At 61.2% G+C, this 56589-nt stretch carries 55 protein-coding genes and 2 pseudogenes (1 of these 57 cut by a window edge); 31 read left to right on the top strand and 26 right to left on the bottom strand.

Translation table 11 applies throughout. The features are described 5' to 3' along the window. Window positions 1–268 precede the first annotated feature (268 nt). Entirely contained in the window at window positions 269–1555 is a 1287-nt protein-coding gene (locus tag GDJ97_RS08195) for an ATP-binding protein (RefSeq protein ID WP_226808944.1), read from the top strand. A gap of 92 nt (window positions 1556–1647) precedes the next feature. On the opposite strand, the gene GDJ97_RS08190 is transcribed toward GDJ97_RS08195, so the two are convergent. Then, window positions 1648–2805 carry an MFS transporter gene (locus GDJ97_RS08190; protein WP_226808942.1) on the bottom strand — a complete coding sequence of 386 codons (1158 nt, stop codon included), beginning with the start codon at window positions 2803–2805 and terminating at the stop codon, window positions 1648–1650. Between the two features lie 1270 nt (window positions 2806–4075). Here GDJ97_RS08190 and GDJ97_RS08185 point away from each other — a divergent pair. The 5 genes from GDJ97_RS08185 (at window position 4076) to GDJ97_RS08165 (ending at window position 6121) form a co-directional block, all read left to right on the top strand. Beyond that, a complete protein-coding gene (locus GDJ97_RS08185; protein ID WP_152070794.1) occupies window positions 4076–4579 on the top strand; it encodes a helix-turn-helix domain-containing protein in 504 nt (167 codons plus the stop codon). Beyond that, window positions 4507–4758, top strand: coding sequence for a helix-turn-helix transcriptional regulator (locus GDJ97_RS09890; protein WP_152070816.1), 252 nt, complete (start codon window positions 4507–4509; stop codon window positions 4756–4758). Before GDJ97_RS08185 ends, GDJ97_RS09890 begins: the two co-directional genes overlap by 73 nt. A gap of 93 nt (window positions 4759–4851) precedes the next feature. After that, on the top strand, window positions 4852–5199 hold the full coding sequence (locus GDJ97_RS08175; RefSeq protein WP_152070793.1) for a hypothetical protein: 348 nt from the start codon (window positions 4852–4854) through the stop codon (window positions 5197–5199). A gap of 23 nt (window positions 5200–5222) precedes the next feature. Next, on the top strand, window positions 5223–5879 hold the full coding sequence (gene fic, locus GDJ97_RS08170) for a protein adenylyltransferase Fic (RefSeq protein ID WP_226808954.1): 657 nt from the start codon (window positions 5223–5225) through the stop codon (window positions 5877–5879). After that, on the top strand, window positions 5876–6121 hold the full coding sequence (locus GDJ97_RS08165) for a hypothetical protein (RefSeq protein WP_226808941.1): 246 nt from the start codon (window positions 5876–5878) through the stop codon (window positions 6119–6121). Before fic ends, GDJ97_RS08165 begins: the two co-directional genes overlap by 4 nt. A gap of 269 nt (window positions 6122–6390) precedes the next feature. On the opposite strand, the gene GDJ97_RS08160 is transcribed toward GDJ97_RS08165, so the two are convergent. Together GDJ97_RS08160 and relB are read right to left on the bottom strand one after the other, a co-directional pair. Continuing rightward, window positions 6391–6657 (bottom strand): type II toxin-antitoxin system RelE/ParE family toxin, encoded by a 267-nt coding sequence (locus GDJ97_RS08160; RefSeq protein ID WP_152070791.1) that lies wholly within the window; start codon window positions 6655–6657, stop codon window positions 6391–6393. Beyond that, window positions 6654–6869 (bottom strand): type II toxin-antitoxin system RelB family antitoxin, encoded by a 216-nt coding sequence (gene relB, locus GDJ97_RS08155; protein ID WP_152070790.1) that lies wholly within the window; start codon window positions 6867–6869, stop codon window positions 6654–6656. Before relB ends, GDJ97_RS08160 begins: the two co-directional genes overlap by 4 nt. Window positions 6870–7004: 135 nt before the next feature. Between relB and GDJ97_RS08150 the strand changes: the two genes are divergently transcribed. The 4 genes from GDJ97_RS08150 to GDJ97_RS08135 all read left to right on the top strand — a co-directional run bounded on the left by GDJ97_RS08150 (window position 7005) and on the right by GDJ97_RS08135 (window position 13573). Then, a complete protein-coding gene (locus GDJ97_RS08150) occupies window positions 7005–7724 on the top strand; it encodes a TetR/AcrR family transcriptional regulator (protein ID WP_152070789.1) in 720 nt (239 codons plus the stop codon). A 140-nt stretch (window positions 7725–7864) separates the two neighbouring features. Beyond that, on the top strand, window positions 7865–9142 hold the full coding sequence (locus tag GDJ97_RS08145) for an MFS transporter (protein ID WP_152070788.1): 1278 nt from the start codon (window positions 7865–7867) through the stop codon (window positions 9140–9142). A gap of 346 nt (window positions 9143–9488) precedes the next feature. Continuing rightward, window positions 9489–10805 carry an ATP-binding protein gene (locus tag GDJ97_RS08140; protein ID WP_226808939.1) on the top strand — a complete coding sequence of 439 codons (1317 nt, stop codon included), beginning with the start codon at window positions 9489–9491 and terminating at the stop codon, window positions 10803–10805. Between the two features lie 299 nt (window positions 10806–11104). Then, a complete protein-coding gene (locus tag GDJ97_RS08135; protein ID WP_152070787.1) occupies window positions 11105–13573 on the top strand; it encodes an LPXTG cell wall anchor domain-containing protein in 2469 nt (822 codons plus the stop codon). A 102-nt stretch (window positions 13574–13675) separates the two neighbouring features. Here GDJ97_RS08135 and bsh (GDJ97_RS08130) read toward each other — a convergent pair whose 3' ends face one another. The 3 genes from bsh (GDJ97_RS08130) to GDJ97_RS08115 all read right to left on the bottom strand — a co-directional run bounded on the left by bsh (GDJ97_RS08130) (window position 13676) and on the right by GDJ97_RS08115 (window position 19068). Further along, complete coding sequence (bsh, locus tag GDJ97_RS08130; RefSeq protein WP_152070786.1) at window positions 13676–14626, bottom strand: choloylglycine hydrolase; 951 nt, start codon at window positions 14624–14626, stop codon at window positions 13676–13678. Window positions 14627–15513: 887 nt separating this feature from the next. After that, window positions 15514–17247: an ABC transporter ATP-binding protein gene (locus tag GDJ97_RS08120; RefSeq protein WP_152070785.1), complete on the bottom strand. Its 1734-nt coding sequence runs from the start codon at window positions 17245–17247 to the stop codon at window positions 15514–15516. After that, entirely contained in the window at window positions 17248–19068 is a 1821-nt protein-coding gene (locus GDJ97_RS08115; protein ID WP_193221366.1) for an ABC transporter ATP-binding protein, read from the bottom strand. A 210-nt stretch (window positions 19069–19278) separates the two neighbouring features. Here GDJ97_RS08115 and GDJ97_RS08110 point away from each other — a divergent pair, with 210 nt between their 5' ends. Continuing rightward, window positions 19279–20256, top strand: coding sequence for an AraC family transcriptional regulator (locus tag GDJ97_RS08110; RefSeq protein ID WP_193221365.1), 978 nt, complete (start codon window positions 19279–19281; stop codon window positions 20254–20256). Window positions 20257–20695: 439 nt separating this feature from the next. Beyond that, entirely contained in the window at window positions 20696–21520 is an 825-nt protein-coding gene (locus GDJ97_RS08105) for a class I SAM-dependent methyltransferase (protein WP_226808937.1), read from the top strand. A 30-nt stretch (window positions 21521–21550) separates the two neighbouring features. Here the strand turns inward: GDJ97_RS08105 and GDJ97_RS08100 are convergent, their stop codons facing one another. After that, window positions 21551–21778 (bottom strand): hypothetical protein, encoded by a 228-nt coding sequence (locus GDJ97_RS08100; protein WP_152070782.1) that lies wholly within the window; start codon window positions 21776–21778, stop codon window positions 21551–21553. Here GDJ97_RS08100 and GDJ97_RS09885 point away from each other — a divergent pair. Next, window positions 21777–22091 (top strand): annotated as a pseudogene (locus GDJ97_RS09885) (helix-turn-helix domain-containing protein); the annotation flags it as partial. The gene GDJ97_RS08100 and the pseudogene GDJ97_RS09885 sit on opposite strands and share 2 nt — an antisense overlap. A 49-nt stretch (window positions 22092–22140) precedes the next feature. Beyond that, entirely contained in the window at window positions 22141–22686 is a 546-nt protein-coding gene (locus tag GDJ97_RS08090; RefSeq protein ID WP_193221364.1) for an ATP-binding protein, read from the top strand. Window positions 22687–23227: 541 nt separating this feature from the next. On the opposite strand, the gene GDJ97_RS08080 is transcribed toward GDJ97_RS08090, so the two are convergent. From GDJ97_RS08080 to GDJ97_RS08050, 7 genes are all read right to left on the bottom strand, one after another. Then, the gene (locus GDJ97_RS08080; RefSeq protein WP_152070779.1) at window positions 23228–24481 is read right to left on the bottom strand and encodes a hypothetical protein; all 1254 of its coding nucleotides are present in this window, start codon (window positions 24479–24481) and stop codon (window positions 23228–23230) included. Continuing rightward, window positions 24474–25421: an ABC transporter ATP-binding protein gene (locus GDJ97_RS08075; RefSeq protein WP_152070778.1), complete on the bottom strand. Its 948-nt coding sequence runs from the start codon at window positions 25419–25421 to the stop codon at window positions 24474–24476. Before GDJ97_RS08075 ends, GDJ97_RS08080 begins: the two co-directional genes overlap by 8 nt. A gap of 48 nt (window positions 25422–25469) precedes the next feature. Continuing rightward, on the bottom strand, window positions 25470–26255 hold the full coding sequence (locus GDJ97_RS08070; RefSeq protein WP_152070777.1) for a hypothetical protein: 786 nt from the start codon (window positions 26253–26255) through the stop codon (window positions 25470–25472). Then, window positions 26248–26784: an RNA polymerase sigma factor gene (locus GDJ97_RS08065; RefSeq protein ID WP_152070776.1), complete on the bottom strand. Its 537-nt coding sequence runs from the start codon at window positions 26782–26784 to the stop codon at window positions 26248–26250. Before GDJ97_RS08065 ends, GDJ97_RS08070 begins: the two co-directional genes overlap by 8 nt. Window positions 26785–27253: 469 nt before the next feature. After that, window positions 27254–29278, bottom strand: coding sequence for a BspA family leucine-rich repeat surface protein (locus GDJ97_RS08060; RefSeq protein ID WP_193221363.1), 2025 nt, complete (start codon window positions 29276–29278; stop codon window positions 27254–27256). Window positions 29279–29360: 82 nt separating this feature from the next. Beyond that, window positions 29361–29933 (bottom strand): hypothetical protein, encoded by a 573-nt coding sequence (locus GDJ97_RS08055; protein ID WP_152070774.1) that lies wholly within the window; start codon window positions 29931–29933, stop codon window positions 29361–29363. 125 nt (window positions 29934–30058) lie between these two features. Continuing rightward, on the bottom strand, window positions 30059–30577 hold the full coding sequence (locus GDJ97_RS08050) for a hypothetical protein (RefSeq protein ID WP_152070773.1): 519 nt from the start codon (window positions 30575–30577) through the stop codon (window positions 30059–30061). 843 nt (window positions 30578–31420) lie between these two features. On the opposite strand from GDJ97_RS08050, the gene GDJ97_RS08040 reads away from it, so the two are divergent. The 6 genes from GDJ97_RS08040 (at window position 31421) to GDJ97_RS08015 (ending at window position 37258) form a co-directional block, all read left to right on the top strand. Then, window positions 31421–32197, top strand: coding sequence for a MerR family transcriptional regulator (locus GDJ97_RS08040; protein WP_152070772.1), 777 nt, complete (start codon window positions 31421–31423; stop codon window positions 32195–32197). 102 nt (window positions 32198–32299) lie between these two features. Further along, a complete protein-coding gene (nirJ2, locus tag GDJ97_RS08035; protein WP_152070771.1) occupies window positions 32300–33301 on the top strand; it encodes a putative heme d1 biosynthesis radical SAM protein NirJ2 in 1002 nt (333 codons plus the stop codon). 47 nt (window positions 33302–33348) lie between these two features. Further along, window positions 33349–34365: an ABC transporter substrate-binding protein gene (locus tag GDJ97_RS08030; protein WP_226808935.1), complete on the top strand. Its 1017-nt coding sequence runs from the start codon at window positions 33349–33351 to the stop codon at window positions 34363–34365. Window positions 34366–34374: 9 nt separating this feature from the next. Then, window positions 34375–35391, top strand: coding sequence for an iron ABC transporter permease (locus tag GDJ97_RS08025; protein WP_152070770.1), 1017 nt, complete (start codon window positions 34375–34377; stop codon window positions 35389–35391). After that, window positions 35378–36148, top strand: coding sequence for an ABC transporter ATP-binding protein (locus tag GDJ97_RS08020; protein WP_226808933.1), 771 nt, complete (start codon window positions 35378–35380; stop codon window positions 36146–36148). The genes GDJ97_RS08025 and GDJ97_RS08020 overlap by 14 nt, the downstream gene beginning before the upstream one ends. Window positions 36149–36304: 156 nt before the next feature. Then, window positions 36305–37258 carry a tRNA-dihydrouridine synthase gene (locus GDJ97_RS08015; protein ID WP_152070769.1) on the top strand — a complete coding sequence of 318 codons (954 nt, stop codon included), beginning with the start codon at window positions 36305–36307 and terminating at the stop codon, window positions 37256–37258. 111 nt (window positions 37259–37369) lie between these two features. Here the strand turns inward: GDJ97_RS08015 and GDJ97_RS08010 are convergent, their stop codons facing one another. Then, window positions 37370–37573 carry a DUF5808 domain-containing protein gene (locus tag GDJ97_RS08010; RefSeq protein ID WP_226808952.1) on the bottom strand — a complete coding sequence of 68 codons (204 nt, stop codon included), beginning with the start codon at window positions 37571–37573 and terminating at the stop codon, window positions 37370–37372. Between the two features lie 664 nt (window positions 37574–38237). On the opposite strand from GDJ97_RS08010, the gene GDJ97_RS08005 reads away from it, so the two are divergent. The 3 genes from GDJ97_RS08005 to GDJ97_RS07995 are packed head-to-tail and all read left to right on the top strand — an operon-like array spanning window position 38238 to window position 40270. Next, entirely contained in the window at window positions 38238–38606 is a 369-nt protein-coding gene (locus GDJ97_RS08005) for a GntR family transcriptional regulator (RefSeq protein WP_152070767.1), read from the top strand. Window positions 38607–38645: 39 nt separating this feature from the next. Next, a complete protein-coding gene (locus GDJ97_RS08000) occupies window positions 38646–39551 on the top strand; it encodes an ABC transporter ATP-binding protein (RefSeq protein WP_152070766.1) in 906 nt (301 codons plus the stop codon). Next, window positions 39551–40270 (top strand): ABC-2 transporter permease, encoded by a 720-nt coding sequence (locus GDJ97_RS07995; protein WP_152070765.1) that lies wholly within the window; start codon window positions 39551–39553, stop codon window positions 40268–40270. The genes GDJ97_RS08000 and GDJ97_RS07995 overlap by 1 nt, the downstream gene beginning before the upstream one ends. A gap of 532 nt (window positions 40271–40802) precedes the next feature. Here the strand turns inward: GDJ97_RS07995 and GDJ97_RS07990 are convergent. From GDJ97_RS07990 to GDJ97_RS07970, 6 genes are all read right to left on the bottom strand, one after another. After that, window positions 40803–42047 carry an ATP-binding protein gene (locus tag GDJ97_RS07990; protein WP_152070764.1) on the bottom strand — a complete coding sequence of 415 codons (1245 nt, stop codon included), beginning with the start codon at window positions 42045–42047 and terminating at the stop codon, window positions 40803–40805. A 108-nt stretch (window positions 42048–42155) separates the two neighbouring features. Next, window positions 42156–42329 (bottom strand): hypothetical protein, encoded by a 174-nt coding sequence (locus tag GDJ97_RS09410; protein WP_193221370.1) that lies wholly within the window; start codon window positions 42327–42329, stop codon window positions 42156–42158. Window positions 42330–42410: 81 nt separating this feature from the next. Beyond that, on the bottom strand, window positions 42411–43793 hold the full coding sequence (locus GDJ97_RS07985) for an ATP-binding protein (RefSeq protein WP_152070763.1): 1383 nt from the start codon (window positions 43791–43793) through the stop codon (window positions 42411–42413). 57 nt (window positions 43794–43850) lie between these two features. Continuing rightward, the gene (locus GDJ97_RS07980) at window positions 43851–45515 is read right to left on the bottom strand and encodes a flavodoxin family protein (protein ID WP_152070762.1); all 1665 of its coding nucleotides are present in this window, start codon (window positions 45513–45515) and stop codon (window positions 43851–43853) included. After that, the gene (locus GDJ97_RS09880; RefSeq protein ID WP_226808950.1) at window positions 45515–45640 is read right to left on the bottom strand and encodes a hypothetical protein; all 126 of its coding nucleotides are present in this window, start codon (window positions 45638–45640) and stop codon (window positions 45515–45517) included. The genes GDJ97_RS07980 and GDJ97_RS09880 overlap by 1 nt, the downstream gene beginning before the upstream one ends. A 19-nt stretch (window positions 45641–45659) precedes the next feature. Continuing rightward, window positions 45660–46277, bottom strand: coding sequence for a helix-turn-helix transcriptional regulator (locus tag GDJ97_RS07970; RefSeq protein ID WP_193221361.1), 618 nt, complete (start codon window positions 46275–46277; stop codon window positions 45660–45662). Window positions 46278–46649: 372 nt separating this feature from the next. Between GDJ97_RS07970 and GDJ97_RS07965 the strand changes: the two genes are divergently transcribed. Further along, window positions 46650–46820 (top strand): hypothetical protein, encoded by a 171-nt coding sequence (locus tag GDJ97_RS07965; RefSeq protein ID WP_226808931.1) that lies wholly within the window; start codon window positions 46650–46652, stop codon window positions 46818–46820. Between the two features lie 250 nt (window positions 46821–47070). Here GDJ97_RS07965 and GDJ97_RS07960 read toward each other — a convergent pair whose 3' ends face one another. The 5 genes and pseudogenes from GDJ97_RS07960 to msrA all read right to left on the bottom strand — a co-directional run. Continuing rightward, window positions 47071–48042 carry a TlpA disulfide reductase family protein gene (locus tag GDJ97_RS07960; RefSeq protein WP_152070760.1) on the bottom strand — a complete coding sequence of 324 codons (972 nt, stop codon included), beginning with the start codon at window positions 48040–48042 and terminating at the stop codon, window positions 47071–47073. A gap of 49 nt (window positions 48043–48091) precedes the next feature. Beyond that, window positions 48092–48997 (bottom strand): 4Fe-4S binding protein, encoded by a 906-nt coding sequence (locus GDJ97_RS07955; protein ID WP_152070759.1) that lies wholly within the window; start codon window positions 48995–48997, stop codon window positions 48092–48094. Then, entirely contained in the window at window positions 48990–49127 is a 138-nt protein-coding gene (locus tag GDJ97_RS09875; protein WP_373422678.1) for a CD1871A family CXXC motif-containing protein, read from the bottom strand. The genes GDJ97_RS07955 and GDJ97_RS09875 overlap by 8 nt, the downstream gene beginning before the upstream one ends. A 56-nt stretch (window positions 49128–49183) precedes the next feature. Further along, a complete protein-coding gene (msrB, locus tag GDJ97_RS09870) occupies window positions 49184–49663 on the bottom strand; it encodes a peptide-methionine (R)-S-oxide reductase MsrB (protein ID WP_373422677.1) in 480 nt (159 codons plus the stop codon). Window positions 49664–49690: 27 nt separating this feature from the next. Next, window positions 49691–50155: pseudogene (gene msrA, locus GDJ97_RS09865) on the bottom strand (peptide-methionine (S)-S-oxide reductase MsrA); the annotation flags it as partial. 263 nt (window positions 50156–50418) lie between these two features. Here msrA and GDJ97_RS07940 point away from each other — a divergent pair. The 7 genes from GDJ97_RS07940 to GDJ97_RS07910 all read left to right on the top strand — a co-directional run. Next, the gene (locus tag GDJ97_RS07940; RefSeq protein ID WP_152070757.1) at window positions 50419–51093 is read left to right on the top strand and encodes a response regulator transcription factor; all 675 of its coding nucleotides are present in this window, start codon (window positions 50419–50421) and stop codon (window positions 51091–51093) included. Then, on the top strand, window positions 51090–52238 hold the full coding sequence (locus tag GDJ97_RS07935) for a cell wall metabolism sensor histidine kinase WalK (RefSeq protein WP_152070756.1): 1149 nt from the start codon (window positions 51090–51092) through the stop codon (window positions 52236–52238). Before GDJ97_RS07940 ends, GDJ97_RS07935 begins: the two co-directional genes overlap by 4 nt. Window positions 52239–52476: 238 nt before the next feature. Next, complete coding sequence (bsh, locus tag GDJ97_RS07930) at window positions 52477–53433, top strand: choloylglycine hydrolase (protein ID WP_152070755.1); 957 nt, start codon at window positions 52477–52479, stop codon at window positions 53431–53433. Between the two features lie 205 nt (window positions 53434–53638). Continuing rightward, a complete protein-coding gene (locus GDJ97_RS07925; protein WP_152070754.1) occupies window positions 53639–54352 on the top strand; it encodes a lantibiotic protection ABC transporter ATP-binding protein in 714 nt (237 codons plus the stop codon). Continuing rightward, complete coding sequence (locus tag GDJ97_RS07920; RefSeq protein ID WP_226808930.1) at window positions 54349–55182, top strand: bacteriocin ABC transporter permease; 834 nt, start codon at window positions 54349–54351, stop codon at window positions 55180–55182. The genes GDJ97_RS07925 and GDJ97_RS07920 overlap by 4 nt, the downstream gene beginning before the upstream one ends. After that, on the top strand, window positions 55182–56021 hold the full coding sequence (locus tag GDJ97_RS07915; protein WP_152070753.1) for an ABC transporter permease: 840 nt from the start codon (window positions 55182–55184) through the stop codon (window positions 56019–56021). The genes GDJ97_RS07920 and GDJ97_RS07915 overlap by 1 nt, the downstream gene beginning before the upstream one ends. 112 nt (window positions 56022–56133) lie before the next feature. Next, on the top strand, window positions 56134–56589 hold the 5' portion of the coding sequence (locus tag GDJ97_RS07910; protein WP_152070752.1) for a response regulator transcription factor. 231 nt of this gene lie beyond the right edge of the window; only the first 456 of its 687 coding nucleotides appear in the window; it begins with the start codon at window positions 56134–56136; the stop codon falls past the right edge of the window.

Genomic DNA, 56589 nt, shown 5'->3' with positions numbered 1-56589 from the left:
GTTTGAAAAAAGTTTTTGAGGTTGTCCCAAATTATGTCCCCGAAGCCGACGAAACGCGACATCGCGTCATTCGGAGGCACGCGTTCCGTGTCGATGCCGAAAACTGGGTGCAACTGGAATGACGGGACGACAGAACCAAAGCCATCGAGTGGGAATAATTCCGCCTGATTTCTGCATCAATCATCATTATTATGCCCTTATTATTGTGTTTACGCACTATAATAAGGGCGTATCTTGTTGATGGAGGTTCCCCATGCAGAGAAAGCTGATGGATAGGCTGGTCGGGTGGAAGGGGAGCGAACGCCGCAAGCCCCTCATCGTCAACGGCGCGCGCCAGGTCGGCAAAACCTGGATCCTCAAGGAGCTCGGGAGGCTGCATTTCGAAAGCGTCGCCTATGTGAGCCTTGACAAGGATGAGCGGGCCCGCCGATTCTTCGAACCCGACCTCGATCCCCGAAGGATCGTCTCCTCGCTCTCGCTGCACCTCGACATGGACATCGATCCGGGCAGAACGCTCGTTGTCCTGGACGAGATCCAGTCCTGTCCCGCCGCCATCACGTCGCTCAAGTACTTCTGCGAGGACGCCCAGGAATACCATGTGGCCGCAGCCGGCTCCCTTCTGGGCATCTCCGCAACGCATGGGACCGGATTCCCCGTCGGCAAGGTCAGCACGCTGAACCTCTTCCCGCTGAGCTTCACCGAATTTCTGTGCGCGACGGGAAGCGGGCGTTACGCCGAGCTGGTCGAAAGGGGCGACCATGCGATGATGGACACCTTCTCGGACAAGCTCAAGGAGCTTCTGCGCACCTACTACATCGTAGGGGGGATGCCGGAAGCCGTGAACGCCTACATCGGCACGGCAGACGTGCGCGACGCGCGAGGGGTGCAGGACCAGATCCTGACCGATTACACGAGCGACTTCGCCAAGCACGTGCCCGCGAACTTGCTGGCGCGGACGATGCTCGCGTGGGATTCCATCCCCAAGCACCTGTCGAAGGAGAACAAGAAGTTCGTATTCGGCCAAGTTCGCAAAGGTGCTCGAGCAGCGGATTTCGAGGAGAGCCTGCGATGGCTCGAGCAAGCCGGCCTCGTTACCAAAGTACCGCGCGTGAGCAAACCGGGCATGCCGCTGAAGGCCTATCGGGACCAAAACGCCTTCAAGGTGTTCATGCTGGACATAGGGCTCCTGGGGGCCATGAGCGGGCTGAGCCCGGCTGCGATGGTAGACGGCGGCGGCATCTTCACGGAATTCAAGGGGGCCCTCACCGAGCAGTACGTCTGCCAGCAGCTCGTTTCGGACTGCGGCCTCGCGCCCTATTACTGGTCGGCCGAGAACTCCAGCGGCGAGATCGACTTCCTCGTGCAGGATGGATCCGGCGTGTACCCCATCGAGGTGAAGGCCGAGGAGAACCTGCGCGCGAAGAGCCTTCGCGCCTTCAACGAGCGCTACGAGGGCATGAGCCCCCGCAGGTTCAGCATGTCGGGCTTCCGGGACCAGGGCTGGATGCGGAACATCCCCCTGTACGCGATCGGCAACCCGGGCAACTGGGTTTAAAAAGATGAAGAGCCGTTGTAGGAGAGAGTCCCACAACGGTTCTTCATGCCTTGACAGTTTCTTTCAAATTATAGTTTCTGATAAGATTCCGTCTAATCGTGCGATAGCGCACCATTACCTTTTTTCAGCCATAGCAGGAAAAGAAGCAATCCAACGGTGCAGATCGAACTGCCGAAGTAAAACGCAGCGGATAGATTCCAATCCGATAGAGCGCCAAACACCAGATTGGTTCCAATGGCAATAGCATCCACCAGCATACTACAGACGCTCAGCGCAGTAGCTCGGTTACTGCTTGTGATTTGCCGGTTTTGGAGATCTGTCAAGAGGGGTTGAAACAGTGTGTTGGAGAGCCGAAGGATCAGCACGCTGATTATAGACGGCAGTGCAAGGGTAGTAGATCCGAGTACCAGACAAGAGAAAGCAGCAAGGACACAGAACAGAGTAAAGGAGCGGTGAACGCCAACTCGCTTGGTGAAGGCGGAAGAATATGCTCCCATAAGCCCCAATAGCGTAGCCACGATGTACACCAGACCGATCAAAGAGTTGCTTAACCCACAGCGTTCATACTGAAGCTGATTTAAGAATACAGTGATCGTCTGATGGGCTTCGGACAGCAAAGCCACGCCCACAAGAAACAGAAGGAGTGTGCGACTGGAATAGATTTGACGGAAACTTTCACGAAACGACACTGCCTCTGTTTCCGCAACGCCGGTCTGATGCACTTCGGTCAATCCGAAAGAAAGCACCATGGCAAGTCCGTAGCTGATTACTGTCAGCAAACCGGCCAGCCAATAATCATCTCCCACAAATACGGAGAACACTGCTGCTGCGATCAGCAACCCGGCCATGCTCATACTGCTGTACAGGCCAAATGCTTTCTGACTGTCCGTTCCTTCACAGGATAAATAGATGATGCTAGAGTCTACGCCTGAGTAACCGGCCAGCACCACACTGAGCATGATGCGCTCTGCCAGGAACCCCCCAAACCCGGTTGCCTGCCAAAAAACGATTTTAGAAATGAAATAAAGAGAGGAACAGAAAATCATGGTTTTCCGATAGCCAATTTTGTCGGCTATCATTCCCCATGGAATTTCCAAAAGAATGCCCAAAGCCAAAGATATGCTTTCAATAACCGTGATTTCAAAGACTGTGACGCCCTGGGCTTGCCGATACAGCGTGGCAATCGGCCCATAAAAAACCATGCCCTGCAACAATGCCAAGGCATACATCACGTATAGGTTTTTCTTCACCGTTTCGATCCTTTCTGATTTTTGGGTGCAAGAACCAGGCGTCCGTTTGATGACGCCTAAATCCTGGTATTCCGATGTGACCCAAGAATCAGATTGGATGATTCATGTCCCGCTGTTCCTTCTGATACTTCGATATGGCAAAATTGTATACTACCACAATCGATCTCCTGTGCTCCTTTGACTTCCTTTACTGCTTATGCGAATCTGTTGCCGGGGTGGGTACTGGCCTCGCATATCCCGCCTGTTACTTCTATTCCGAAAAGCGCTCTCTAATGTTGTCTTACAAATCCTAAGAGGTAACCAAAATGCACGAAGAGAGCTCCTCCCCGACGATGACGATGACAAGATTGCCATGTGTCTAAGGGAGTTCTATCGGCTTGCAAGCAATGAATCGCTTTTGAAGGATAGTGAATACTTCTGGGGATTCGATCCTTCTCGCGTGCTTAATGAGTTCTTACAGGATCATCCTGAGCGATTAGAAGAACGGCCTCCCGACATGTTTAGCTCTTCAACAATCCTGATAGAGATCCCAATAGCATGAGCCATTGAGGACCTTCGTGTGATGTTTTGCTCGTTTACCGCGATTGCTTTTTTCGTATGCCGCTTGCCGCCAGTCAACTCATGGGAAAGCCGTCCGAGACTACCCACTTCGTCTGCCAATGGCGTAGACCTGCGACCTGGGGTTTTGTAAACGGTGCGCGAGCCGCCCGCGTTGATTCACTTACGATTGCAGCTGGCGGCTTGCGCGCTAAAGGGCGGTTGAGTTTCAAAAAGGGCGTTTTCGGCGCTATCGAGCCTCCAAAGGCGGCCCGCCGTGCCCTTTGGGACAAAAACAAAAAATCAACCACCTGAGTTTGAAATGAGTATTTGGAGTTGTCCCAGTCCTTGTCCCCAAAGCTAACGAAACGCGGCATGGCGTTACCTGGCGGCACTCGGCTCGAGACGGCAGCGAAAACTGGGTGCAACTGGAGTGACGGGACGACAGAACCAGAACCATCGTGTGGGAATAACCGAACCCCGATTATAAAAAACCACCCGCAATCATTCACGGCGGCGCATGGCGGTTCAAACCGTGGCAGGAGCGCCAAGCCACTGGTAGCTTTTGGGAATGACGGTTTGGGAAGACCTCCGGAAACAGTTGTTTTCGGGGGTCTTTTCTCGTGCCGAGTGTGAGTGGCATGCACTGTGGCACAAGTCATACACATTTGGGTTATTCCGTGCTATGCGTTGTACTTTTTCGACAATAGGACGCGCATGATGCGGAGAGAGCATGACCCTGTACGAGAAAGCGCGAGAAGTCGCAGACGACTACTCGAAGAAGTTGCTTCGCAAGAGATGGCAATCGCATCTCTTGGCGGCGAAGCTTCTCGATTTGCGGGATCGAAATCACTGGACGCAAGCGGAGGTCGCAACTCGTGCGGGGATCAGCGAGTCGGCAGTGCGTAACTATGAACAGCAAAAGTCGACGCCAAAACAGGGGCATCTAGAGGCACTGGCCCGCGCGTTTGGAATTAGGCCTGAAGCCCTGCGCCTCTATGACATAGATTCGATGCCATTGAATGCTATGGTTCAGCAAGGGGAGACTTATGGCTTAGAGCCCGCTTATGATGAGCGCTTCGCCTACCTTCGTCCAACGAATGACATTATGAGCAATGCTCTGTATAAAGGGCCGTTCAGTATCGTGCGCTCAAAGAAGAGGTCATCGATCGCGATTGGTATGAGGAGTGGAAGGACAAGTTCTATGTCGAATACTCCGAAAGGGATTTTCCCCTGAGGTATCGGTCTACTCCTGAAGGTACTGAGCCTTTAGGGCTTTGGACGAACATCCAGTTCGCTGATGCTCTCCAGCGTCTTCGGAAGAAGCATGGCCTCACGCAGGACGATCTTGCCCTTGCTGCTGGGACGACGAAATCAACCATTCGCAGCTACGAGCAAAAGAAGCGCCTTCCATAGGATTCCCAACTTGCTGTTCTGGCGGATGTTCTCGGCGTTACTAAAGGTGCTTTGACATTCTTCGACTTCGGTAGTCCGGTCCAAGCGGTTCATGTGCTCTTCCAGATTGCAAACACCTACGGGATGGTTCCTGATGAGGTTGACGGCCAAGTGATGCTGCGCACTGCGCGCAGGGGAATGAAGCGTTATATCGACCAGTGGGAGCTAGCTCTAAATGGGACCTACGAAGGCGTCGCATGGGATGCGGAGGTGTCTGATTACCAGGGCTGGAAGGATAAGTACGACATATACTATTCAGGTAGCAGTAGCCGTGATACCCGCTACAGGACTCATTGGGAGCGTAGGCCCGAAGGTGGCCTAATCGATTCCGGTTTGACAGAGAGCGACTATGACCCGTTTGATGAGAAGCTTAAGAATCAGGGCGGGTTATTAAGGGCCTAGCACTTGGTACTTGTAGGAGGGTGCTGATGCTTGATAACAAGTTGGGGATTATGAGCGAAGCGGAGCTTGCCCGCGAGGAGGAGCTGCTGACCAAGCGGCGCGCCCTTGAGCTGTTCGAGGGCGGGTTGCTCGAAACCTTTGAGGTGGGCACGTTCGTTGGCCTTGCCAAGATCCACAGCTATCTCTTCCAGGATGTCTATGCCTTTGCGGGCAAGATGCGCGACGTGAACATCGCCAAGGGCAACTTCCGCTTCGCGCCGCTCATGTACCTCGAGGCGGCGCTCGCCGCCATCGACAAGATGCCCCAGGGCGACTTCGGCCAGATTGTGGAGAAGTACGTCGAGATGAACGTCGCCCACCCCTTCCGCGAGGGCAACGGGCGCAGCACGCGCATTTGGCTCGACTGCATCCTCAAGGCCGAGCTGGGGCAGGTGGTCGATTGGAGTCTCGTTGACCGCGAGGACTACCTGCTGGCCATGGAGCGCAGCCCCGTGCGCGACACCGAGATAAAGGCGCTGCTCAAGGCTGCCCTCACGAGCGACGTCAACGATCGGCAGGTCTACATGAAGGGCATCGACGCGAGCTACCGCTATGAGGGCTATGCCACCTACACGATGGACGAGGTCGCAGAGCGGGGCACGGCCGGGCCCCAGCCGGGCGGGGAGGGCCATGCCCAATGATCGGCCTTACCACCATGACCATGCAGCTCATCGACAACGAACCGGACGGCATACGCATCTGCCGCGTGGAAGGTGAGTCGCTCGTCACCGTCGTCGTCCCACGCGAGAAGTTGGCCGAGGCCCGCCATCTTCCCGAGCTGCCCTTCCGTGGTGTCTGCTACCTGCTTGATGAGGATCACGGCGTCCTCTCGCGCGTGTATGCCGGGCAGACCCTCGACTACGTGTATAGGGGTGAGAACTAGGCGCTCGGCGACTGAGCGGGCGACGGCGCAAGGCTCACTGGGTACATTTTGGGTACCAACCGATATACATCCATGGGGTGGCAGCGGCATTGAATCGTCCCCAATTGCAACCAGCAGTCATCAATGACGTCGTTTGCGTCCTTGAGTTGGAGTAGCGAACAAGTGTTCGGAAATAGATATAATATCAGGTAGATGAAGAGCCCTGTCGGATTCGACAGGGCTCTTCGTTGTGGTTCTGAGCGTGCGAGGGATGTCACTATGTAATGGCTCTAGTTGTAGACCGTGCTCCTGTGGCCCACCTTGAACACCTCGACGACGAGACGATCATCCTCGATTACGGCGAGCACGCGGTACGACCCGACGCGGTAGCGCCATTCTCCAGTGCGGTTCGCCGTGAGACCCTTGCCGAACGCGCGGGGGTCGACGCGACCCTCCAGGTTCTTCTCGATCCAGCTCAGGATAAGCGATGCGTCGAACCGGTCCATCTTCTTGAGCTGCTTCTTAGCGGCGGACGAGAATTCGACGCGATAGCTCATAGCCCGAGCTCCGATTTGACGTCGGAGAGGGAGAAGCGCACCCCGTCGTCTGCCGCCGCGGCCGCGCGAAGGTCTGCGAGGTCCTGGGAGCCCTCGATCTTCTCGAACACGGCATCGCGCAGGAAATCGGAGATCGAAACCCCTTCGAAGGCCGCATACTTGCGCACGACCTCGGCGTCGGCGTCATCCATGCGAAGCGTCATCGTGGTCATAAAATCCTCCTTTTGCCGAATACGTTGTATTCATTCTATCATCTGGCGAAAGGCGAGTTTCACCAAAGCGCATGTGATCTTTGCAAACCGACCGACGGTCTGTTAGACTGACTCCCGTTAACGAGAGGAGTGCCCATGGCGCGCAACCCGCATCCCGAGCAGACCGAGCGTCGCATCCTTGACGCCGCCCGCAGGCTCTTCGCTGAGAAGGGCTACGAGAAGACCTCGGTCCAGGACATCATCAGCACGACGGGCCTGTCCAAGGGTGCCGTCTACCACCACTTCAGGTCCAAGGAGGCCATCCTCGACCGGCTGAACGACGACGAGTGGGGCGCGAGCCTGAACCTGCGCGACGAGCTCCGCCGCCGACACGACCTGAACGCGCTCGAGAAGCTACGGGCGCTCATCTCCTCGACCCTGGACGCCGAGCACCTGCGCCTTGTGCGCCTGCAGACACCGCTGCTCAGCGATCCCGCGTCCTTTACCTCCAACATGCGGTTCTGGTCCGATGGCCTGCCGGAGTCCCTTCGTCCCCTGATAGAGGAGGGCGTGCGCGACGGCTCCATTCCCACCGCGTATCCGGCCGAGGCGTCGCAGCTGATCGCGCTGCTGTGCAACTACTGGCTCATGCCATGCTTCTACCCGGCCGCGCGCGAGGATATGGCCCGCCGCATCCGCTGCCTGGCGTCCATGCTCGGCTCCATCGGCGTCCCGCTGTTCGACGAGGCGCTGATGGCGAGGGCGGTCGACGGGCTCATGGAGCTCGCGCCTGGGGCGGGAGAGCTTGAGGCGGCCGGTCCCAGGGCGGGGGAGCCGCGGCCGGAAGGCCTTGGAGCCGAGAAACCCGAGGCATAGGGCACGCTTTCCGTCGAATCACCGAACGCTCGGACTGGTGGTTGAACCATCCCGGTCCGAGCCATCCTTTTGCCCTCAATACAGACCGACGGTCGGTCTGATTAGGGAATGGCAGGAATTACCAAAGAAAGGAACGAACCATGTCAGTACCTGCAGTCTCCACCGATTCCGGGCGCCGTGCGCCCCAATCAGACCCCCTGCGTTCGCGCAGCTTCGCCCTGCTCCTTGCCGGCCTGGGCATCTCCCTGTTCGGCAACCTCATGCTGCGCTTTGCAATGTCGATGTGGGTTCTCGACGAGACGGGGTCGGCGGCCGCCTTCGCGTCCATCCTCACCGCGTCTGTCATCCCCACCATCGTGCTCTCGCCGCTCGGCGGCGTGCTCGCCGACCGGATGAACCGCCGCACCATCATGGTGGCGCTCGACGCAACCTCAGCGGCGATCGTACTGGCGTGCGCGCTGGTCTTCTCCGTCACGGGATTCAACCTCGCGGCAATCGCCGCGATGCAGGTGACGCTTGCCGTGCTCGACGCCATGGAGACGCCGACCGTGCAGGCTGCTCTCCCGCAGCTGTTCCGCGAGCACGGGGAGGAGACGATGCGCCGAGCGATGGCGGCCGTCAACATGGTGAACCAGGCCGGAACCCTCGTGCCGGCGCTCCTCGGCGGCGTCCTGTACTCGCTCGTCGGCGCGGCGCCCATGATGCGCATCGCCGTCGCGGGCTTCGCGACGGCCGCGGTGGTGGAGTGCTTCATTCAGCTCGACGCCCCGGACCGATCTGGGCAGAAGTCGTCCTCGCCGGTCGACGACATGAGGGAGGCCGCGCGCTTTCTCACGCGCGAACGGCCCCACATCTTCCGGCTGCTCCTGATCTGCGGCGCGCTCAACTTCCTGGTCACGGGGTATGCCGAGGTGGGCTTTCCCTACATGGTGCGCACGCTGCTCGGCTTCGACGCCGGCGCGTACGGGGTGGCCTACGCGCTGGTGGGCGTGTCCGGGCTCGTCGGGGCGCTTGCGGGCGGGATGGTCGCGAGCCGCCTCTCCATGCGGCGCTTTCCGCTGACGATCCTCGCCTTCGCGCTCACGATCCTGCCGCAGGCACTGGCGATGATGCTTCCCGTGGCTGCGACGGTGCGCCTCGCGGCCCTCACGGCGGGCACGTGCGGGACCATGGTCTCCATCTGCATCTCGAACCTCATCTCCGTCCCCGCCATCCAGATGAGCTGCCCCGAGGGCCTTACGGGCAAGGTCATGTCTCTCGCGCTGTCGTGCAGCCTGTGCGCGCAGCCCCTCGGCCAGATCACCTATGGCCTCGCGTACGGCGCGCTCCCCGCGGGGGTTGTGCTATTCGCGACGTTCGCCCTCGCGCTGCTGTGTGCGGTCCCGGTCGCGCGCGTCGCGGATCGGTTCGAGGCGTAGGGGGCGGGGGGCACCCCAACTCCTGTGGCGGTGCGGGGCGCGACCCCGAGGGTTCCCGCACAATATGTGGGTTCCCACCCGGATCGGACGCAGCCAGCGCAAGTTTTTGTCCGCATGACTCAACGCCCCGCCGGCATCTTTTGTCCAAGATTTGTCCATGCGAGAGCCGGAGGTACGATGTCCATCAGCTCAACAAGGCTATCTACCTGCTGCTATGTAAGTAGAAATCAGCGCGTCCGCAAGCGCATGCTCATTGAGTGGGAATAGTTCCACCTGATTCTGACCATAATTGGCGATTTAACGCCCTTATCTTCTCCAAATTGTGAGATTATAAGGGCGTTTCTTTATGCTTGGAGGAAAAGTGGACCGTTTTCTCATGGACGACCTCGTCAAATGGAAGAACTCGAAACGCCGCAAACCGCTCATCCTCAACGGTGCGCGCCAGGTGGGAAAGACGTGGCTGCTCAAGGAGTTCGGCAGGATCCAGTTCGAAAACGTCGCCTACGTCAGCTTCGACGACAATCCTCTCATGGCGGCCGCCTTCGACGAGGGCTACGACATCCCCAGATTGATAACGATTCTCCAGGCCGTCACGGGCGAGCGCATCGATCCTTCGGCCACGCTCATCGTCTTCGACGAGGTGCAGGAATGCCCCAAGGCCCTCACCTCGCTCAAGTATTTCTGCGAGAACGCGCCCGAGTATCACATCGCCGCGGCCGGCTCCCTTCTAGGCATCCTCGTCCACGAGGGCACCGGCTTTCCCGTGGGAAAGGTCAACCTGCTCGACCTGCATCCCCTGAGTTACCGCGAGTTCCTTCATGCTACGGGCAACGGCGGGCTCTGCGACATCATCGACGATGGAGACGTTGCGATGATAGACTCCCTCGCACTGAGGTTCACCCAACTCCTTCGGCAATACTATTATGTGGGAGGCATGCCCGAGGCGGTTGCGGCATTCACCGATGCCGGCGTCCTCGCCGATGCAAGGGAGGTGCAGGAGCAAATCCTCTTCGGCTACGAGCGCGATATCTCCAAGCATCTTTCCGCGAGGGAGACCGAGTACACCCTGGCCGCCTGGAAGTCCGTGCCGGCGCACCTAGGTCAAGAGAACAAGCGCTTCGTGTTCGGCCACATCAGGGATGGTGCCCGCGCGAGGGACTACCGGCTCGCCATCACCTGGCTCGCCCAGGCCGGCATAGCCACGCCCGTGCGCCGAATCTCGAAACCAGGTATCCCCCTGGCTCCCTACGCCGATGACGCCATCTTCAAGCTCTTCGCCCTAGATGTAGGGCTCCTCAGTGCCATGGCCGGTCTCGACGAGACGAGCGCCATCGCCGGCAACTCGGCTTTCACGGAATTCAAGGGGGCCCTCACCGAGCAGTACGTCTGCCAGCAGCTCGTTTCGGACTGCGGGCTTGCACCCTACTACTGGTCGGCCGAGAACTCCAGCGGCGAGATCGACTTCCTCGTGCAGGCAGGGGCCAACGTGTACCCCATCGAGGTGAAGGCCGAGGAGAACCTGCGCGCGAAGAGCCTGCGCGCCTTCAACGGGCGCTACGAGGGCATGAGCCCCCGCAGGTTCAGCATGTCGGGCTTCCGGGACCAGGGCTGGATGCGGAACATCCCCCTGTACGCGATCGGGAACCCGGGCAATTGGGTTTAAGCCTGAAACGGGATTTCCGTGAGACAGGTGGCTTCTTCCGTCTCGAATACTATCCCCCGATGCCGCACCGGCCGAATCGAGCGGATGCCATGGTCGAAAAGATTCGACCATGCAAACGAGCGATTGCGGGTCCGATGGAGTCGCATACTCCCGTCAGCGCGTGGCATCTGCCTTGACACTTATAAGTTAACCATGCAATACTCAGCAAGTTTGAAAGGGCTAACTTCGCGTCTAATGCGTTGCGTCGTGCCGCGTTGCGTGCAGTTGGCCGAAAACTCGCTTAGAGACGGGGGAAGTCTATGAAGCATCTGCAGAGGGTCGGCGCCGTCGCCGCCGTGGGCGCGCTCGCGTTCACGCTGGGCGTGCCGGCGTTCGCCATCGCCGATCCGGTCGCATCCGCGCCCGTGGCCCTGGCCGCTGTGTCCGCATCCCAGCAGGAGGCGGTCATCGATGACAGCTCGTATGACCTCGATGACTGCTTTGCCGGCAACCGCTACAAGGTCAACGACGCCTCCACCATCAAGATCAACACCTCCTGGATCGCGACGGGCAACGCCACCGTCCCCACCAGCACCAATCTGCTCGTGGGCTGGAAGAAAAACTTCTTCGACGGCGATCAGGAGGCCGTGCGCGAGCTCGGCAACATCAAGCAGACCGGCCATTCGCTCACCTTCGCCGCCGGCTCCACCTGCGAGGTGCGCAGTCTCAAGCTGCAGCTCAACAAGGACAAGCTGGTGATTCCCGCGGGCGCCAGCATCACCTTCAAGAACTGCACGTTCGCCAACCGCATCGTGATCGAGAAGGGCGGATCCGCCACCTTTGAGAACTGCACGTTCACCTCGGGGACCATCATGAACAACGGCACCGCCAGCTACACCGGTACCACCAAGGAGCCCAGGAACGACGGCAAGGCCCAGTCCGCCTTCGAGTCGCTCGCGCTCGTGCCCGCGACCACGTCCCTCGATGACGCCTACAACGGCGGCGCCTTCAGCAAGACCGTCGACCTGGCGGTCTCCGGCACCAACAAGGACCAGGTGAAGCTCTCGGCCAAGGTCGCGGGCGACACCGGCCTTGTCGCCAAGGTCCAGGAAGGCAAGCTGGTCATCTCCGGCACGCCCACCGCGGCCGGCAAGACCACCATCACCGTGACGGCAACCGCACCCGGTGAGGCCAAGGGCTCCACCGAGACCGTCGATGCCACCGTCACCGTGAACGTGGCCGAGAGGCTCTCGGTCTCGCTGGAGGGTACGCTCGACTGCGTGACCAAGGGGCAGAAGCAGTACTACAACTCGCTCAAGGTCAAGGTCGCCGGCGAGGACGGCCAGGCGCGTGACTACTACGACTGGTCCGTTGACGGCCACGACGGCTCCACCATCAGCGCCTCCATCTCGCCTGCGGGCAGCGGCATGACCGTGAACGCATTCGCCTCCGCGGCGGGCACGAGCGTCACCGTGGGCGGCGACGCCGAGCGGGCCGGCACCTACCAGGTGACGGTCACCGTCTCCTACAAGGGGCAGACCGTCACGAGCGAGCCTGTCGACCTGCGCATCTACACGGGCGAGGAGACACTCGCCGGCCAGATCGCGGCGCTCGAGGGCGAGCCGAGCACCTGGGACATGGAGCCCTATGAGGTGTGGAAGAGCGGCGGCGCCGTCATCCCCACCTGGCTGCACGGCATCTACGGCTCGCACAAAAGCGGCCTTTACGGGCAGATTGGCAACGCCAAGGACGCCTGGGCGTCCGACACGCTGACCATCCCTGCGGGTGCCGACGTCGAGATTGCCAACATGAAGATCAACAGCTCGGTGAAGGTGATCGTCGAGAAGGGCGCCAAGCTGACGCTCACCGACTCCGTGGTCTTCGGCGAGCTCGAGGTCAACGGCGGCGAGCTCGTGGTGACGCCCGCCAAGAAGAACGACGCGGGCACGTACGAGATCGGTAACTCCGCCATCAACGGCGTGCTGACGCTCAACGACGGGTCCACGCTGCGCGACTCCTCGGTCATCTCCAACGCCGACTTCCTCACCGACGGCCGCTATGCCGGCGTCCCCGAGCAGGCCGTGGTGGTCAACGGCACCGTGACCTTTGAGGGCCAGAACTATATCGAGAGCTCCGAGGGCCAGACGGGCCTGCTGGTGAACGGTGCGGCTCAAATCCCGGCGGGCTCCAAGCTCACCGTGGTGAGCTCCGAGGTGAGCACCGCGGCCGAGGCCGGCGGTGTCGCCGTGAAGCTTGGCGGCGGCTCCGTGAAAGGCGAGGGCACGCTGGTTGCCCAGGGTGGCAACGGCACGCTGGGCGCCGCGGGCGGCAAGGCGGTTGCCGGCACGGGCACCATCGAAACCGCGGGCTTCGAGGCCCAGGGCGGCACCTCGGACGGCATGTTCGGCAAGGTCAACGCGGGTGCCGATGCGGGCGAGAAGGGCGTGGTGCTCTTCGAGAAGCTCGTCGGCAACTACAAGATCGCGGGCGGCGCGGGCGTGAACGACGCCGCGGACGGCCTGGGCATCGACTCCTTCACCGTGAAGAAGGCCGGCTCCGATACCGACGGTGGCGACAAGAAGCCGTCCCAGCCCGGTGGAGACAGCGCCAGCAAGGGCGATTCCGGCAAGCAGGACGGGGACAAGAAGTCCCCTGACTCCAAGAAGGGCAAGAAGGGCGTGCTGCCGCAGACGGGCGACGCCTCCTCCGCGGCCGCCGCGGCGGCAGGCATGGGCGTCATGGCCCTTTCCGGCGCCGTCGTGATGCGCGCCCGCCGCAAGCGCGACTAGCGCAATATAACCAAAGCTCGGAAGCCCCGGTCATCGACACGGCCGGGGCTTCCGTCTATAGATACAACAAGGGGGTTGCAGGGTCTGCGGCCCCCCCTATTTTTACGCCACGAAGAGCTTAGTCGCGTCGCCCGTGTCGCAGTCGGCGAGCGCGACGCTTCTGATGGAGGGATCATCGTCGGTCGAGTAGTAGTACGTCTTCGTGCGCGCGGAGAAGCATCCCGTGTAGAGCGTGCGCTCGAAGGTGCCGTCGGCCATCGCCGCCGAGCCCTCGACCATCGCCACGTTGCCAAGCGTATGGAACGCGCGCAGGACGTTTTCCCGCTCGGTCGACTTCTGCGGGTAGTTCGCGTTCAAAAATGCCGCTTTCGCGAAGCGCGAAGGGGAGTAGGAATCGCCCGGGATGCCTCGCGCGCCCGCGCCTGCACCGAAGGGGGCAAGCTCGGCGCGGCCCCACCTCGCAGCAGCGGGGAAATCGCCCGTCGCGGTGATATAGGTGCGCAGGTTCGTCATATGCCAGGCGAACTCGGGCTGGTTCGCCAGCGTATCGACCGGGTTGTCCATCACATGCAGTCCGTCGGCCATCTGCTCGATCACGATCGAGCGCGCGCCATCGCCGACAATCCAGTGCAGCATCGACACGCCGAGCCGGTCGCCTACCGGCTTCGCGACGATGTTCGCGTCGGCGAGGGCTGCCTCCACCTCGTCAACCGTCGAGAAGTTGGTCGCGACCCACACGGGGAACTCGTAGGCGGCGATGTTCGTCTTCCCGTCAACAGGGCCTTTGGAGTATTCGGCGAATCCGGGGAAATTCAGGCCGGCAACGCCCAACCCCGCGTCGTTTCCGCAATCGAAATAAAGCGGATAGTTGTCGAGGGCCACCGCCATGCCGATCACGGCGTGCTCCGCCTTCGCATCGGCGAGGAAGGAATAGGGGAGCGGGAAACCCTTCGGAGTCACCACCACGCGCTCGCCGTAGCGCGTGCTCCAATCGAGGTTGCGCGCCAGATACATGTTGCCCTCATCGTCGCTGAACCTGATTCCCGTGCACATATCGCGTCCTCCCGTCGTATTTGCCCGTTCGCGCCCGCCCGTATCAGGCGAGCCTTTCTCCTATCCCATCGTGTACCCGCGTCATTCGAAAGGTAACCGGGAGCTCCCCATCGTTGCCGTTCGGCCACCAAAACGCCGCATGACCAACAAGTTGCGGGGAAACGCGGCGGGCGGCAGACGGCAGCCATCAGAGCTCGTGGACATCCGGTTCACGGGCTCCAACGGGTTCTTGTCGTCGGGCAGTCCCTTTAGCAGCTTCGCGTTGCGGCGCTGGCCAATGCTGAGGCGTGATTGAGGCCGCGCGTGAAGCCGCCTTCGACGATTCTTTCAGTCATCGCTCTTGCGCATTCCGTCTGACCTGCGGGGCAGCTACGCCCCCGACGAGCTCCTCAGGCGGGACCCCTCGTCCCCGGAGCCGACCGGGGAGACGCTGAGTTTTTGCCAAACAAGCTTATCGAGCTCGCGCAAAGCGGCCGCGCCAATTGCGAAGCCCCAACTTGCTCGCCACCTCATGGGAAAGCCACCCGAGGTTTGAAAAGAGTTTTTGAAGTTGCGGCTTAGCTTCGGGGCTCACCACGGTTGCGCATTCTCCGCCAACGAGCAGGTGTCCTGGATCGGCACGGGGATCTTGGCGAACGGGCGGCATCCCGCTGATTCGGCTGCCATGCTCTGCTCCTTTCGGAGCGACAGACGCTGCATCTCGGAGTCGCGGGATTCGGCGGCGATGGCGCGATGCCCGTTGCCATCGCCGCCGCCCGATGTCGTGTTACCGCCCGCGCTCGGCGCGGATGACGAGGATCGCCTCAAGGTAGTCCTCGGAGGAATCACGGATGCGGAGACGGGCAGAACCCTCGTCAGAGACCCGACGACTCCCTATAGGGGATTCCCTATAGAGCCCATTGGGCGCTTTCCTGCTGAAGACGGACCATACGGGTGAATAGGCCGTCCCGCTCCATAAGCGCGGCCGGGGCGCCCTGCTCGACAACGCGTCCGGAGTCGAGCACCACCACCTTGTCGGCGTTCGCCACCGTGCGCATGCGATGCGCGATCACGATGACGGTCTTGCCGGCGAGCAGCCTCGAGAGCGCCTGCTGCACCTCCGTCTCGTTCTCCACGTCGAGCGACGCGGTCGCCTCGTCGAGCAATACGATAGGCGCGCCCTTGAGCAACGCCCGCGCAATTGAGATCCGCTGGCGCTCGCCGCCGGAAAGGCGCGCCCCGTTCTCGCCGATCATCGTGGCGTAGCCCTCTGGCATGCGGGAGACGAACTCATCGCAGTTGGCAGCCCGCGCCGCGGCGAGCACTTCCTCGTCGGTGGCCCCGCGCCTGCCCAGGCGAATATTGCCCATTACGGTGTCGTCGAACAGCACGACGTCCTGGAACACCATGGAAAAGTCTCCCAGCAATACCTCGGGGTCGACCGTCGCCACGTCTACGCCGCCTACGGTCACGCGGCCGGACGTTGCGTCCCAGAAGCGGCACGCGAGCTTCGCGCACGTCGACTTGCCGCTTCCGCTCGGTCCTACGAGCGCGGTGACCTCGCCCTCGCGCGCCGTGAATTGCACGTGCGAGAGAACCTGATCGCCGCCGTCATAGGAAAACGACACATCGTCGAACACGACGTCGTGACCCTGCGGTGCGTAATCGCTGTCTCCTTGAGCCAGGGGCTCCTCGAAGAAACTCTTCATACGAGCGCTCGCCGTCTTCGCCGCGAACAACTCGGCGATGAGCATGAGACACTGGTCGAACGGCGCGTAGATGCGCGACACCACCAGCAAGAAGCAGAACAGCGTCATGAAGCTGCACGTGCCATCGAGCACGAACGCTGCACCCGCCATGATTGTGGTGGCAAGCCCCAGGCGCAGCACGATCTGCGCGCCGTTCACAAAGACGCCCATCATAAGCTCGCCTTTGATGGTCTGCTTTTCGGCAGCGTCCACGTCGGCGCGGATATGTTCGAGATAGCGTTCCTCCTGGTTGGTGGCGCGCACTTCGCGCACGCACTCAAGTGCTTCCTGGATGTCGTCGGACACGACAATGTTCCTCATACGCGTCTCGTGCATGAGTGGCGCCAGGATGCCTCGCGCGCCGAACAGCAGCCCCAGCGCTACCGGCGCGCTCCACAGCGCCGCTATGGCCAGTCGCCAGTCGAACACCAGCAAGTCCACCGCTGCCACGCCCAGCATGATGTAGGCGCCGTACAGCTCGGGCAGCACATGGCTGTAGGCGTGCTCGATGGTTTTCACGTCACCCATGATGGTCTCGGTGAGGTCGGCCAGATCTCGCCGCCCGAAAAACGACAGCGGGAGCTTCCGTAGACGCTCAGCCAGCCCGATGCGCTGTCGGCCGCTCTCGTTGTAGATGACGCCGTACTGGTAGTAGTAGGCGAAGTACTCGGTGACGAACAGCGCCACTATGAACACGACAAGCCCCGCCAGATACGGCAGAAGATCGGGCAGCGGCGCGCCTCCTATCGCATGGTCGACAAACGCCCCCATCGCGAGGAATAGGATTCCCACGCCCGCAAACACCGCGACGTTCGATATCGCCGTCCACGCGGCACCCAGCTTGACATTGCGCACGCCCTCGTCGGTGAGGCCGTATTTCTCTTTGATAGACATCTACGCCACCTCCTCGGACGTGATTTTCCAGCTGACAGCGCGCTCGTAGTCCGCCCACATACGTGCGTACAGGCCGCCCGCCGCCAGCAGCTCGTCATGGGTTCCCTGTTCCGCCACACGTCCAGCGTCCAGCACCACGATCTTGTCGGCATTGCGTACGGTGGACAGTCGGTGCGCCACCATCAACACCGTGCGCTTCTCGCCACTGCGCCCACTTGCCAGCTCGGAGAACGCCTTTTGTATCTTGACCTCGTTTTCCGGATCGGCGAAGGCCGTGGCCTCGTCCAGCACCACAATGGGCGCATCTTTCATAATGGTGCGCGCCAGCATGAGCCGCTGCACCTCGCCGCCGGAGAAATGAGCGCCCGCCGCGCCGTATACGGTATCTACGCCGTCAGGCAGCTTCTCTATAATGTCGTCGCATTGGGCGGCGGAAAGCGCGCGGGCGACCTCTTCGCGCGTAGCATCGGGCCGCGCCGCTCGCACGTTCTCGAGCACGCTCTGCTTGAACAGGCGGTTTGCCTGGAACACGAACGCAACGTGCTCCATCAGCCTGTGCGGATCCATGCTCCGCACATCCACGCCGCCCACCAGTACGCGCCCCGCGCATGCGTCCCAAAAACGAGGCACCAGACTGGCCGCCGTGGTCTTGCCTCCGCCGGACGGCCCCACCAACGCCACGGTCGACCCCGCCGGCACGCTGAAGCTCACATGGGACAGCGCAGGCTCATGAGCTCCTTCGTAAGTAAAGCTCACATCTTCGAACGCGATGGAGTTATCGGCCGGCTCCTTCGGCGCGGCGGGTGCCTTTATCGTCGGAGCCGCCAGCACCTCTTCCACGCGGTTCACCGCATCGGTGGACGACTGCAGCGCATCCGACATGAACATCACGCGCGTCATGGCAGTGGGGATGACCGCCGAAAAGATGGCGTAGAATGCGAAGTTGGCAAGAAACGCGCCAAAATCGCCTTCACCCGGCGCCAGGAGAATGGCCACCGGCACCAAAAACAGCGCTACCCCGTTGATGACGGTCAGCGACAATGACTGCGGCGTGCGACACCATCTCACCGCATAGTCCTGCGCAAGACGGGTGAACTCCTCAATGGCATCATGAAACGCCTTGAATGAGTACACCGTCTGCTGGAACACCTTCACCACGGGGATGCCGCGAACGTACTCGGTGCCCGTCTTGTTCATCTTGACGAGAGATCCCATGTACTTCGTCATGAATTCCATACCGCGCCCGCCCATCATGTAGAACATGCAAATGAGCGAAAGGATCACCGGCACCAGGCATGCAAGACCCAGCCGCCAGTCGAACACGAAAAACAGTACCAGCATGCCCATGATCATCGCCACCGAACCAGCGGTATCGGGCAGCTTGTGGGCAAGCATTCCCTCTGTCTCCGCCGCGCAGCCATCAACCACGCGCCGCAGCGCACCGCTCGCATGCGTGTCGAAATACCCCAGGCTCGTGTGCATCAGATGCTCAGCCGCCCTCTTGCGCATGTTCGCCGCGCAGCGAAACGCCGCCAGATGCGTGCACATGAGTCCTGCGAAGTACAGCAGGATAGACGCGACGGAAAGCCCGAGCGCCCACCATCCGTACACCGCGATACTCGTAGCCGTGCTCCAGTTGGGAGCCACGGCGATAAGGTCGCGCGCCACCAGCCAGATGCACACATAGGGTCCGAACCCCACGACCATGGAGATCGCGGAAAGCGCGCAACCCAGGTAGGTGAGTGCTTTGCGCGGCCCGGCGAAATCGAGCAGCCGCGACACGGCGCTGCGTCCGCGGGATGGCTCCTCCTTTTTGTCCATACGAAACCTCCGATCTTGATCTTGCGCGCCGCCCCGATGGGACCGGAGTCTTCGACGCACTTGATAGTTAGTTGCAGTTAACATACCATCATGCGCAAGTTCTTCGTTTCCACGACCTGGAAACGGAGACGTTTTCGAAACGAATTCGGACGATCGTGAAACCGCAGGAGATCGAGCATGAGCACACTGCAAGCGGCTATCCCGCAGCATTTGCGGACGTTCGTGGAACCGCAGATAGAGCAACTGTCCCTCAGGATGGAATCCGTTCGCTGCGGTCTGTACGCGACGCTTCCGGAATCGCTCGGCGAAGGGTTTCTCTGGACGGCGGCGCTCGGCGAGGAGTGCCTCGTCAGTATGCATTCGATTCGCCTGAAGAAACCGCTCATCCTCGAGGAGCGCCCGACGGACTTCTTCTGCGTCTTCTCGGGATCGTCGGCGACGCTCCGGTCGCTGCCGAATGCGCCCGTCCAAGCGGCTGCGGAGCGCGAGAACGTCGTCTCGTTCTCCCAGGCGGGAGGAACCACGCGCTGCCTGATGCAGGCGGGAGCCCTTTACGAGTCGACGAGCCTCACCTACACGCCCGGTTACTTTGAGGGTTTGAAGAAGAGATTCCCCGACGATTTCGGAGACGCGGAGGACGCGATGCGCGCACTTGATCCTGTGAGCCCTCCTGCCGAGATGCTCTCCATTCTCAGGTCGTTCACCCCCGAACGGGCGGCGCGGCCCGGAGCGGCGCCGTATTATCACGCGAAAGCGCTCGAAACGGCAACCGCTCTCTTGGCCCGTTCCCGCACTTGGGTCGAAGACGAAGCGGGGCGGACGGACCGCGCGATCGTGGAGCGGGCAGAGGAGATCATCTCGGCGCGGTTTTCCGAGGGGCTCACCGTAAAGGCGATCGCAGACGAGCTTTTCGTGAGCCGCTCGCGTCTCTACGACGCTTTCAGGAACGTGCGAGGGATGGGCGTGGCAGAGCGCCTTCGGGCGGAGCGTATGGGAGCCGCCTGCAGTCTGCTCGGCTCCGGGGAGGCGGACGTGGCGCGCATAGCGCGCGCGGTGGGATACGCGCGCACCTCAGCGTTCGACGAAGCATTTCGCCGAACGTTCGGTTGCTCCCCCACGCAGTGGCGGCGCCGTCCCGAATGCCCGCGAATCGAGCCTTTCCGTCCTACAGGACGTGCGGCCTTTTAGAGCACGCGCGGCAATTTGGAGTTGCAGCTCTGTGCGTATTCGCCAAATTGGATTGTTGTTGCATATGGCTAAGGACGATCCCACCTCGCTCGAGTACCTCTGCGAGAGCGCGCCCGGGTGTCGTATCGCTGTGGCTGGCTCCTTGCCGGGCAGCCTCATCCGCGAGGGCACCGGGCAAGAACGATAGCGACGGGCATGTGTGAACCTTCTTTTGCATGATTGTTAGACGTGAGTAACTTTAACCTATAATGAGCGGTGAAAGATATCAGGGATTCAAGGCCGGCATCACAATAACCGAGGCCGGCAGAGCGGCGGGCTGCTCCGAGCCTGGCATACTCACAGGGGCACTCCGGAGGAGGCAAGGGCTGCACGCCCGCGCAGTTCGGAAGGCAGTCATAGCCGAATAATCATGAGTCATTGTTTTGCGGGGAGGGACTGCGTGCCAGAATTCAGCGCCATAGAGAACACCTTGTTCATCCCGATGCTCGGCAGGATCTACGCCAGCGAGCATTTCCCGAACATCCTGCACGACGAAACGGCCCTGTCGCTGAAAGGCGCGCTGCCGGAAGGCCTCGCGGACAAAGGCTCCCAGAGCCAGTACACCCTGCTGGCCTCCGCCTCCCGTTCCGCCAACATGGACCGATGCATCCGGCACTTCCTCCGCCGCAAGCCGGGCGGCGTGATCGCGGAGCTGGGGTGCGGTCTGGAGACCACCTACTGCAGGAACGACGATGGGCATACCCGCTGGTATGCCGTCGACCTGCCGGAAGTAATGGCGTATCGAAGGGCGCTGCTTCCGAAGCCGGAACGGCAGACTTACCTTGCCGGCGACGCCTTCTCGGGCGACTGGATCGGGCGGATCCGCGTTGACGCGCCGGACGCGCCGGTGCTGGTTACCGCCGGCGGCCTGTTCCACTATTTCGAAGAGGAGAAGGTGGTCGCCCTTCTGCGGACGCTGCACGGCTTCGGGAATGTGGAGGTGGCGTTCGACGGCGTGAGCGGAATCGGAATGGGCATGATGCAGAAGAAATACATGAAGCAGATGGGCCATGCCGACGCGAGAATGTTCTTCTGCGTGGGCTCCGCGGCGGAGCTCGCCCGGAGAATCGGCGGCGATACCTGCGCCGTTGCGGAAGAGCCCTATTACCGCCACGTCGACAAGGCCGGGCTGAAGCTCTCCACGAAGCTCAGCATGGGCGTATCCGACCGATTGCGCATGGTGAAGATGGTGTATGTGAGAGAAGGGGAGGGGCAGCCTCGGTAAAGGGGTGAACGGGGTCTCGTCGAGCCCTTGTCAATTTCCCGCAGTGCTCGCCGTCTCCGTAGGAAACCCCACGTCCTTAAAAACAGGATCATGCCCATGGGGTTCGAACTCCTTGCCGCCCGTTTGCATGGGCTTGTTCTCAATCGCCCTCATTCGGTCGAGGGAAAGCGTCATGTCAAGCAGCTTTGCGACGGACTGCGGCGCGACATTGATGGGGTCGTATACGCAGGTGATAACCAGCATATAGCAGAAGAACATGACTCGTTCATTGCCCGATATTTGGCGACACTGCATAGCGAAGGCGAGACGCCCCATAATCGATGCATCGTTTCTGCAACGATTCATCAATCGTTGCACAATCGTTGCAACGATTCAGGGAAAGGAGCGGCCATGCGGAGAGAGGCCGATGACCTTGGAATACAAATCCGAAGTCAACAGGGGCTTCCTGAAGACGGTGAGCGCGTTCGCCAACTTCAACGGCGGCCGCATAGTGTTCGGCGTCGACGACGGCGGCGCCGTGGTGGGGCTCGATGACCCCAAGCAGGCGTGCCTGGACATCGAGAACAGGATCAGAGAGACACTGCGAGTACGAAGCCATCGATGGCGCAGCCAGGGTGTTGGTGGAAAGAATCCCGAAGAAGGCCTTCCGCGAGGCCGTAGCGAACGCCCTTGCGCACCGCATCTGGGACGTGGACGCGTGCGTGAGGATATCGCTCTCGGAAGACGGCGCGGAGGTCGTCTCGCCGGGAGGCTTGGTTCCGGGGATGACGAAAGAGGCCTACCTTGAGGGCCGCTTCTCTCTGCTCAGGAATCCGGTGCTCGCCGAGAGCATGTTCCGCGCAGGGCTCATCGAGAGGTTCGGGACGGGCGTGCGCCGCATAAGGGGCGCGTACGAGGGCACCGGCTCGTCGCCGAGCTTCGAGGCGGGCGATGGCTATATCTCCGTCAAGCTCCCTTTCGTCGACAGGCGAAGCGCCCTGACGGACGAGGAACGGTCGGTTCTCGACGCCGTTCCGGAGAACAGGCTCGTGTCGCGCTCGACCGTGTCCGAGGTGACCGGATACGAGAAGATGAAGACGGTGCGCCAGCTGAACTCCCTTGTGGCCAAGGGCTACCTGAAGCAAGAGGGGGAAGGCCGCGGAAGAAGATACGCTCGCGCGGATTAGGGCTGTCGGATGTGGTCGCCTTTAGGGTCCGCACCTTCAAGCCATTTGCGACTTTTGCCGCAGTCTGTCACGAACGGCTGCGGCCACTGCCGCGCGGTGGGCTGCAAGCGCCGCCCGCACGTATTCTACGGGGCCCGCGCCGCGCAGCCCGCAGGCCATGGGCCGCGCTCCTCGCCCTCGGGGATTGAAGCTGAGAAAAAAGCAACAATCTCACTAATGAGTGGGAATAGAGTGAAAACCATACCTCAGGGACTAAGTGTCCTCGACGTATCCATCCTTTCAAACGAGCGATGAGCGTTTGAACGGCCCCCGAGATGACTCGGGAGCCGTTTTTTCATGCCGGGGCACCGATTGGGGGAGCCCGTTGGGCTGGGAGGGCGATTCTCGAGAAACGGGCTCTACGCCAACAATCGGGACACTACCATTTACTTCCGCCTTCAGAAAAACCACGTTCGCCCAGGTGGCATGCAATCACTCGAAGGTTCGCTGATTCACGCATCCTTTCACGCATCCTTGGCGGCAACGGTCCTCCTAGACATCATCAGGCGACCTGATGGCGTTTGAACGTCCTTATCGCGAGGGTAATACCCGCCGCGAAAAGCAAGAGGTAGAAAGCGGCGAGGAACACGGGGAGCTCGACCACGACAGGGCCTATGGCATACGAGACCATGTCGAAGAGGCTGAAGGGGTTCAGCGCGTCGCAGGGGAACAGGTAGATGATGTGGTTCGCGATGCTGTTCGTCATCGTCGGCACGAAGACCGGGACCAAGATGAGAGCAACGCCGACCGCGAGGATTCCCATGGGGCTGTTTATCTTGGCCGACAGCGCGAGCACTATCCCAAGGAGGGCGAGGGTTGCGAGGTACCCGATGAGGCAGCATATGAGGACGGCGGCTGACAGGCTTATGCCGTAGGTGCATGTGATGTTGTAGATCTGGATGGGTAGACCTGCGCCGTCGGCTCCGTAGAAGACGAGCAGTATTGCCAGGAAGACGAGTGTGAAGGCCCAGTATATGGCGCTTGCCGCGATCACGGAGGCCGCCGCCTTCGCGCGTCCGAGCCTTGATTTGCCGAACTTGGTGGACAGCAGGATGGCGTCGGTTTTGGCCCGGTACTCCCCGTTAAACACCGATGCGCACGTTATCACGACTGCGAGCATCGCGAATATGAGGAACTGGGCGAGGTCGAGGAACCCCTCCCATCCTCCTGCGTATCCGTACTCGATGGGCGTGTGCACGCCTTGCGCCTTCTCGCTCCAGAACGCCCTCTCCTCGTCGTTGTACGAGAGGGCCCCGTTCGCGTCGAGCTCGGAGGCTATCTTCGAGCGGACTTGCCCGTAGAGGTCGACGGTGCCAGTCGTGTCGATAGTGGCTGCCACGGACTCTGGCATCTGGTAGCCTTGCATCCAAGGGCTTGTCAGCAGCGCCACGAGGGCGCTGTTCTTCGCTCTGAACCCCCAGTACTCGTCCGTCTTCTCCCCGAAGGGCTTCCTGTCCATCCTGTACTCTTCCTTGACCTCACCGTCCGGACCGACGAACTCCTTGAACTCGCGGAGCGTCTCGGTGGCCTCCTCGTCGGTGATGGGGCCTGCGAGCGCTTCCGCGTTTGCCTTATTCTGGGCGATGGCGGCAGTGCCCTCGAATTCGGTGTCCATCTCCTTGGGGTCGAGGGCGTACTGGGACGTTATGTTGAAGATGGCTATGACCGCGACAAATACCATGACGGCTGCTATGGAGACCTGCGATTCGCGCCTTGAGAGCATCTTCTTGAGCTCGTATCCGATGAGGCTACCCACGGTGCGCTCCTTTCCTGCGTGCGATTGCGTCCTGTCCCGTTTCCGCTTTCGTCTGCGAAACCGGCAGGCATCCGGATTGCTCCTGGAAAAGGTAGAGGTAGACGTCCTCCAGCGTCGGCTCCACGGTGCGCGCGCTCGGATGCGGACGCTGCTGCGCCACCACGCGAACGATGGCAGAGCCGTCCTGGGCGTAGTGGATGTTGCCCACCGTGAGCGATGCCGACATGGCGTCTGCCTCCCTCGGGGTGACAACGCACTCCCAGACGCATCCCCTGATGTCCCCTGTGATCTCGTCGACCGTGCCCGTCGTGACGATGCCGCCAGCGCGCATCACGAGGATCTCGTCGGCGATGTACTCCACGTCCGAGACGATGTGCGTGGAGAGGATGACGATCTTGTCTTGGGCGAGAGAGGATATGAGGTTGCGGAAGCGGACGCGCTCCTTGGGGTCGAGCCCTGCGGTGGGCTCGTCGAGCACGAGGACAGATGGGTCGTTGAGTACCGCCTGGGCGATGCCGAGCCGCTGCTTCATGCCGCCGGAGAAGGTCTTGACCTTCCGCTTTGCGGCCTCTGCGAGGCCGACAACTTCCAGGAGTTCACGCGTGCGCACTTTCGCCTGCTGCGCGGTGAGCCCCTTGAGCGATGCCAGGTACATCATGAAGTCGCAGGCCGTGAAGTCCGGGTAGTAGCCGAAGTCCTGGGGCAGGTACCCGAGGCGCGCCCGATAGCCGTCGCCAAGCTGGTCTATGGGGATGCCCCCGAACAACACGCTTCCCGATGTCGGCCTCATGACGTCGCATATCATGCGCATGAGCGTGGTCTTGCCTGCGCCGTTGGCCCCGAGTAGGCCGTAGACGCCGGGCGTGAAGCTGAAGCTCACGCGATCGACAGCGATATGGCTGCCGAACTGCTTGGTGAGCCTGTCGAGCCTGAGTTCCATGTTCGTTCCTTGTCCTTCGTTCGATGTTGCAGATAAGCAGGAGGAGAGCTAGAGCGCAGCCTTTGACGGGCGTGGTGAGAGGCCGCCTGAGACGCAGCACATGAGCCTTGACGCTTCCAGGGCGGCGAGCGCCATGGAGGCCATGAGCGCCGCGACCCATACGGCGAGAGACGCGCCCTCGTACCAGAGGGGGAACGCCGCGCTCAGCAGCCAGAGCGCCGCGAGCACGGACATCGCAGGAGCGACGCTGACGACGAGCGAGTTGCCCGGCAGACGGCGCGCCGCATAGAAGCAGGTAGCACACGAGCAGAAGAACGGCGTGCATGCGTACAGCAGTACGCGAAGCGCGTCGATCCCCGCGAGCGTTGGCACTGCCGCAACGGCGAGCGTAATCCAAAGCACGTCGGCCAGGCCGAAAAGCAAAAGCCTGCTCGCCAACACTTGCACGCAGCTGAACCGGCACGAGTACTCCATCTCGCAGACGCGGGTCTCGAAGCTCTTGAATACCGATGGGGCCGCTATGGCAACCGAGAGGGCCGATGCCGCCATGACGACGATGGGGCTTCCCGAGCGCGGGCCGATCTCGCCGACGAGAGCGAGCATGCACGCCAGAAGCGCGATTTGGAGCATCCATGCCCAGGGACGCACGAACCGAACCTGGCTCGCGACGAACCGCCAGAGCGGGATGTAATCCGCCTCCCTCGCGCCTCCGCGGGCGCGAGCCGCCTCTGCTTCCACGAGCAGCAAGGTGCGCTTGCGCGCCGAGGCGTCGGGGGATGCCGCGTCATCGGCGTAGTAGCTCCTCAGCGCATCCTTTAGCTTCGAGTCATCCATGGCCTTCTCCCATCAGTTCTTTGAGCCTGCCGAGCGCGCGCCGCTCGATTCGATAGAGGGCGAACCTCGACTTCCCCGTCACGGCGGAGATGTCGGACATAGGCAGGCCCTGGCCGTAGCGCAGCTCGATGACCTCGCGCTCCTCTTCCGTAAGGCGGGCGAGGGCATCCGCCATGGTCAGCCGTCCGTCCATGTCTGCATGCCGCGCGTCGGGAATTGCCTGCGCATCGTCCTCGTCCAAGGCGCCAACCGGTCTCTGGCCTCGGTAGAAGTCGGCACAGACGTTACGCGCGCAGGTGTAGAGATACGCAAGGGGCTTTCCATGCTCGGCGTATAGCGCATCGCTCCGCACGAGCCGAAGGAACACCTCCTGCGTCACGTCTTGGGCATCCTCTTTCGAGGGGAGCCTCCGCGCGCAGTAGCGGTATACCTCGTCGTAGTGCTCCTCTGCGAAGCGCCCTACCAAAGAGTCGTTCTCGCGGCCTGGCGCGTCCGCCCTGCCGTTGCTGCCGTATGGATAGCTTTGCATTCTCTTTCCTCACCTCCTATAGGGCATAACGTGGTTTGGCGCTGGGATGTGCGCGGTTTTTTGAAATGTACGTCCCATGCAATGAAGAAAAACCGCAGCCGGCGATGCTCGGTGAGTGGTGGATATGCGAGGGAGTGGCGGGCGGAAAGGGAGCCTATTCGCTTTCCCAAACCGCTCTGGTCATTTGAACGAGGCACACCAAAGATTGTAATCGTCCTGAACAGGGCTGGTATGTGCTCGCGTTCCGCGCATAGTTGCCGGATTGTCGATATGAGGAGAATGCCAGACGGGCTTATCGAGGGAATCGGCCCGCTATACGTCGGCGTCGCTCGCGCCCGAAGGGCGGTATATGCCTCCGCCTCGATGCGGCGCAGGACAAAACCGGGGGACCGTCAGGCCACCTGTCCCCCTTGTCTAATGTCTATCCCGATGAGCGACTCGGGCGCAAGATGGCTCGGCAGCGCGTCCTTCATGCGCTTCGCCGAGGGTTTCCCGTGGCCGCAGACCTTCGCGACGGTGTTCTTATGGACGCCGTCGCCGCGGCGCTCGGGTTCGCCATCGCGAGTGCGGTCATGTGGTCTTCGCGCTCAGCCGACGCCGGGCTTTCCGCAGTGATTGCGGAGCTCTCACCATTCGGGGCGCTCTCGTCGCCCGTGCCCGTCGCGGCACCTGCGTTCTCCCCAGCCTGCGCTCCATTCGAGACGTCTGAGTCATCTTCCACGGCATCGCCTTCCCCACAAGGCGCGATCGCTCGATAGGTGTCTGCCTTGTTGCCCGGCACAGTCGAAGGCGGATAGGCGACACCATCCGACGCGGCATGCCACAAGCCGTCCGCCCCAGGAATAAACGTCGCATTCGGCTGCGGCAGGAAGCACTTGCTGCCTACCCAGGTAAACGACTCGCCGAGGGTAACCTCCGCAAGCTTGGAGCAGTTATAGAACAGGTTTGCCATCTGCTCCACATTCGACATATCGAACGAGGACAGGTTAAGAGACGCAAGCGAGGAGCAGCCGTAGAAGAGACAGCTCAAATCCTTCGCAGCCGACGTATCGAACGACGAAAGGTCGAGAGACTTAAGCGAGGAACAGCCCGAGAACATATGGTTGAAGTCGGTGACGGTCGATGTCTTAATGCCAGAGACGTTCACCGACTCTAGCTTGGAACAGTCCGCGAACAGGTAACTTAGATTCTTTGCAGAAGACGTGTCAAGAAGTGAGAGGTCGATCCGCGTAAGCCCCGAGCATCCCGAGAACATTCCGTAGAACGTCTCGACTTTGGCAGTTGATGCCTTCGACAGGTCGAGCTCGGTCAGCGACCCGCACCCGTAGAACGCCTGGGAGACATCGGTGGCGGCAGAGGTGTCGAACATCGATACGTTGAGTGAAGAAAGCGAGTTGCAGTTGTAGAACATCGATGCGAAGGTGGTTGCAGCGCTTGTGTTGAAGTGCGACAAGTCGAGGGCGCGAAGCGAGCTGCAGCCGCGGAACATCTCCTTGAACGTTTTGACGTTTCTCGTCTCGAACGACGAGATATCGAGCTTTTCAAGGGATGCGCATTGGTAGAACATCTGGCTGAAATTGTTTCCGCTCGACGTGTTCCAACCCGCAAGATTCACGCTCCGAAGTGACGAGCAATCCTGAAAGACGTCGGCAAAAGATATGACGGAGCTTGTGTCAAGCGCAGAAAGGTCGATCTCTGTGAGGGATTTGCACCCCGAGAAGGCATAGCTCAAGCTCGTCGTTTTCGACGTATCGAGCTTGGAAATGTTGACCGAAAAGAGATTGTCGCAGGTGAAGAACCACGCGTACATCGTCTGCGGGGCGATACCGTCGTCAACGACCGCGACGCGCTTGATCTTGCTCGCGATGCCCCTCCACGGCGGAGTGTGCTTCGTGTTCTGGATATTTGCGTACACCGCCGTCGCCGTCTTGCCCTCGAACATGCTTCCCTCGATGGGCAGGGCCCGGCGCTTATAGAAGGTGAGCGAGGCGTCGTCTTCGGAATAGACGGCGAACGGGGCGGAGTCCGATGCGTCAGGCTCCGTCGACGGGGCGCAGAAGAGAAAGGACGCGGAGAGCAGCGCCACGGAATTTTGAGATGACTGCTTGAACAGGTCGGCGTGCGTAGTGGGATCGATCGGGGACACCGACCAGCTCACATCGAGTGAACCTCGCGCAGGGACGATCAGCGTCGGGTCGTAGGACGCACGGCCCGCCGAGTAGTCGAGCAGTGTCGACCCGTTCGCCTTCGCCGAGATGGAGATATCTTCGTAGTCCGATTTCGCCGAGGCCATGGCAAGACGCGCCGGGGTGCTGCCGGAGTTCTCAATCTTCCACGAGGTCGGCGCCACGACCGTCCCGTCGGAAAGCAGCTTGCACGGCACGGTCGTGGGCACGCTCACCACAATCGTGTCCTCGTCCTCCGCGGACAGACCTGCCCCTCCCTCGTCGGCATATGCGGGCACAAAGGAAAGGGCAAGGCACAACACAACCACGAACGCTGCCGCGATCGATATCGCGGCAGCGTGGCATATTCCCGTTATTGCCCGCACGCAACGCATACGATGCGGCTCGTTGTTACTGCGCAGCGCCGGAAGCGACGGTCCAGGTGATGGCTGCCGCCTTTTGGGGCGTTGAGATGTCGGTGTTCACGCGCGCGATCTTCGCGTCGTTGGTCTTGAGAGAGATCGTGTCGGTCGCGGAGCCTTCGTAGCCCATGTTCCATGCCGCCTCGGAAGAGGTGTCAACGGATGCGGCCGCCTTCGTGCCGTTGATGGTGAACTGAAAGGCATTCGCTTCGGTGCTTGCCGTCACATCGGCGACGAGCTTGAAAGGCGACTGCTCGGCGACAGCCATGTTTACCACGTGAATCGGAAATACCGACTTGTTCTGAATCTTCAGGCTATCCGCAGATGCGCTGAGCATCGTGCCGTCGGCCTTGGCGACGAAGGGAATCTGCGTCGGCACCGAGAACGACAGGTTGTCGCCGGAGGGGTCGGGGGTCACGGACTGGACGGTGACGTCCGTCGATTGCGAGGTGGTGCCAGCGGCGAAAGCGAGGGTGGGGGTTGCGACGGCAGCTGCCACGACAAGGCTTACGGCCAGCGCGCCTGCGCACGTCTTGAGTTTTCGATTGTTGGTTGTGTCCACGGAAGGAAACCTCTTTCTTGTTCGAAGCGAGCCCATCTCGCTTCATTGCTTGCATTGCGCCACTGAGGAAATCAGCGGCAGCGATACCCTATCACTATCGTTTTGGGCGGGTGGAGAAGGTGGCGTTATTTGTCCCCGGCAGTTGACGCCGCCACAATAGTGACGGAAACGGTTTGGGGGTTGCCCGACGGCGAGCCGGTCTCACGGTCGCAGCCCTGCACCGTCACGGTCGCAGGTCCCTCATGGGCGTCCGGCGCGTCGCACCATTCGACGACCTCGCCGGGGGCGATAAGCCCCGAGCTATACAGCTCCACGCCGTCCTGTGAGAGGGTAAACGTTTGCGAGAACTTGTTTTCCGCCACGTTCGAGACGTTTACGCGCACTTTTCCATCTGACAGCTTGGGCTTTGCCGACACGGAAATCGTCATGCGCGATTCGTCAGCCTGACGGTTGAGGTCGGCGATGATTTCCTCGTCGCTTTTGCCCTCGTAACCCTGCACAGTCGCTCCGGGGTCGGCCTTTGGTCGGGCGAACTGCCATATCGTACAACCGCCGATGGAGAGAAGCAGCAGCAGGAGCACTATCGAAGCAACGATGCGCCTCTTCTTATTGCGCTCGCTAAACTCTTGCTCCGATTTACTCAATTCCCCACCCTTTAAAGCACTGCCGCTATTTGAGAAACCTCATGTGAGAGCCGCGCCTTCGAGATTCGCTCATTCGGCCCCGAAACAAGGGCATCGCGCATCCCGAGCATTTGCAAATCCCACTATTGGTTTCGCGCTGGGGAATTATTCCAGAGCAATCCCCCTTGCTGCAAGAACTTCATCTGCTGGCGGTATGCCAACCACACAAAATGCTCATTTGCTCTGGTGGTTCGCGCGCTATTTCTGTTCAACGGCGCCGCAGTCGATGGGGGCTTTCACCAAAATGCGAGCCATGGCCGACCCCAGGTCGACCCTCGCCCATGTCCTCAGCTGAGGGTGGAGATCCCCGGGCACGCCATCACGGTTGTGACCGGTGTCTCCGGTTCAGGAAAAGCTCTCTGGTTCTGGACACCATAGCGGCTCAATCCCGCCGGGAACTTAATGGGATCTTCCCCAGTTTTACCCAGCGGTATCTGCCCAAATACGGTCGGCCCCATGTAGGGTAGATCCACAGTTTGCCTCCGGCCATCGCGATCGATCAGAGCAAGCCGTCCGGTCAGGTGCGTTCTACCGTGGACACCCAAACCGACACATATTCCTTGCTGCGAAAGATCATTGACGGTACCCTCGCCTTCGTTATGCACGGTATTTCTGAAAGCAAAAAAACGTGTTGACGATGACGTAGCGTCATCGCGTATCGTTCAATGCTGTTTGCGGTGCCGCCTGCATGTGCGGGGGGCACGGCCGTATGCAGAGACGAGATCGCCGAAGAGCCGCGAGGACGCACACCGGGCGATTGCCGAGGCGGGGCGCATGGACGCCCCGCTGAACGTAGGAGATTAGATGAGCGATCCGGCATATCTGACGGTGGGGGATCTCGCGCGCCGCGTGGGGGTTACCGTGCGTACGATCCAGTACTACGATCAGCAGGGACTCATGTCGCCGTCGGCGAAAGGGCCCAAAAACCAGCGCCTGTACACCGAGAAGAACGTACAGGATCTGTACCGCATCCTGACCCTGAAATACCTGGGGCTTTCCCTTTCCGAGATCAAAGCCGATGCGGGGCTCTTCTGCGACGCGTCGGCGTTCCATTCGCTTGCGAGCAGCAAAATGGATGATATCGAAAAGGATTTCCAGAATCTGTTCAAGCGTTTGACCACGATGCGCGCCCTGCTCGAGGCGTCCAACGAGCCCGACGAGGTCGATTGGGCCGCCATGGCCGACACCATAGAGCGCAGCCAGGACGATAGCCAGTTTTTCTGGCGGCTCATCTGCATAAACGAGAGCGGCTTAACCGAGGCTACCGATGAGGATATCGCGTTGCGCGGGCAATCGGTCTCGAAATGGCACGAGCTCATCGCCGATACCATCAGGCAGATGTCGGAAGGGGAGCCTCTCGACAGTCCTGGCAACCGCGATCTGGCCCGGCGCTACCTCGAGCTCGACGAATTCCAGCAAACGCTTTCGGCGAACCAGAACTTCATCCTCATGGAGAACATCTCGCCGCACCACGGGCACGCTCCCGGACATCATGGCGAAAACGGCTCGTTCGACGAACTGCGCCAATCGGTGTGCGATCACCTCGATGCGGTTGTGGCGGCCTATCGGCAAACGGGGTAGCGCGCAGCGGGACAGCGTTCGGAGGGAATCATCGGGCCGATGATCCGTCCATGAAAGTAAAAAATAACATATACCAGGAAAGACGAGAAGGAAGGGCACGTCATGATCGTGTCGTGGATGACGACGAACCAATGCAACCTCAAATGTGTGCACTGCTACCAGGATGCGAAAGAGCGGCAGGAGCGCGAGCTCTCCACCCAAGAGGCCATGAAGATGATCGACGAGATAGCTAAGGCGGGCTTCAAGATCATGATCTTCTCGGGCGGTGAGCCCCTTTTGCGTCCCGACATCTTCGATCTGGTCGCCCACGCCGCATCGCGGGGCCTGCGTCCGGTGTTCGGAAGCAACGGAACGCTGATCACCGACGAGGTGGCCCGCCGGCTCAAGGAGTGCGGGACTGCGGCTATGGGAATCAGCGTGGACAGCCTCGATCCCAAAAAGCACGACAAGTTCAGGGGGCTCAAGAACGCATACGATCTCACCATGGCGGGCATCGAAGCCTGCAAGCGGGCGGGTCTGCCATTTCAGCTGCACACCACGGTGGTCGATTGGAATCGCGACGAGGTGTGCGCCATCACCGATTTCGCCCAGCGGATCGGGGCCATCGCGCACTACATCTTCTTCCTGATCCCGGTGGGCCGCGGCGTCTACATCCAGGAGACGAGCCTCGAGGTGCTCGAGAACGAGGCGCTGCTCAAAGAGATCATGCTGAAATCGGCTGAGGTGGATATCGATGTGAAGCCCACGTGCGCGCCGCAGTTCACGCGCGTGGCCAAGCAGCTCGGCATCGATACGCGCTTCTCTCGGGGGTGCCTTGCCGGGCTCACGTACTGCGTGGTCGGCTCCGAGGGCATCGTGCGGCCATGCGCGTACATGACCGAGGAGGCGGGCGATGTGCGCGAGACGCCCTTCGACGAGATATGGGAGAAAAGCCCGGTATTCGAGAAGCTTCGCACACAGGTCTACAGCGGCGCCTGCGGCACATGCGATTACAGGCAGGGATGCGGCGGATGCCGTGCGCGTGCCGCCTACTACCACGAAGGCGACATCATGGCCCAGGACGAGTACTGCGCCCACGGGCAGAAGCTCGAAGCAGCTTCGTAGAGTCGATGAACCATAAAACGCAAACGAAAGGGAACAAGGACATGACTATGGAAACGATCAGGCGCGATGTGCGGATGCTCTTCGCCGGGCTGGCGGTGGCAGCGCTGCTTGTTTTGGGCTGTGCGGCGCTTCCGGGATGCTCGGCACCGAGCGAGGCCGCGCATCCCGGAAGCCAAAGCCAACCGTCCAAGCAGGGCGGGAAGGGCGCACAGGGCGGACCCGTCACCTTCACCGACGATACGGGCGCAGAGGTGACCGTCGACAACCCAAAGCGCGTGGTGGCCTGCATGGGCAGCCTCGCGAACGCGTGGGAGCTTGCCGGCGGCACGCTCGTCGGAGCATCCGACGATGCCTTCGAGAGCTACTCGATCAAATCGGACGCCGCCAAGGTGGGCGATTTCTCGGCTCCGAACCTCGAGTCGATCATCGCCCTCAAGCCCGATTTCGTCATCATGACGAGCGGTTCGGGCGGGCGCGGCCACGATTCGAGCCAGGCCGACCTCAAGCAGAGCCTCGAGGCGTCAGGTATTCCGGTCGCGTACTTCAACGTGACCAAGTTCGACGACTACCTGCGCATGCTGCGTACGTTCTGCAACATCACCGGCCGTGACGATCTGTACGAGCAGAATGGCCAGAAGGTTGCCGATAAGATAGCGAAGATCAAAGAGGCGGCGGCCGGGAAAGACGCTCCTTCCGTGCTTGTCATGACCACGTTTTCGGGCGGTACGCGCGTGCAGAACTCCTCTACGATGACAGGCGCCATGCTCGCCGATCTCGGCGTGCGAAACCTCGCCGACGAGAATCCGAGCCTGCTGAAAGATTTCAGTCTCGAATCGGTTATCGAGCTCGATCCCGATTTCATCTTCGTCATCCCCATGGGCAACGACGATGCGGCTGCTTTGAAAAACCTCAAAGAGGCGACCGAGGCGAACCCCGCATGGTCGACGCTTTCGGCCGTGAAGAACGACCACTACATCACGCTCGACAAAGAGCTGTTCCTCTATAAGCCTAACGAGCGCTGGGCTGAAAGCTATCAAACGCTCTTCGACCACCTGTACAAATAGCCCCTCGCTATGAAGACGGTTTCCTGCAAACATACAGGTGCGTTCGTATCCGTCGCCGTCGCTGCCGCTCTCGCTGTAGTGACGGTGGCGGCGTTTCTCGTCGGATCGTCGTCGGTGAGCCTGGGCGATCTGGTTGCCTGGGCGTCCGGTGGCGAGGTGAGCGACGCGGCGAAAAGCATCCTCGTGAACGTGCGGCTGCCGCGCGTGCTTGCGGCGCTGCTTTCTGGCGCGGCGCTCTCAGCGGCGGGCGCGATCATCCAGGCGGTGCTCGACAACCCGCTTGCAAGCCCCAACATCATCGGCATCAACTCGGGAGCCGGCCTGTTCGTCCTGCTCGCCGCTTCGGTGTTTCCCGGGCTTGTGTGGCTGCCCCCGCTGGCCGCGTTCGTGGGCGCGCTCGCAACGGCGCTCATCGTCTTTGGCATCTCGCTCGGCGCGAACACCTCGCGGCTCACGGTGGTGCTCGCAGGCATCGCCATCACCTCGGTGTTCGGTGCGGGCATGAACACCATCCTCATCCTGAACCCCGATGCCTACATTGGCGCGTCGACGTTCCTCGTCGGCGGGTTGGCGGGCGTGCTCATGAAAGACATACTGTGGCCCGCCGCCTATATAATCGCCGGGCTCGTCTTCGCCTTCGGCGCCGCGGGCAAGCTCAACATCATGGCGCTCGGCGATCAGACCGCCCATTCGCTCGGCATGCATGTCGGACGCACGCGCTTGGCGATGCTCGGACTCGCCGCGGTGCTTTCGGGGGCTGCGGTGAGCATTGCGGGGCTTCTTGGGTTCGTGGGGCTTATCATCCCGCATCTCGTCCGCTTCTTCGTGGGGCACGACAACCGGTTCGTGCTGCCGCTTTCGGCGACTGCGGGTGCGACTTTCGTCGTGTTCTGTGATATGTGCTCGCGCGTGATCTTCGCGCCCTACGAGGTGCCCGTGGGCATTCTCATGGCGTTTCTCGGCGGGCCGTTCTTTATCTACCTCATCCTGAAGAACCGCAAAGGGGGCTTCGATGATCGCGGTTGACATTCAAAACGTGTCGTTCTCGTACGGCAAGGCGCCGTTCATCGAGGGCCTTTCCGCGGAGTTTTCGGCGGGGGCCATCACGAGCATCGTCGGCCCCAACGGGTGCGGGAAATCGACGCTCGTGAAGCTCATAGACGGAATGTGCCGCCCCGATGCGGGGCGCGTGCTCATCGAGGGCAAGCCCACGCTTGCCATGCGGGGCAAGGAGAGGGCGCGCAAGGTCGCGGTGCTCTCGCAGGTTTCAAGGCCGCCCGCGATGACGGTCGAATCGCTTGTGGCGTGTGGGCGCTATCCGTATCAGAGCCATGAGGGACGTTTGGGGAAAGAGGATCGAGAGCAGGTCGAGGCGGCCATGCGGATGGCGGGCGTCGAGCGCTTCAGGGACTGCGACCTGCGCCGCCTTTCGGGCGGCGAGCGCCAGCGGGCGTTCATCGCCATGACGCTCGCCCAGGATACGGCCATCATCGTGCTCGACGAGCCGACAACCTACCTCGATATCGGCGCTTGCCACGAAACCATGCAGCTGGTCTGCCGGCTCAACGAGGAGATGGGAAAGACCGTGATCATGGTGATCCACGACCTCGATCTGGCGCTTCGGTACTCCGATGAGGTCATGGTCATGGAGCGCGGCGTCAGCACGTATGCAGGATCTGTCGATGAGGTGCTCAGATCGGGTGCGATCGAGCGCGCGTTCGGCGTGAGCATCTGCGCCGTCGATGCAGACGAGGGACGCTCGTACAGCCTGTTCCCGGCGTGAGCTGCATGCGATGCTCGATTGTTCATGCATCCTTGTCTGCGCCCGCGAACAGGGGATTTTTCGTTTTGGTACCTGGGTCGTTCGCGGAGTGGAGCGGCGCCCCGCAGTGCCGCCAGATCGCCGCAAGTAACACACGTACGCCAAAGGTGTCAGCGCATGATCTTATCGCTTGCCCCCATGGAGGGAATCACAGGAAGCTCGTTCAGGAGGGTGCACGCGGCATGCTTCGGGGCGCTTGACCGCTATTACACGCCGTTTCTTGCGCCTCCTCGCGTGGGCAGCGGGTTCGGGAGGAAGGCGCTCAAGGAGCTCGACCTGGAGCGCAACGCGGGGCTCGACGTCGTTCCCCAGCTCTTGACGAAGCATGCCGACGAGTTCGTCTGGGCGGTTCGGCTGCTTGCCGATATGGGCTATCGGGAGGTCAACCTCAACCTTGGTTGTCCCTCAGGGACAGTTGTCGGAAAGGGCAAGGGCTCGGGCTTTCTGCGTGACCCCGAGGCGCTCGACGCGTTCCTCGGCGAGGCCTGCGCGCGCTCGCCGCTGCCGGTCTCGGTCAAGACGCGGCTGGGCGTGTCCGATGACGCCGAGTTCGGGCGGATTCTCGAGACGTATTGCCACCACCCGCTTGCCGAGCTCATCGTCCATCCGCGCGTGCGGGAGGACTTCTACAAGGGCGCCCCGCGCTGGGAGCCGTATGGCGAAGCGCTGGAGCGGGCGCCGTTTTCCGTGGCATACAACGGGGACATCTTCGCCCCGGACGACTTTGAGCGTCTGACCAGGGCATATCCGGCAACGCGTCACGTGATGATGGGTCGGGGGATCCTGACCAACCCCGCGCTCGCGCGCCAGCTGCGCGGCGGCACCGCGGCCTCGCGCGAGGAACTGAGGGGCTTCCATGACATGTTGCTCGATGCCTACGAGGAAGAAATTGGCGGCAACGCGGTCTTTCGCATGAAGGAGTGGTGGTCGTACGCGCAGTACGCCTTCGCCGATCCGGTCGCGGTGCACCGTGCCGTGCGCAAGGTTCGCCGCGTCGACGAGTACAAGGCGGCTGCAGCGGGTATCTTTGGTGGGGAGCGTCTTGCCGACACGCCCCGCTTCCGGGGATGACGACCGGCTGGACAGTTGCTTGGGGCGGCCGACAACCCGCATGGGCTATACGAGGGCACCGGCGAGCACGCAGAAGACGATGACGAGGGCGACGGTGCCGGTGACGATGATTCAGCTGGTAGGACGAGCCCAGCTGAGCGTCCATCCCACGCCGAACCGCTTGGGCACGACGAGCGCGGGGTCATCGGCGTTGGCATAGAAGACACCGGCGCGCCAGCGGGCATCGTCGTCGGCGGGGATCGCATGGTCGTCAGGCGTCGTATCGTCCCCCAGCAGCCGTGCCGCGGGGCGCGAGGCGCCGCGGTTCGCGGCCATGCCCCCCAAGGGTATGCCGAGCCTCATGAGGCTGATGAAGCCGACCCAGGCGGGCGCCCGGGCACATTCTTTGTTGGCTGGACCCTCATAGCGGCTAGCGGAAGGTATCATCGAAGGAGTGTGCTAGAAAGCACCCGTCTCCTTAACTGTTAGAAACGCCTTCAGATCCCGGCACCGGCACGCTCCAAAAGGCGTCAGCGCATCCTCTCGCGCGCGAAGAGGGCGGCCGCGGCCGCGGCCAGGAAGAGCGCCGGCGCGACCCTGACGAAGGCCCATTCGAACCCATGGCAGAGGGTGCCCGCGACGGCGAGCTCGGGATCGCCGAGGTCCCACTGCAGGTACGGGCTTCCCAGCGCGGCCGCGCATTCAGCATGGACTCCCCCCCCTCCCTCTTCGCCGAGCCGATTGTTGCCCGCAGCGAGGCGTTGCGGCAAGCAACGGAAAGCGACATCGGGGCAAAGGCGGACGAAATCGCATCGAGCTCCCAGGATTCCCTTGCAATCTGTATATGCGCGTATATACTGTGTATATGGGTTATATACTCTATAACCCAAGAGGCGGCGCGTGACGTCCGACGCTTGCCTCCGCTGCAACCGGGGACGCCTGGCTGCGGCAACCCACCTCCGGGACGCCGAGGCGGGAAGCACCGAAAGGATACGAGCCTGTGGACATCATCATATCCAACTCGAGCGGTAAGCCCATATATGAGCAGGTCGAGGACCAGATAAAGGCGGCGATACTCTCCGGGGAGCTTTCCGAGGGGGAGCAGCTCCCCTCGATCAGGGGCCTCGCGAACAGCCTGAGAGTGAGTGCGATCACGACCAAGCGCGCCTACACGGACCTTGAAGCCGCCGGCTTCATCGAAACCGTGCAGGGGAAAGGGAGCTTCGTGGCGGGCGGCAACGCCGAGCTCATCAGAGAGGAGCGGCTTCGCGAGGTGGAGGGCCTCATGGTTCGGGCAATCGAGCGCGGCCGCGATATGGGGCTCACGAGCGAAGAGCTGGCGGAGATGTTCGCACTCGGTCTCGAATAACGACACAGGGCGCCCTGCGCTCTTCTGAAAGGACTGAACATGGCATCATCAAGCGGAGCCCTTCGCCTCGTTGAGGCGAAGGGACTGGTCAAGCGGTATCCCGGGTTCTCGCTCCAGGACGTGAACCTTACGGTGGATGCGGGGGAGATAGTCGGCTTCGTCGGCGCGAACGGTGCAGGGAAGTCGACAACCATCAAGGCCCTTCTGGGGCTGATCCCCGTCGACGGAGGCTCGTCGTCGCTCCTCGGGGTCCCGAGTGAGAAGCTCGCGCAGCCGTGCGGGGCGAGCGTCAAGGAGCAGGTGGGTGTCGTCTTCGATACCGTTTCGCTCCCCGAGCACCTCAGGGTCGCTGATGTCGGCAGGATGCTGTCCCATGCCTACGATGGGTGGGACGGGTCGCTGTTCGGGAAGTACGCGGACGAATTCGGGCTCGACGCAAGAAAGCAGGTCAAGGACCTCTCCCGCGGCATGGGCATGAAGCTCAGCCTGGCATGCGCGCTCTCGCACAGAGCGCAGCTGCTCGTCCTCGACGAGGCGACCGCAGGGCTCGACCCCATGGCGCGCGAAGAGGTCCTCGACATCCTGAGGGGCTTCGTCGCCGAGCCGGGCCGCGGAATCCTCATGTCGAGCCACATCACCTCCGACCTCGAGCGCATAGCAGACCGCATCGTGTGCATCGACGGCGGCAGGGTTCTGTTCGACCTGCCGAAGGACGCCATCACCGACGCCATGGGCGTCGCCCGCTGCCGAAAGTCCGATTTCGAGCGCATCGTCTCCTCGAGCCTCATCCCGAACGACGAGTTCAGATACCTGATGCATGACTACGGCATCGACGTCCTCGTTCCGGATCGCTATGCGTTCTCCCGGGCCATGCCCGAGATTCCCTGCGATCGGATGACAATCGACGACTACCTCGCCCTTGTCCTGAAAGGAGGCGTCCGATAATGAAGCGGGCATACCTTATGGAAATGAACGTCCTGCGCGGCTACGCGACCTCCCTCCTGGCGACCGGCTTTCTCGTCACCGTCCTCGTGGGCGTGGGAATGAAGACCGCCATCGTTGCCCCCGCCGTCCTCACCAGCATGTGCTTCATGATGGGTGCGATCGGCTCCTCCGTCTACGACGACCAGAACGGATGGGGCTCTTATCGCCTCACCCTTCCCGTCTCGAAGCGCGACGTCGTCCTGAGCCGCTATGCCGCCATCGCGACGCTTGGCCTCATCGGCTCGGCGGTCGGCTTCGCCGCATCGCTTGCGGTCATGGGGCTCGCGTCCGCCGTGGAGCTGCCGGGAGGCCTCTCCGAGCTCCTCGCGTTCAGCGGGGAGAGGGTCGCCGGCATGGCCTTCGCCACCGCAGCCTGCGTCCTGATCGGCTCCGCCGTCGCGTCCGTCGTGACGCCGGTGTACTTCAAGTTCGGCCAGACCAAGGCGACCCAGCTTCTGCCGACCGTCACCGTCGGCCTGTTCGTGGTCGCCCCCATGCTTCTCGGGAACTCGGGGATTCTCGGAGGCGGCGCGTTCGGGCTCGTGGCGGGCCTCCTCACGTTCGCCGAGACTCCCGTTGGGCTCGCGGCCTCTATGGCGGCGCTGCTCGCGGCCTCGCTTCTGATGCTGGCCGCCTCCGCCGCCGTCTCTCTCGGGCTGTACGGAAGGCGCGAGCTGTAGGCCGAGCCGTCAACCGACGCCCCGGCGCGGACCCGCTCTGCCACGATGCGGGAGCCGCGCCGGCCGCGTGCGGCTGACGATATGCTGACAATTGCGGCCTATAATCGGGCAGAAGGACGGGATTCGGCGGATTAAGGCCAGTTGGAAGAGGGGAGAGGCGTGGGCCGGAAGGGCGCGTCGCCCGCGCGGCTTTGCTTCGAATCCGGAACGGGCGGGGGAGACGCCCCGATTTCCCTTTCCAGCCCGACGGACGATGTGCGGGGCGGGACGATAATCGATGCCTCGTGGACGGCAAGCGTTTCTGAGTTCAGATTCACTGATTTTTAGTGCGCAAAAGCGCTCTTTATTGACGCCCGCGCTCTCTTTTAGCGCGGTGAACGTTTATTGGACGGGGCGAGGGCATGCGCGGCGAGGAGCTTTTCACGCTCGAGGCGGCGGCATACGTGTTCCTGCAGGAGGCCTGCCGCGGCCGTCTGGCGGCGGAGGGCGCCATGCGGGTCCTGTCCAGGTGCGCGCTGGACACTTGCGTCGCTCAGCTCCAGCCTTTGAGCAACCAGTCCACCAGGTTCTCAATGCGCACGCCTTGCTCGGTGGTGCCGAGCCGCAGGCGATCGGTGGTGAGCACCAGCTTGGGGAAGGCATCGTTTACGAGGGAAAAAGGCGCCAGTTCGCGCTCGTATGTCCCGGGGCTTGCAAGCGTTTCGGTCACCTGGATGTAGAGGCGCTCGTCGTGCTTGTCGGCCACGAAGTCTATCTCGCCTTTGAGCAGTGCGCCCACGGTCACGTTGTAGCCACGGCGCACGAGCTCGTTGAACACCACGCACTCGAGTTGAGCGCCCAGGTCCTTTGGGGCAAAGTTGCTAGCTAGATTGCGCAAGCCGGTGTCGATGGGATAGAACTTGCGCTGGGGTCTAAGCACCTGCTTGCCGGCGATACCGGTCTGCTCACACTCACTCAGGATGTAGGCGCTTTCGAGGGCTTTGAGGTAGTTCTCGACCGTCTCGGCATAGGTTTTCCTGCCCGCGCTTGTGAGGGCGTTTACCACGTTTCGCGTCGAGAACAGGTTGCCCGAGGTGGAGAAGGTGTAGCGCACAAGTTTAGAAAGTAGATCCATGTCGCCTACCTGGGTGTGCATGGCCACGTCGTTCAAGATGATGGTGTCGTGGATTGCGTCCAGGAAGCGTGCCATACGATCTTGGGTTCTGTCGACGATGTCGAACTGCCCGGGCATGCCTCCGTACGTGAGGTAGCGGGAAAAGAGGGTGGAGGTGTCGAGTGGCGATGTGCCGGCTGCCGTCTCGAACTGAAGATATTCTTCGAACGACAGGGGCTGCACGTGAATCTCGACATAGCGCCCACCCAGCAGCGTCGCCAAATCTGACGAGAGTACATGGGCGTTTGAGCCGGTGATGTAGGTGTCTACCAGCGGGTGGGTGTGTAGTCTACGTACGACCTTCTCCCAGTCGCGGATTGTCTGGACCTCGTCGATAAACACATAGAGAGGTTTGGAAGAATCGGCCATCTCGAGTGCTGTCAGGAGTTCCGACTGAAGCCATTCGGCGTCGGGGTTCAGGGGGACGCCGAAACCGTCCATCTTGCGGTAGAAGATGTTGCGGGTGCCGCCCAACTCGGAGGTAATCTGATCGACGAGCAGCTTAAGAAGTGTCGACTTGCCGCACCTGCGTACGCCGGTGATGACCTTTATGTCCTGGGAGTCGCGATACTCGGCGAGCTTGCGTTCGTAGCGGTCGCGATGAGCGATGGTCTGAAGTCGCATGAGGCCTCCAAGAAAATGTAGGGTCCACTCGATATTTTAGGTCAAATATCATTAAATATCGACCGAGTCCTACATCTTTCGCAGATTTGTGGTGCGCCCGCGCCGTCCCTAGTCGAACAAGCTCGGCATGTCGTCTTCCTTCATAAGAGCGCCGGCGCAGGGGAGGCTCTGCGCGGTGAACTTTTCGGTCGAGACGCCGGCGCCAAGGATTTCCTCGATCGTGCCGACGGCGGTGACCAAGCGGCCCTTCTTGGCGGTAAAGGCCTGGACGCCCTGCGTCATAGCCCAGCCCCCGCGCGATTCCATCCGACACGAAAGCCATCGAACATTCGTCCGTTACTTTGGTTCTGCCGGGGGCAGGCCTTACTCAAACATCTGCGATAGGTCGATAAAGGCGACCCGATCGCTCTCGTCGGCATCGAAGCCAGAGCGGGAGAAGAATCCGTAGCGGTGGCACTTGAGCCCCGTTGCTTCGACTTGGGCGATTTCCTCGTCAACCATCTTTTGCGTGATGGGTGACTTACGGAACTTGGCCTCGTAGAATGCGTAACCCTCGGGATCTTGCGTCACTACATCGAATTCACCACTCGTTTTATTTGCGGGGTCGCCGTACCAGTACGTGCCTATCGCGTCAAAAGGCGGTTCGATCTTGCCGGCTCTATTCTGCCGCACGAGGTATTGACGGCAAATTTCCTCGAACAGATGGGGGACGCAGTTTTCCTCGAAGTCTTGCAAGACATGGCGATCATAGAAGACATCCGAATCGAGCAGCTGGCGCGCAGAGGCATTGCGGAAGACGTAGCGATAGAAAAAGAGTGAAAGCTGATCCACTACGAAGTAGCCGGACTTGCGCTTATTCGCGGGGTCGTTGATGGGCGCACGCTTCTGGACGATTTCGAGCGATATGAGCTTGTCTAAGACGTCCGCCATGGCAGGACCGCTCGAGACATGCGACTGCGCCAGCACATCACCCCAACGTGAGTAGCCTTGCACGAGGGCCCCTAAAACTTCGTTGGCGTTGGTCATCTTGGAGATTTCGGCGCTGAGGTAGGACGGTACCTCGCTTTCCAGGCGGGCACCGGGTTCTGTGACAAGTTCGATGATGTTATCGCGCACGCTCTGGGACTGATCGACGAGCCGGTTGTAAAAGGGAATGCCGCCAAAAACGCTGTAGAGTCTGATCTTGTCTTCGGGCGAGAACGCGGGATAGAACTTTGCAGAGTCAAAGTAGTCCATGGGTTTAAGATCGAGCGTGAGGTCGATGCGTCCGTAGAGGGGACTCTCATGCTCTATGAGGGATCTCATAATCTCAACGTAGGAACCGCACAGCACAATGCTCAAACGAGAGTCTTCCCTGCGAGCATCGATTGAGGTCTGGAGGATGCTGTCCAGACCTTTGACCGCATCTCTCAGATAAGGGTATTCGTCGAGAACGAGGGTGACGTTCTTGTTTTTGGCTTGGCCAAACAGAAACTCGATGAGTTCACGAATGCTCGAGAGGGCTAGTGGCGGAAAGCCCAATGCTTCGGCGACGAGGCCGGATAGGCTTTCGAGGTTATCTGCCTCGGAGGTCTGACGGCACTCGTAATAGACCGTTGTGTGGTCCGGCAGATCGGCGAGAGCTTGCTTGATGAGCTCGCTTTTGCCCACGCGACGCCTGCCGTAAACAAGGACATTGCACTGCTCGCGCGCGGTGAGCGTTTTCTTAATTCGAGCGAGTTCACGCTCCCTGCCGATGAATTCCACTTACTCGGTTCCTTCCGACTCGGTTTTGTCCGAGTTAATTGTAAGGCACGACTCAGCCTACCCTCGTGCGATATGACGGGGATACCACGTTTGGAACCATGCGGTGAAGATGCCCATCAACGCGGGGAGGACGGAGTTGATCGCGCCGACAAAGCTGGCCGCATCTGTTTGCATGATGAGGTACGTCCAGATGGGTGTGACCAGGTAGAGGATTCCCCATGCCGCGGTCAGGATGCGATTCGTCCTCATGAAGATCGGGTTGCGCAGCTCCGCGTCTCCGTTATAGCTGTTCTTGGAGTAATGCGCGGTCAGGGGTACCTTTGTGAAGCAAGAGACCGTCCAGATGAGTCCGAACAGGAAGTACGATGCCGGAATCACGAGGATGGGGGAGGCTCCCGCCAGCAATGCGATGGAGCAGGCGCCAACTCCCAGAGCTGAGATTTGGTCGTATCGGGTTGCTTTGGTTCGGCACATGAGGACGGGCAGCAGCACGCATGTCGCCATGCTGATGAGGCTGCCCCAGTGGCTGTCGATGGCCGCCGCGACCCAGAAGACGATCCAGGGAATCAAGAGCAACAGCATGTTGGTCTTTGGCTCGGCTGTATCCTCGGCTGCTTCGGCCTCGCCGGCGCCTGCCTTTGCCTCTCCGCTACCTGCTCCGGTGTTTGCGGCGCCAAAATAATCGTCCCAATGCATCATCAGGTCAAAGTCACCCTCGACCGTGTACAGGTGCTCCATGAGTGCCGCGTCCCCGGCGACCTCACCGCTGGCAATCGAACGCCAGACGCTCAGGGGCGTGTTGATCCTTGTGGTGTAATCCGCGGTGAAGCCTTCGGCAGGTTTTTCTTCTACGCGGCTTCCGGCAGCCCCGAGGACGATGCGGTAGACCTTGCCGATATCCGTGTAGTTCATATCGAGCAAGAGGTCTCGTCCGGGCCAGGCTTGCCTGCGATAGAGGGCCGCCATCTGGCGGGTGAACACCAGGCTGGGGTCTTCCTTCTCGCCGGACTCGCCAACGCCCCAGCTTGCGTCTGCCATTGCTTCAAAGACGTCGCGCGGGTAGAGGTTCTGCTCGAGTTTTGCGCGGGTTTCTTCGGTGATGCCCTCGCTCGCGAACTCCTCGCCAGCTCTTTTGACCCAGGAAAGGTATTCGTCGGTGCGCTCCGACAGCTCTTTTACGCGGAAAAGTTCACCTTGGCCGCAGAAGATGTCGGTGTAGCCATCCTTGCCGCAAAACCGGTCGAACAGGTCGGTCACGCCATTGTAGTTGCCTTTTGCGGTATAGAAACCGCAAGTTGAGATTACGACCGTTCGCTTGCCGCTCATGTCGTAGCGCGACGGGTGCCCGCCGCTTTCTGTGCCGGCGCTCATGAAGGGAAGCGACATGGGAAGCTGCCGGTCGATCAGGTTCTTCAGCGGACCGGGCAGTCCAAAGTAGTACAAGGGGAAGCTCCAGATAATGATGTCGGCCCACAGGATCTTTTCGATGACCGCCCGCATGTCGTCGTGGATGCAGCACGTTCCCGGCGTCTTGCTCCAGCAGGAAAAGCACCCCAGGCAGGGTTTGATGTCGAGATTGCATACATTCAGGGTTTCGATTTCTGGAGTCTGCTCGTAGGCGCTCTCTTCTTGGGCAGTTATTCCGTCTAGGAAGGCGCTGGTCAGGCGCCACGTATTGCTTCGCTTGCCTTTGGGGCTGCCGTTGATCGCCAGGATGTTCATTATTTGCTCCTCAGTTCGGCGGCGCAGTGCTCGGCCCAGTCGATATGCATCTGCAGGCTTCGTCTGCCAAAGTCAGAGGTCATTTTCCAGTAGGGGCTTTGGTCTTTTAATGCTGCGTGCTTCAGCCGTCAAAGAAGCATACATCTAGTGCAAGGCATTCACTAGTGCCGTGATCAGGAACGCGATGAGGAAGCCGAACCCCGCACCGCAGGCCATCTTGAGCGCAGAGCTGAGCCGTGACCTGCGTCTGGAAAGCGCCTCGGTCTCGCTCGGAGCCTCCTCGCCGTCCATGAACGCGCTGATCTCACGGAACGTCACAAGGTCATGCTCGCGTTTGATCCTCTCGATGCGCGATGTGCATACGAGCGACGGGATCCAGAATGCAACAAACACGAGTATCCCGATCAGCGCGCCTGCGGACATATGCGGGATGAACGATGGCTCGGGCAGTAGTGCGTAGATGCCTGCCATGCATGCAATCCCCGCGAGCAGCAGGGCAACAGACCCCATCGCCAATCGCTCCATCTTGAGCGCATCCTTGCTTACGACTTCCTTCATTGAAACCACGTCTCCTTTCACGAGCTCATCGATGGAGACGCCGAAGAGGTCGCTTAGAAGCAGCAGGCTTTGGACATCCGGATAGGTCTTTCCGTTCTCCCAGCTGGACATCGTCTGTCGCGACACGTAAATCGCTTGCGCGACGGCCTCTTGTGAGAGCCCCAAGCGCTCGCGGTGCGCTTTCAGCTGTTTCGGCAACTCCATCGGCTCCTCCTTTCGGGAGACGAAGTTCCTATTTCTCTGAATCATTTTCTACCAAGATGGCTTTACATGGGTCGTCGATCAAGTGCGACGGCATGTCTGATGTTCTTTCCATAGGCCGCTGACCTTGGGTTTTTCTTGCATGACAAACAGATTGACTTTTGATGCCGCCGCCCTGCTGTTTTTTATGCGTCGCCATCGATCGCGACGGCTAGACGTTACATTAAATTATCTGCTGCGGTCGTTGTGCCGTCTCGCCATAACAATCAAATGCGTTTCATCGAGGTTCCCTGGTGGGAGCTTTGCCGCGCGTGTTGGGTGACCGGCTGCGCCGCGGGGATTCAAAGGCAACCGCATCGACACGGATTGAAGGCTATGCAGCGCGACAAGATCAAGCCCATACCGTTCAGCATCATCAAGGACACCGATAAAGAGGAGCTGCGCAGGCAGATCCCGAAGGATATTGTCTCGGGCATCGTCGTGGCCGTTGTAGCCCTGCCGCCTTCCATCGCTCTCGCCATCGCCTCTGGCGTGGCACCCGAGTAGGGCCTGTATACCGCGATTGCCGCAGCTTTCGCTATAGCGCCCCGGCCGAGAGCGTTCGCCGCATCGAGCAAGCGCGCGCCCGAGGGGCAGGCGCTCAGCTTGCCTGAGCTGCTCGCGCTCTCGGTCGAAGAGACGCTGCCACATGTTGCCGACGTCCGGAAGGCGCACGAGAACCGCAAGCCTTGCATGACCTGGGACTGGGGTACCTTACGCTCGGCGAGGCCACGCCGGCGCTATCGGGCGATTTGGCTCACCCTGCGCTGTTTGCGATTGCCTGGTCGATGAGCTTGCTGAGCGTTTTCTGCTGTTCGGGGGACGTGATCGCGCCGACGATCGGGTCGCCCACGATGTTGCCGTTCTTGTCGACGACGTAGGTGGTCGGGTACGAGAACAGCTTGGAGGTGAACTTCCCTGCCTCGCTGCTCGACGCGAACCAGATGTTTTTGTACGTGACGCCCTTCTTCGCGAGGATGTCCTTCGCCTCTGATATCGCGGTCGCGTCACCGTCGAGTGTGAAGGAGTTCACGCCAACGACCTGGCCGCCCTTGCCGGCGAGCTCCTTGTTGAGCGCTTCCAAGTCGCTCAGCTCGCCCACGCACGGCTTGCAGGTGGTGAACCAGAAGTTGACTACGGTCACCTTGCTCTCCGAGAAGAGCTTGTCGCTGGTCACCTCGTTGCCGTCGAGGTCTTTCCCCTGAAAACTCGGGAACTTGTTCGCACTGGTAGCGGTGCCTGCACTATTCGGCATGCCAGCGCTTGACGCGTCGACACTTTCCCCTGAGCTCGGGGAGCTACCGCATCCGGGGAAGTCCTTCTCGAGGGCGGCGAGCTTGTTCTCGATTTCCTTCACTTGTTGGGCCCCCGCCTTGAGCGTCTTCATCTCCTCGGCCGAGAACTGGTCTTTGGCGCCCTCGATCGTGTCGAGCAGGAAGTCGCCGTAGTTCTTGCCGTCTTCGATCATCGGCGTGTCCTTGTTGGCTGCCAGGAATACTTTCTCCCAAAGCTTCGAGTCGTCAGAGAGAATCTCGTTTTCCTTCTGCATGAGTTTCTGGTGCAGCTCGGCCGCTTCCTCGGCGTTCTTTGACTGCGTTGCCAGCAAAGCCGCAATGTCTGAATCGCCGCTCATCGAGCCGGTGTTGCTATCTTTAGGTGCCGAACAGGCCGCAAGGCTGAGCGCCAGCAGGGGGACCATCAGCAGTGCCGCAATCTTCGTTCGTTTCATGATTATTCCTCCGTTTGCAGTCGTTTGCTTTGCTTGTTGCCGTCTTGATTCATTGGCTTCCTTTGCATTGCTGTTTCGGTTGTTTTTCCGGTAAGCCAAGGCCGTAGTTGAAGCCGATGGCGTCGGTCGGGCAGACCCTTATACACTTGCCGCAGCGGATGCACTCGGGGTGATTGGGCGATTCCGTGACTTTGACGTCCATCTTGCACGTTTTCGCGCACGCGCCGCACGAGATGCATCGGTGCTGGTCAACCTTAATTCCAAGCAGGGATACCTTGTTCATGAGCGCATAGAACGCGCCGAGCGGGCAAACCCATTTGCAAAAAGGTCGATAGAACAACACGCTTAAGACGACCACCGCGATCAGGATGGCAAGCTTCCAGGTGAACAGCGTTCCCAATGCGGAGCGTATGCCGGAATCGACGATGGCAAGCGGAATCGCGCCCTCGAGCACTCCCTGAGGGCAGAGGTACTTGCAAAAGTACGGGTCGCCCATCCCGACGTCGTTGACGAGCAGCGCGGGTAGCAGAATCACGGTGAGCAGCAGCACGATATACTTAAGGTACCTAAGTGGTTTGAGTTTCTTCGTTGACAGCTTCTTGCCGGGAATCTTGTGGAGCAGTTCCTGCAACCAGCCGAACGGGCAAAGGAATCCGCACACGAAGCGGCCGAGCAGCACGCCGATGAGGATTAAGAGTCCGGTCACGTAGTACGAGAAGCTGAACTTCGATGAGCCCACAATCGCCTGGAACGACCCGATGGGGCAGGCGCCTGTGGCGGCTGGGCAGGAATAGCAGTTCAGGCCAGGTACGCAGACGGCCTTGCCCGGGCCCTGATAGATGGTGCCCTTGAAGAAGTTCGGCAGGTGGATATTGGTGAGCAGCGTCGCAGCCGCCTGGATCCATCCGCGAAACCGGCTCAAAAACTGCGATGCGGGATTTCTTCTCCTATCCAATTCCGATGCACTCCAAGCACAGTCTTATCGCCTTGGCCAACACGGCGTTTGCTTCGCCCCGCATGGCACCGAAGCACACCATGGCCACCCCGATCGCCAGCAACGCGACCTGAACTGCGGGTTTTGTCACTTTGAACAATCCGACTTCTCCTTTCGTTCGTTTCCCATCTTCTAACCTGCGTATCTTTACTTATCGAACAGGTCGAGGAGGTATCCATAGCCCTCTGTTTCCATCTTGGCGTACGGCACGAAGCGCAAAGACGCGCTGTTGATGCAGTAGCGCACACCGTTGGGAGACTCGGGGTCATTGGTGAACACGTGCCCGAGATGGGAATCCCCAGCGCGGCTTCGCACTTCGGTGCGGCGCATCCCGAGGCTGTTGTCCTCAAGCTCCACCACGGCGGGCTTCTCGATGGGCTTTGTGAACGCAGGCCAACCGCAGCCGCTTTCGAACTTGTCCGTGGAGGAGAAGAGCGGCTCACCCGTGACGATGTCCACGTAGATACCCTTCTCGAACTGGTTCCAGAACTCGCCAGTGAAGGGGCGCTCCGTGCCGTTTTCCTGGGTGATGCGGTACTGCTCCGCGGTCAGCTTGTCCCGAATGGACTCCGCTGCGGGCTTGCGGTAATCGCCAGGATCGATGCGAAGCTTGGAGAACAGCTCCATCTCCGCTTTTGGGATATGGCAATAGCCGCCGGGGTCTTTTGCGAGGTAGTCTTGGTGGTACTCCTCTGCGGGGAAGTAGTTTCTCAGCGGCCCGATCTCTACGAAGAAGCTCTCGTTGTGGCCACGCTCGATTTCCGCAATGCGCTCTACTGTCTCTTTCGCCTTGTCGTTGGTGTAGTAAACGCCGGTTTGGTACTGGCTGCCCCGATCGTTGCCCTGCCGGTTCTCTACCGTAGGGTCGATAACGTAGAAATAGGCAAGCAACAGCGCATCGAGGCTCACCTGGTCGGGGTCGTATTCCACCCGCACGGTTTCCCGAAAGCCGGTGTTTCCCTTGCAGACGGTCGAGTAGTTGGCGTCCGCCTCGCAGGTGCCGTTTGCGTAGCCGTTCTGGGCATCAAGGACGCCGGGAATGGACTGCATCAGCTGTTCGATACCCCAAAAGCATCCTCCTGCCAGGTAGATGACGTTTTCCGTGGTATCCCTGTACATGGTTTTCCCATCTTCCATATTTGAGGGTTGCTCGATCGAATCAGTTTTTCTCGCTCCGCTCTCTTTGGAGGCGATCTGCTGAAAGGCGGCGTATCCGCCAAGAGCCAATGTCGCCGCGAGCAGGAACGGCAGTGCTTTTCGACGCATGGTTTTGTCCTCCTTTCGGGAGAAATGAGCCTATTCCTTCCGTTCCGCGATCCATTGGAACATATCGCCTATAAGATCCGTGTTAAGAGAGATGGCATCTATGCGAGGAGGTCTGCATGCGCATTTTGGTTGTTGAAGACGAGTGGTCGCTGTGCGATGCGATCGCACGCAGCTTGAGGCGCCTTGCGTACAGCGTTGACTGCTGCCACGATGGGCGGGAAGCGCTTGATCTGCTTGCCGTCGAGAGCTTCGATCTTGTCGTGCTCGATTTGAACCTTCCCGGAGCGGATGGCATGACGGTGCTGAGGACGCTGAGGGAATCCGACTGCGAGACCAAGGTGCTCGTCCTCTCGGCGCGCAGCGAGGTTGCTGACAAGGTGGCCGGCCTTGATGCGGGAGCCAACGACTACCTAACGAAGCCGTTTCACCTCGAAGAGCTCGCGGCGAGAATACGCGCTCTCACGCTCAGGCGCTTTACGCAAAACGACGTGCTGTTGACCTGCGGAAATCTGACATTTGACACAAAGGCGCGTCGGGCTTTTGCAGGCGATGAGGCTTTGTCTCTCACACGGAAGGAGACCGGGATACTCGAATACATGATGCTCAACCAGGGGCGGCCGGTCAGCCAGGAGGAGCTGCTCGAACACGTGTGGGATAGCAGCGTGAACAACTTCAGCAACTCGATCAGGGTGCACATCTCGGCTCTGAGGAAGAAGTTGCGCGGCGTTTTGGGGCGCGACCCCATCCGCAATCGTATAGGGGAGGGCTACGTCATGGAGGAGGTCGAATGAGAAGGCTCTCGCTGCAGTGGCGCATCACGTTGATGACGGCCCTTCTCGTGTGCGTAATGTGCATGCTGATGAACTGCCTGATTGGGTATTCGGGGATGCGATATATGGACTCGATCGGCAGCGGCATATCGGCATGCGGTGATATCGGCGATGGCGCCGCTGCGTCGTTCGATCCCGACAACCGCGAGCTCGACGAAGAGCTCACGATTGTTGTGAGCAACGCGCAGGAATCCTTCAGCACGACCAATTGGCTTATAACGGTTGCGGTGACGTTGCTTGGAGGCGTGTTGGCGTATTTCGTCAGCGGCCGTGCGCTCAGGCCGCTGCGGGCTTTCGCGTCGCAGGTTGAGAGCGTGCAGCCGAGCAACCTTGCGGACATGAAGATCAGCGAGGATGTGCTGCCTGAGTTCAAGCAGTTCAGCAAGTCGTTCAACAGCATGATCGACCGCCTTGACGAAGGTTTTAGCGCACAGCGGCAGTTTACGGGGAATGCCGCGCACGAGCTGCGAACGCCGCTTGCGCTCATGCAGGCGCAGGTCGAGCTGTTCTCTGCCGAGCACCCCGACGTGGGGCTTGAGGAAGCTGCATTCCTCGGGCTTCTGCAGGAGCAGACCGAGAAGATGTCGCAGATGACGAAGACGCTGCTCGAGATGAGCGAGCTCCACAGCGTGCCCTGCGACGATCGGATTGAGTTGGCGCCGATGTTCGAGGAGGTGCTCGCCGATCTTGCGCCCCTCGCTGAGGCGAAGGATGTCTCCCTTGAGCGTAGCGGGGATGCCCTGCTGATCGGCAGTGACACGTTGATGTATCGGCTCGTGTTCAACCTAGTCGAGAACGCAATTCGGTACAGCCGACCCGGCACAGTGGTTCGTGTCTCCGCCTGCGAGGAGGGCGGGCGCGTTGTTCTGCGGATCGAGGATTGCGGACCTGGAATCCCCAATCAGTTCAGGAAGAGCGTCTTTCAGCCGTTCTTTCGCGTTGATTCGTCCCGTAGCAGGGAGTACGGGGGTGTTGGGCTGGGGCTTTCGCTCGTGTGGGAAATTGCCGCACTTCATAGCGGTACGGTGGAGGTCGAGGCGAGCTCTGAGGACGGCACTGTCATGCGCGTGGAGCTTCCAGTTGGGGAGTGCCGCTCGACTGTGTGACGCGTGGGCACGAGACTGCGCGGCGCGTAGATGGCCTTTGGAGGAGCCTAACGGACATGGGACCCGCTTTGCGACTGGACGTGAAATCGGCGGTTCGGGCGCGGGTACGTGTGAGGACGGGATGGAGTGTGGCGTCGAGTAGCCTGCTCATGGGCGTGGGTAAGACCTGCTGCAGAATTATTGGAAGTGTGCCGGGTATAAGCAAGCTAAATAAGGATGCAGGAGAAGGAGCTTTGCCATGTGCACGTCAATTCGATTCAACGGCGCGGACGGTTCGATGTACTTTGGGCGCAACCTCGACTGGGTGTGCGGGTACGGCGAGAGCATCGTCTTCTCGCCTCGAAACTTGCCGTACCGGTCGGTCCTTGGGGCGCCGCAGCGCGCGGAAGGCTTCGCCGTTGTGGGCGTGGGCGTGTGCGCCCAGGGTCGCCCCCTGTACTTCGATTGCGCTAACGAGCGCGGTCTCGCCGTGGCGGGCCTCAACTTCCCCGGTTACGCGGACTTTCCGCATGAGCCCGTCGATGGGGTGGATAGCGTCGCCACCTTCGAGCTCCCGTATTGGATTTGTCGGAACTTTGAGACGGTAGACGAGCTCGCTGCGGCGCTCGAGCATACCGACATCGTATCTTTGGTGGTGCCGGGAAAACCCGAATCGTTCCTGCATTGGATGGTCGCCGATGCTAGTCGTTCCATCGTCATCGAACGCACCGCGACGGGCTTGCACGTGTACGACAACACGGTGGACACCCTTGCGAACCAGCCGGAATTCGGCTGGCATCTGGAGAACCTGCGCAACTACATGACGAGCGCGCCCGAGTTTGCGGCACCCGTCTCGTGGGGCCGACAGGAGCTTGCCGCTTGGGGCGCGGGCGTGAGCATGCGCGGCATCCCCGGAGATGCCTGTTCGCCCTCGCGTTTCGTGCGCGCGGCTTACACGAACGCGCACTATCCGGTGAAGGATAACGAGCGCGAGAACGTTTCCCGTCTGTTCCACACCCTGGGCGGCGTCCAGATGGTGGAGGGAACGGCGGCCGTATCCGATGGAAGACTCGAGAAGACATTGTTCACCAGCGGATATTCATCTTCCACGAACACGTACTACGTCAATTCGTACGACGACTTCGCAATCCGTGCCTTCCCCATGTCCGATTTCGACCAGGATGGCATCGAGATCCAGACGCGCCCCATGCGCTAGCTGCTGTGTGCCATGACGTTGTTGACGCCGACGATGCGCGACATCGGTGGCAGGCCCCCGCAGGCGCTGTGCGGCCTGCCCCAATTGCAGTTGACCCTTGTCCCGGGCAGCTATCGCGAGTTTATCTTCCGGTCTTTAACGCTTCTTTAGAAACGGCCCTCACCCTAGGAATTGCAAGTAGGTAATCCTAGGGATGGAGGCTCTCATGGCATACGTATTGGAGACGCGCGGGCTCACGAAGCGGTTCGGCCGCGGCAGCCGCGCGCAGATGGCGGTCGACGGCGTGAGCCTGCACGTGGGGGAGGGGCGCGTGTACGGCCTGCTCGGCCCCAACGGCGCGGGCAAGTCCACCACGCTCAAGATGGTCACGGGGATGCTGCGCCCCACCTCGGGGCAGATCCTGGTCGACGGGCATCCTTGGAGCCGCGGCGACCTATACTCCATCGGCTCGCTCATCGAGCAGCCGCCGCTCTACCCCAACCTCACGGCGCGCGAGAACCTGCTCGTGCGCACCACGTTGCTGGGCATCCCCGAGGGTCGCATCGACGAGGTGCTCGAGACGGTCGACCTCACCGACACCGGGTCCAAGCGCGCCGGGCGCTTCAGCCTGGGGATGAAGCAGCGGCTCGGCATCGCGATCGCGCTGCTTGCGAGCCCGCGGCTTCTCATCCTGGACGAGCCGACGAACGGGCTCGACCCCATCGGCATCGAGGAACTGCGTGGGTTCATCCGGAGCTTCCCCACGCGCGGGATCACGGTCATCGTGTCGAGCCACATCCTGGGCGAGGTGGAGCAGACGGCCGACGACATCGGCATCATCGTCGGAGGGCGGCTTGCGTATGAGGCACCGTTGCAGGCCGGCCAGGACCTCGAGGCCCTGTTCATGGATGTGTGCCGACGGACGGGGGTGGCCGCATGAGCCGGTCTGCTGCTGTGTCCGAGCGCGTCGCGAGGCCGGTGCCGCAGGCGGGGTCAGCGCGCCGTCCCGGCCTCTTCCGCGCCCTGCGCTCCGAGGCGCTGAAGAGCTCCCACGGGGCGCCGGTCAAGGTCGCCATCGCGCTTGCGCTGCCGTTCCCGTTGCTCTTCGGCCCGCTCTCAGGGCGCTTCGGCATGAGCGCCGAGCTCTCGTTCTCGGCGTGGAACTACTACTACGTGCTGCTCCTGCCCGTGGCGCTCACGCTCATCTCCGCGTGTGTGGCCAACTACGATGCGCGGCTGCGCGGTCACGTGCCGCTCTCCAGCCCGGCTCCGCTCGGGCGGGCCTGGTGGGCGAAGGCGCTCTGGTGCCTCGCGCTCTCGGCGCTCTCGAACGCTTGCGTACTCGCCGTGTACCTCGTGGGTGCCGTCGTAAACCCGGGCGGGCCATCGGTCCCCGCGATGGCGTCCGCTGCGGTGACGAGCGTCATCGCGACGTCGTGGATGATTCCGGTGACGCTCTTCCTCGTCTGCCGGGCCGGGATGCTCGCTGGCGTGCTGGCGCCGCTTGCGGTGCAGATCGGCGGGGGCTTCGCGTGGTCCGCGGTGGGAGGCCTGTGGTGGGCGCTTCCGCCGGCGGCCTCCGTCATCATGCCGAGCGCCTTCTTGCCTGTGCTGCCCACGGCCGAGCCGCTCTCGGCGTCGCCCGAGCTCGCGGCTGCGATTGGGTCCTTCGGGCCTGTTCAGGCGGCGGCGCTCGCGGTTTGCGCGGCGGTGTTCGTCATGCTTACGGTCGTCGGTGCGGTCTGGTTCAGGGGATCGGAGGAACTGTGATGGGAAGCGGAAGGCATGTTGGCTCGAGCGTTGGCCAGACGTCCCGGATGTCCCTATGGCGCGCCGTGCTCTCGGAGTGCGTGCGGCTCAGGCGCTCCCCGTTGATCGCGCTGCACCTGGCGTGCGGCCTTATCGCCGGCGTTGCCTGCGGGGCATACTTCGGCGTGGCGCCGTGGGATCCGCGCCTTGGTACGGACGCGTTCGTCCAGCTTATCGGCGCGCTCATGCCCCTCATGGTCGCGATCGTGTGCGGCCTGGATGTCGACGGTGAGCGCGAGGCGTCCGGCCTTGCCAACCTGCTCGCGGTGCCGTCGAGGCGCATCGCCCTTGCGGCGCGCGTGCTCGTGCTGTGGCTGCTCGGCTTCATCGCCGTGGCGGTGGCGCTCGGTTCGTTCTCGGCGGTGCTCGGGGCCTTCGGGCGCGACGGGTTCTCGGCGGGCGTCTACGCCCGCGCTGCCGTGGGCATGGCGGCGGGGTCACTCGTCCTCTACGTCGTGTCGGTCTGGCTCGCGCTCGCCCTCGGCAGGAACGCCGCCATCGGCGTCGGCGCGGCGGGGCTCGCCTGCGCCCTCTTTGCCGTGGGCGGTCTTGCGCACGGGCTCGTCACTGGTGAGCTCACCGCGGCTTCGTCGGGCGTGCTCGGCTACGTGCCGTTCGCCTGGGCGGAGCGGTTGGGGTCGCTCCTCGTAGAACTTGGACTGGCCACGGATGCTGGTTTGCGCGCGGTGATTTGGCAGCTCGAGGTGACTTCTGTCCTTGCCTTGGTGGTCACGGCGATTTGCCTTGTCGTCCTTCTCGTCTGGATTGGCTTCTTCGAAGAGGGGAGGAAGGGCGAGTGAGCTCGCGGGGGTGCCTGCCGTTCCGCTCGCCACGCGTCTGCCATCGTTCGATCTCGCACGGGTAACATGAACTAGGATGGAACGAGCAAATCCGCTATTGAGGGGGAGTGTGATGGCCCGCATCCTTGCGGTCGACGATGACCGTTCCATACTTCAGCTGCTCGAGCGGGCTCTCTCCCGCGACGGTCACAAGGTCGAGTGCGCCGACGACCCGACTTCGGTCCCTGCGATGGATCTCTCTCGTTACGACTTTATCCTCACGGACGTGATGATGCCCGGTCTCGATGGCTTCGAACTGGTCCGCCTCGTCCGGGAGCGCTTCGACGGGCCCATCATGTTCCTCACCGCCAAGGTCGCCGAGGACGACGCGGTGCTGGGCCTCGGCCTCGGCGCCGACGACTACGTGCGCAAGCCCTTCGGCGTGGCGGAGCTGCGCGCGAAGGTGACGGCGTCGCTCCGCCGCGAGCGCCGGGTGCGCCGGAGCGTGCTCGACCTCGGACGTGCACGCTTCGACCTCGGGGCGCGCGAGCTCAGCGTGACAGCTCCCGACGGCTCGACCGGCGCGCCC

This window comes from Collinsella sp. AK_207A (assembly GCF_902501965.1).
Taxonomy (GTDB): Bacteria; Actinomycetota; Coriobacteriia; order Coriobacteriales; family Coriobacteriaceae; genus Collinsella.
The sequence above is the reverse complement of the archived record's forward strand: the minus strand, read 5'-3'. Positions and strand labels throughout refer to the sequence as shown.

Coding starts and splice junctions, on each gene's coding strand:
- GDJ97_RS08150 (WP_152070789.1), top strand. CDS start 7,005: ATGGCGCGCAACCCGCATCCCGAGCAGACCGAGCGTCGCATCCTTGAC.
- GDJ97_RS07915 (WP_152070753.1), top strand. CDS start 55,182: ATGGGAAGCGGAAGGCATGTTGGCTCGAGCGTTGGCCAGACGTCCCGG.
- GDJ97_RS08165 (WP_226808941.1), top strand. CDS start 5,876: ATGATCGGCCTTACCACCATGACCATGCAGCTCATCGACAACGAACCG.
- GDJ97_RS07970 (WP_193221361.1), bottom strand. CDS start 46,277: ATGGAGTTGCCGAAACAGCTGAAAGCGCACCGCGAGCGCTTGGGGCTC.
- bsh (WP_152070786.1), bottom strand. CDS start 14,626: ATGTGCACGGGAATCAGGTTCAGCGACGATGAGGGCAACATGTATCTG.
- GDJ97_RS08135 (WP_152070787.1), top strand. CDS start 11,105: ATGAAGCATCTGCAGAGGGTCGGCGCCGTCGCCGCCGTGGGCGCGCTC.
- GDJ97_RS08070 (WP_152070777.1), bottom strand. CDS start 26,255: ATGGATGACTCGAAGCTAAAGGATGCGCTGAGGAGCTACTACGCCGAT.
- GDJ97_RS07920 (WP_226808930.1), top strand. CDS start 54,349: ATGAGCCGGTCTGCTGCTGTGTCCGAGCGCGTCGCGAGGCCGGTGCCG.
- GDJ97_RS07940 (WP_152070757.1), top strand. CDS start 50,419: ATGCGCATTTTGGTTGTTGAAGACGAGTGGTCGCTGTGCGATGCGATC.
- GDJ97_RS08115 (WP_193221366.1), bottom strand. CDS start 19,068: ATGGACAAAAAGGAGGAGCCATCCCGCGGACGCAGCGCCGTGTCGCGG.
- GDJ97_RS07995 (WP_152070765.1), top strand. CDS start 39,551: ATGAAGCGGGCATACCTTATGGAAATGAACGTCCTGCGCGGCTACGCG.
- GDJ97_RS08015 (WP_152070769.1), top strand. CDS start 36,305: ATGATCTTATCGCTTGCCCCCATGGAGGGAATCACAGGAAGCTCGTTC.
- GDJ97_RS07935 (WP_152070756.1), top strand. CDS start 51,090: ATGAGAAGGCTCTCGCTGCAGTGGCGCATCACGTTGATGACGGCCCTT.
- GDJ97_RS08030 (WP_226808935.1), top strand. CDS start 33,349: ATGGAAACGATCAGGCGCGATGTGCGGATGCTCTTCGCCGGGCTGGCG.
- bsh (WP_152070755.1), top strand. CDS start 52,477: ATGTGCACGTCAATTCGATTCAACGGCGCGGACGGTTCGATGTACTTT.
- GDJ97_RS07925 (WP_152070754.1), top strand. CDS start 53,639: ATGGCATACGTATTGGAGACGCGCGGGCTCACGAAGCGGTTCGGCCGC.
- GDJ97_RS08100 (WP_152070782.1), bottom strand. CDS start 21,778: ATGTTCTTCTGCTATATGCTGGTTATCACCTGCGTATACGACCCCATC.
- GDJ97_RS08185 (WP_152070794.1), top strand. CDS start 4,076: ATGACCCTGTACGAGAAAGCGCGAGAAGTCGCAGACGACTACTCGAAG.
- GDJ97_RS08075 (WP_152070778.1), bottom strand. CDS start 25,421: ATGGAACTCAGGCTCGACAGGCTCACCAAGCAGTTCGGCAGCCATATC.
- GDJ97_RS08000 (WP_152070766.1), top strand. CDS start 38,646: ATGGCATCATCAAGCGGAGCCCTTCGCCTCGTTGAGGCGAAGGGACTG.
- msrB (WP_373422677.1), bottom strand. CDS start 49,663: ATGGAGCTGTTCTCCAAGCTTCGCATCGATCCTGGCGATTACCGCAAG.
- GDJ97_RS08195 (WP_226808944.1), top strand. CDS start 269: ATGGATAGGCTGGTCGGGTGGAAGGGGAGCGAACGCCGCAAGCCCCTC.
- GDJ97_RS08140 (WP_226808939.1), top strand. CDS start 9,489: ATGCTTGGAGGAAAAGTGGACCGTTTTCTCATGGACGACCTCGTCAAA.
- GDJ97_RS09410 (WP_193221370.1), bottom strand. CDS start 42,329: ATGACGCAGGGCGTCCAGGCCTTTACCGCCAAGAAGGGCCGCTTGGTC.
- GDJ97_RS08120 (WP_152070785.1), bottom strand. CDS start 17,247: ATGTCTATCAAAGAGAAATACGGCCTCACCGACGAGGGCGTGCGCAAT.
- GDJ97_RS07980 (WP_152070762.1), bottom strand. CDS start 45,515: ATGAACATCCTGGCGATCAACGGCAGCCCCAAAGGCAAGCGAAGCAAT.
- GDJ97_RS08020 (WP_226808933.1), top strand. CDS start 35,378: ATGATCGCGGTTGACATTCAAAACGTGTCGTTCTCGTACGGCAAGGCG.
- GDJ97_RS08040 (WP_152070772.1), top strand. CDS start 31,421: ATGAGCGATCCGGCATATCTGACGGTGGGGGATCTCGCGCGCCGCGTG.
- GDJ97_RS08145 (WP_152070788.1), top strand. CDS start 7,865: ATGTCAGTACCTGCAGTCTCCACCGATTCCGGGCGCCGTGCGCCCCAA.
- relB (WP_152070790.1), bottom strand. CDS start 6,869: ATGACCACGATGACGCTTCGCATGGATGACGCCGACGCCGAGGTCGTG.
- GDJ97_RS08025 (WP_152070770.1), top strand. CDS start 34,375: ATGAAGACGGTTTCCTGCAAACATACAGGTGCGTTCGTATCCGTCGCC.
- GDJ97_RS08160 (WP_152070791.1), bottom strand. CDS start 6,657: ATGAGCTATCGCGTCGAATTCTCGTCCGCCGCTAAGAAGCAGCTCAAG.
- GDJ97_RS07965 (WP_226808931.1), top strand. CDS start 46,650: ATGCAGCGCGACAAGATCAAGCCCATACCGTTCAGCATCATCAAGGAC.
- nirJ2 (WP_152070771.1), top strand. CDS start 32,300: ATGATCGTGTCGTGGATGACGACGAACCAATGCAACCTCAAATGTGTG.
- GDJ97_RS07960 (WP_152070760.1), bottom strand. CDS start 48,042: ATGAAACGAACGAAGATTGCGGCACTGCTGATGGTCCCCCTGCTGGCG.
- GDJ97_RS07990 (WP_152070764.1), bottom strand. CDS start 42,047: ATGCGACTTCAGACCATCGCTCATCGCGACCGCTACGAACGCAAGCTC.
- GDJ97_RS08010 (WP_226808952.1), bottom strand. CDS start 37,573: ATGGCCGCGAACCGCGGCGCCTCGCGCCCCGCGGCACGGCTGCTGGGG.
- GDJ97_RS08065 (WP_152070776.1), bottom strand. CDS start 26,784: ATGCAAAGCTATCCATACGGCAGCAACGGCAGGGCGGACGCGCCAGGC.